Annotated in this window: 44 protein-coding genes (2 of these 44 cut by a window edge); 19 read left to right on the forward strand and 25 right to left on the reverse strand. The window is 73.7% G+C overall.

What is annotated here, in order from left to right; translation table 11 throughout:
• The 4 genes from PP1_RS08000 to PP1_RS08015 all read left to right on the forward strand — a co-directional run.
• Positions 1-669, forward strand: the 3' portion of a protein-coding gene (locus tag PP1_RS08000; RefSeq protein ID WP_075314068.1) for a hypothetical protein. Its footprint begins 162 nt before the window's first position; the window shows 669 of its 831 coding nt (coding positions 163-831); its start codon lies beyond the left edge, outside the window; the stop codon is at positions 667-669.
• Positions 670-725: 56 nt separating this feature from the next.
• Entirely contained in the window at positions 726-3,191 is a 2,466-nt protein-coding gene (locus PP1_RS08005) for an FUSC family protein (protein ID WP_139323816.1), read from the forward strand.
• A gap of 57 nt (positions 3,192-3,248) precedes the next feature.
• Positions 3,249-3,956 (forward strand): YwaF family protein, encoded by a 708-nt coding sequence (locus PP1_RS08010; RefSeq protein ID WP_010240626.1) that lies wholly within the window; start codon positions 3,249-3,251, stop codon positions 3,954-3,956.
• Between the two features lie 123 nt (positions 3,957-4,079).
• Entirely contained in the window at positions 4,080-4,286 is a 207-nt protein-coding gene (locus PP1_RS08015; RefSeq protein ID WP_010240628.1) for a hypothetical protein, read from the forward strand.
• A gap of 40 nt (positions 4,287-4,326) precedes the next feature.
• Here PP1_RS08015 and PP1_RS08020 read toward each other — a convergent pair whose 3' ends face one another.
• Both PP1_RS08020 and PP1_RS08025 read right to left on the reverse strand, forming a co-directional pair.
• On the reverse strand, positions 4,327-4,536 hold the full coding sequence (locus tag PP1_RS08020) for a hypothetical protein (protein WP_139323815.1): 210 nt from the start codon (positions 4,534-4,536) through the stop codon (positions 4,327-4,329).
• 448 nt (positions 4,537-4,984) lie between these two features.
• A complete protein-coding gene (locus tag PP1_RS08025) occupies positions 4,985-5,374 on the reverse strand; it encodes a DUF4870 domain-containing protein (protein ID WP_010240632.1) in 390 nt (129 codons plus the stop codon).
• Between the two features lie 294 nt (positions 5,375-5,668).
• Here PP1_RS08025 and PP1_RS08030 point away from each other — a divergent pair, with 294 nt between their 5' ends.
• Together PP1_RS08030 and PP1_RS08035 are read left to right on the forward strand one after the other, a co-directional pair.
• The gene (locus PP1_RS08030) at positions 5,669-6,415 is read left to right on the forward strand and encodes a hypothetical protein (protein WP_010240633.1); all 747 of its coding nucleotides are present in this window, start codon (positions 5,669-5,671) and stop codon (positions 6,413-6,415) included.
• 201 nt (positions 6,416-6,616) lie between these two features.
• Positions 6,617-7,249, forward strand: a complete 633-nt coding sequence (locus PP1_RS08035) for a hypothetical protein (protein WP_010240634.1) — start codon at positions 6,617-6,619, stop codon at positions 7,247-7,249.
• A gap of 71 nt (positions 7,250-7,320) precedes the next feature.
• Here PP1_RS08035 and PP1_RS08040 read toward each other — a convergent pair whose 3' ends face one another.
• From PP1_RS08040 to PP1_RS08080, 9 genes are read right to left on the reverse strand one after another with little or no spacing between them, the layout of a single operon-like run.
• Positions 7,321-8,784 (reverse strand): NAD-dependent succinate-semialdehyde dehydrogenase, encoded by a 1,464-nt coding sequence (locus tag PP1_RS08040; protein WP_010240635.1) that lies wholly within the window; start codon positions 8,782-8,784, stop codon positions 7,321-7,323.
• A complete protein-coding gene (locus PP1_RS08045; protein ID WP_010240638.1) occupies positions 8,781-9,920 on the reverse strand; it encodes an AraC family ligand binding domain-containing protein in 1,140 nt (379 codons plus the stop codon). The genes PP1_RS08040 and PP1_RS08045 overlap by 4 nt, the downstream gene beginning before the upstream one ends.
• Complete coding sequence (locus PP1_RS08050; RefSeq protein WP_010240640.1) at positions 9,917-10,417, reverse strand: flavin reductase family protein; 501 nt, start codon at positions 10,415-10,417, stop codon at positions 9,917-9,919. The genes PP1_RS08045 and PP1_RS08050 overlap by 4 nt, the downstream gene beginning before the upstream one ends.
• Positions 10,414-10,896 carry a hypothetical protein gene (locus PP1_RS08055; protein WP_010240643.1) on the reverse strand — a complete coding sequence of 161 codons (483 nt, stop codon included), beginning with the start codon at positions 10,894-10,896 and terminating at the stop codon, positions 10,414-10,416. The genes PP1_RS08050 and PP1_RS08055 overlap by 4 nt, the downstream gene beginning before the upstream one ends.
• A 44-nt stretch (positions 10,897-10,940) precedes the next feature.
• Entirely contained in the window at positions 10,941-12,332 is a 1,392-nt protein-coding gene (locus tag PP1_RS08060; protein ID WP_010240645.1) for an NtaA/DmoA family FMN-dependent monooxygenase, read from the reverse strand.
• A gap of 33 nt (positions 12,333-12,365) precedes the next feature.
• The gene (dapA, locus tag PP1_RS08065) at positions 12,366-13,286 is read right to left on the reverse strand and encodes a 4-hydroxy-tetrahydrodipicolinate synthase (protein WP_010240648.1); all 921 of its coding nucleotides are present in this window, start codon (positions 13,284-13,286) and stop codon (positions 12,366-12,368) included.
• Entirely contained in the window at positions 13,283-14,215 is a 933-nt protein-coding gene (locus PP1_RS08070; RefSeq protein WP_010240650.1) for an ornithine cyclodeaminase family protein, read from the reverse strand. The genes dapA and PP1_RS08070 overlap by 4 nt, the downstream gene beginning before the upstream one ends.
• Positions 14,212-15,066 (reverse strand): fumarylacetoacetate hydrolase family protein, encoded by an 855-nt coding sequence (locus tag PP1_RS08075; protein ID WP_010240652.1) that lies wholly within the window; start codon positions 15,064-15,066, stop codon positions 14,212-14,214. The genes PP1_RS08070 and PP1_RS08075 overlap by 4 nt, the downstream gene beginning before the upstream one ends.
• Positions 15,063-16,214: an LLM class flavin-dependent oxidoreductase gene (locus PP1_RS08080; RefSeq protein ID WP_010240654.1), complete on the reverse strand. Its 1,152-nt coding sequence runs from the start codon at positions 16,212-16,214 to the stop codon at positions 15,063-15,065. The genes PP1_RS08075 and PP1_RS08080 overlap by 4 nt, the downstream gene beginning before the upstream one ends.
• A gap of 97 nt (positions 16,215-16,311) precedes the next feature.
• On the opposite strand from PP1_RS08080, the gene PP1_RS08085 reads away from it, so the two are divergent.
• Positions 16,312-17,250, forward strand: a complete 939-nt coding sequence (locus PP1_RS08085) for a LysR family transcriptional regulator (protein ID WP_010240657.1) — start codon at positions 16,312-16,314, stop codon at positions 17,248-17,250.
• Here the strand turns inward: PP1_RS08085 and PP1_RS08090 are convergent.
• Together PP1_RS08090 and PP1_RS08095 are read right to left on the reverse strand one after the other, a co-directional pair.
• Complete coding sequence (locus PP1_RS08090; protein ID WP_010240660.1) at positions 17,225-18,550, reverse strand: citrate:proton symporter; 1,326 nt, start codon at positions 18,548-18,550, stop codon at positions 17,225-17,227. The two genes, PP1_RS08085 and PP1_RS08090, sit on opposite strands and share 26 nt — an antisense overlap.
• Before the next feature lie 34 nt (positions 18,551-18,584).
• Entirely contained in the window at positions 18,585-19,385 is an 801-nt protein-coding gene (locus PP1_RS08095; protein WP_010240661.1) for an IclR family transcriptional regulator, read from the reverse strand.
• Positions 19,386-19,516: 131 nt separating this feature from the next.
• On the opposite strand from PP1_RS08095, the gene PP1_RS08100 reads away from it, so the two are divergent.
• Both PP1_RS08100 and PP1_RS08105 read left to right on the forward strand, forming a co-directional pair.
• Positions 19,517-20,443, forward strand: coding sequence for an alpha/beta hydrolase (locus PP1_RS08100; protein WP_075314066.1), 927 nt, complete (start codon positions 19,517-19,519; stop codon positions 20,441-20,443).
• Entirely contained in the window at positions 20,443-20,787 is a 345-nt protein-coding gene (locus PP1_RS08105; RefSeq protein WP_010240664.1) for an EthD domain-containing protein, read from the forward strand. Before PP1_RS08100 ends, PP1_RS08105 begins: the two co-directional genes overlap by 1 nt.
• A 144-nt stretch (positions 20,788-20,931) precedes the next feature.
• Here PP1_RS08105 and PP1_RS08110 read toward each other — a convergent pair whose 3' ends face one another.
• Positions 20,932-21,309 carry a DUF6114 domain-containing protein gene (locus PP1_RS08110; protein WP_010227778.1) on the reverse strand — a complete coding sequence of 126 codons (378 nt, stop codon included), beginning with the start codon at positions 21,307-21,309 and terminating at the stop codon, positions 20,932-20,934.
• Positions 21,309-21,869, reverse strand: a complete 561-nt coding sequence (locus tag PP1_RS08115; RefSeq protein ID WP_010227776.1) for a DUF6230 family protein — start codon at positions 21,867-21,869, stop codon at positions 21,309-21,311. Before PP1_RS08115 ends, PP1_RS08110 begins: the two co-directional genes overlap by 1 nt.
• Positions 21,870-21,976: 107 nt before the next feature.
• On the opposite strand from PP1_RS08115, the gene PP1_RS08120 reads away from it, so the two are divergent.
• The 6 genes from PP1_RS08120 to PP1_RS08145 all read left to right on the forward strand — a co-directional run bounded on the left by PP1_RS08120 (position 21,977) and on the right by PP1_RS08145 (position 28,121).
• Positions 21,977-22,855 carry a MerR family transcriptional regulator gene (locus tag PP1_RS08120; RefSeq protein WP_083697065.1) on the forward strand — a complete coding sequence of 293 codons (879 nt, stop codon included), beginning with the start codon at positions 21,977-21,979 and terminating at the stop codon, positions 22,853-22,855.
• A gap of 361 nt (positions 22,856-23,216) precedes the next feature.
• On the forward strand, positions 23,217-24,260 hold the full coding sequence (locus PP1_RS08125) for an ABC transporter substrate-binding protein (RefSeq protein WP_010227773.1): 1,044 nt from the start codon (positions 23,217-23,219) through the stop codon (positions 24,258-24,260).
• 30 nt (positions 24,261-24,290) lie between these two features.
• Positions 24,291-25,364 carry a FecCD family ABC transporter permease gene (locus PP1_RS08130; protein ID WP_010227771.1) on the forward strand — a complete coding sequence of 358 codons (1,074 nt, stop codon included), beginning with the start codon at positions 24,291-24,293 and terminating at the stop codon, positions 25,362-25,364.
• Positions 25,361-26,452: a FecCD family ABC transporter permease gene (locus tag PP1_RS08135; protein ID WP_010227769.1), complete on the forward strand. Its 1,092-nt coding sequence runs from the start codon at positions 25,361-25,363 to the stop codon at positions 26,450-26,452. The genes PP1_RS08130 and PP1_RS08135 overlap by 4 nt, the downstream gene beginning before the upstream one ends.
• Positions 26,449-27,300: an ABC transporter ATP-binding protein gene (locus PP1_RS08140; protein WP_010227767.1), complete on the forward strand. Its 852-nt coding sequence runs from the start codon at positions 26,449-26,451 to the stop codon at positions 27,298-27,300. Before PP1_RS08135 ends, PP1_RS08140 begins: the two co-directional genes overlap by 4 nt.
• Positions 27,297-28,121: a siderophore-interacting protein gene (locus PP1_RS08145; protein ID WP_010227765.1), complete on the forward strand. Its 825-nt coding sequence runs from the start codon at positions 27,297-27,299 to the stop codon at positions 28,119-28,121. The genes PP1_RS08140 and PP1_RS08145 overlap by 4 nt, the downstream gene beginning before the upstream one ends.
• 92 nt (positions 28,122-28,213) lie before the next feature.
• Here the strand turns inward: PP1_RS08145 and PP1_RS08150 are convergent, their stop codons facing one another.
• The 5 genes from PP1_RS08150 to PP1_RS08170 all read right to left on the reverse strand — a co-directional run bounded on the left by PP1_RS08150 (position 28,214) and on the right by PP1_RS08170 (position 47,093).
• Positions 28,214-29,320 carry a TIM barrel protein gene (locus PP1_RS08150; protein ID WP_202796347.1) on the reverse strand — a complete coding sequence of 369 codons (1,107 nt, stop codon included), beginning with the start codon at positions 29,318-29,320 and terminating at the stop codon, positions 28,214-28,216.
• Complete coding sequence (locus PP1_RS08155) at positions 29,317-44,733, reverse strand: non-ribosomal peptide synthetase (protein ID WP_075314065.1); 15,417 nt, start codon at positions 44,731-44,733, stop codon at positions 29,317-29,319. Before PP1_RS08155 ends, PP1_RS08150 begins: the two co-directional genes overlap by 4 nt.
• A 2-nt stretch (positions 44,734-44,735) precedes the next feature.
• Positions 44,736-46,367 carry a (2,3-dihydroxybenzoyl)adenylate synthase gene (locus tag PP1_RS08160; RefSeq protein ID WP_139323813.1) on the reverse strand — a complete coding sequence of 544 codons (1,632 nt, stop codon included), beginning with the start codon at positions 46,365-46,367 and terminating at the stop codon, positions 44,736-44,738.
• Positions 46,368-46,375: 8 nt separating this feature from the next.
• Positions 46,376-46,789 (reverse strand): aspartate 1-decarboxylase, encoded by a 414-nt coding sequence (panD, locus tag PP1_RS08165; RefSeq protein ID WP_010227757.1) that lies wholly within the window; start codon positions 46,787-46,789, stop codon positions 46,376-46,378.
• Positions 46,790-46,862: 73 nt separating this feature from the next.
• Positions 46,863-47,093 carry an MbtH family protein gene (locus PP1_RS08170; RefSeq protein WP_010227755.1) on the reverse strand — a complete coding sequence of 77 codons (231 nt, stop codon included), beginning with the start codon at positions 47,091-47,093 and terminating at the stop codon, positions 46,863-46,865.
• Positions 47,094-47,352: 259 nt separating this feature from the next.
• Between PP1_RS08170 and PP1_RS08175 the strand changes: the two genes are divergently transcribed.
• The 3 genes from PP1_RS08175 to PP1_RS08185 all read left to right on the forward strand — a co-directional run bounded on the left by PP1_RS08175 (position 47,353) and on the right by PP1_RS08185 (position 51,963).
• Positions 47,353-49,101, forward strand: coding sequence for an ABC transporter transmembrane domain-containing protein (locus PP1_RS08175; RefSeq protein WP_010227753.1), 1,749 nt, complete (start codon positions 47,353-47,355; stop codon positions 49,099-49,101).
• Positions 49,102-49,105: 4 nt separating this feature from the next.
• On the forward strand, positions 49,106-50,884 hold the full coding sequence (locus PP1_RS08180; protein ID WP_010227751.1) for an ABC transporter ATP-binding protein: 1,779 nt from the start codon (positions 49,106-49,108) through the stop codon (positions 50,882-50,884).
• Positions 50,885-51,075: 191 nt separating this feature from the next.
• Positions 51,076-51,963, forward strand: a complete 888-nt coding sequence (locus PP1_RS08185) for a LysR family transcriptional regulator (protein ID WP_010227748.1) — start codon at positions 51,076-51,078, stop codon at positions 51,961-51,963.
• A gap of 124 nt (positions 51,964-52,087) precedes the next feature.
• On the opposite strand, the gene PP1_RS08190 is transcribed toward PP1_RS08185, so the two are convergent.
• Genes PP1_RS08190 through PP1_RS08200 form a run of 3 tightly spaced genes read right to left on the reverse strand, consistent with a single transcriptional unit; the run spans position 52,088 to position 55,211 of the window.
• A complete protein-coding gene (locus PP1_RS08190) occupies positions 52,088-52,969 on the reverse strand; it encodes an SAM-dependent methyltransferase (protein ID WP_010227746.1) in 882 nt (293 codons plus the stop codon).
• Entirely contained in the window at positions 52,966-53,892 is a 927-nt protein-coding gene (locus PP1_RS08195; protein ID WP_010227744.1) for a PrsW family intramembrane metalloprotease, read from the reverse strand. The genes PP1_RS08190 and PP1_RS08195 overlap by 4 nt, the downstream gene beginning before the upstream one ends.
• Positions 53,889-55,211, reverse strand: a complete 1,323-nt coding sequence (locus PP1_RS08200; RefSeq protein WP_010227742.1) for an alkyl sulfatase dimerization domain-containing protein — start codon at positions 55,209-55,211, stop codon at positions 53,889-53,891. The genes PP1_RS08195 and PP1_RS08200 overlap by 4 nt, the downstream gene beginning before the upstream one ends.
• A 112-nt stretch (positions 55,212-55,323) precedes the next feature.
• On the opposite strand from PP1_RS08200, the gene PP1_RS08205 reads away from it, so the two are divergent.
• Complete coding sequence (locus PP1_RS08205; RefSeq protein WP_227012660.1) at positions 55,324-55,956, forward strand: TetR/AcrR family transcriptional regulator; 633 nt, start codon at positions 55,324-55,326, stop codon at positions 55,954-55,956.
• Positions 55,957-56,032: 76 nt separating this feature from the next.
• Here the strand turns inward: PP1_RS08205 and PP1_RS08210 are convergent, their stop codons facing one another.
• Together PP1_RS08210 and mhpA are read right to left on the reverse strand one after the other, a co-directional pair.
• A complete protein-coding gene (locus PP1_RS08210; protein WP_010227738.1) occupies positions 56,033-56,992 on the reverse strand; it encodes an enoyl-CoA hydratase-related protein in 960 nt (319 codons plus the stop codon).
• Positions 56,989-57,671, reverse strand: the 3' end of a protein-coding gene (gene mhpA, locus PP1_RS08215) for a bifunctional 3-(3-hydroxy-phenyl)propionate/3-hydroxycinnamic acid hydroxylase MhpA (protein WP_010227736.1). Its footprint extends 850 nt past the window's final position; only the last 683 of its 1,533 coding nucleotides appear in the window; its start codon lies off the right edge, out of view; it ends in the stop codon at positions 56,989-56,991. The genes PP1_RS08210 and mhpA overlap by 4 nt, the downstream gene beginning before the upstream one ends.

Raw genomic sequence — 57,671 nt, forward strand, 5'->3', positions numbered from 1 at the left:
ATGTTCGGCGGCGACGCCGACCGTGCCGGTGCGCTCGCCACCGACCTGCGGGACGCACCGCCCGGGGGCTGGTCGGCGGTCCTGACCGCCGCCGTGCCCCACAGGCCCGCCTCCCTCGGCGTCCGCGCGCCCGCCGCCGCCCGCGCGCCGGACGGCCCCGGAACCGTCATCCCCGCGGAGCCGGAGCCGGCGGCCCCCGCCGGACACCCGCCCGGACCGCGGCGACGGCGCGCCGTGACGTCGGTGGTGCTGGTGACGGCGGCGGTGGTCGTCGTCCTTCTCGGGACCGTCGGCACCGCCGGCTGGGTCCTCTCGCGACCGCCCGCACAGGCCGCGGTCCGGACGGAGCCGGCGCCCGTTCCCGTCCCGATCCGGCCGTGGTCCGCCAGTGCCCGCGCCGATGTGGCCCCGACGGGCGTCGCGCTGCGCCCCGCGCCGTCCACCGCGGGCGACCCGGTCGGGCGGCTGCCCGTGGGCGACGACGTCGAGATCCGCTGTGGCGAGATCGGCCGCGCGACCACCACCGACACCGGCGAGCGCAGCTCCAGCTGGCTCCGCACCGCTGCCGGGAGCTGGGTCGCCGCGGTGAACGTCGAGCTCCGCGGGCCCGGCACGATCACGAACTGCAGGCCCGGGCAGCCCCCGGTGCCCGTCCCGCACCACCGGTGAGGTCCCGTCCTCCGGGCGGCGTGCGAGACGATCACGAACCGTCATATAGTTAGCATGTGCAACGGTTAGTGGAGGTCGGCGAGGGACGTACGTCCGACGCGATCGTTCCCGGCCGCCTGCGACGCGCCCGCGACCGGTTCGTCGCCTCCGACCCCGGCCTCGTCCGGCTCGTGTCGGCAGCGCGTGCGGTCCTGGCGATCGCCTCGGCGCTCGGGGTGGAGTACCTCGTCGCGAGCATGACCGGCACTCCCCCGCTGGTCCCGATGATGCTCGGCGCGGTCGTCGCGATGCTCGCCTCGTTCGGCGTCGTCGACGCGACCCGTGGCGGGCAGGCCCTCACCCTGTGCTGCCTGCCGCTGGCGATGCTGGCCGGGATGGGCGTGGCGCTGCTCGTCGACCGCAACCGGCTCGCGTCGCTGGTGACGTTCGTCGCGGTCGTGTTCGTCGCGGTCTGGGTCCGGCGGTTCGGGATGCGGTTCTTCGTCTGCGGCATGGGCGGGTTCATGGGCTACTTCTTCGCCCTGTTCCTGAACCTGCGCCCGGAGATGCTGCCCGGGGTGGCGGAGGCGGTCGTCGTCGCGATCGCCTGGGTGCTCCTGCTGACGCTGGTCCTGCTGCCGATCCGCAACGACCGCGTGCTGCGCCGGATGCTGCGCTCGTTCGAGGCCCGGCTGGCCGGTCTCGCCGGGACCGTCCTCCTGCTCGCCGACCAGGCCCCGGGCACGGCCGAGCGGACCCGTGCCGAGACCCGCCTGCGCAGCCTGCTCGTGCGGATCAACGAGTCCGCGCTGGTCATCGACGGGCAGCTGGGCACGCCCGCCGCCGTCACCGACGACGACACCGCCCGCACCGTGCGTCGCACCGTCTTCGACGCCGAGCTGGCCGCGACCGCCCTGGCCCGGGTCGGGCCCACCGCCGTCACCCACGACGACGGGGCCCGCACGATCCTGACGGCGCTGTGGCGGGGCCGGTGGGACACCGTGCAGGAGCTCGCCGACCGGGCCACCGGCGCGACGGGGCCGGGACCGCAGCGCCTGGCCGTCGACGCGGCCGTCCTCGCCTCCGCCCGCGCCGAGTGGACCCGGGCGGCCGGGGCACGCGATCCGGGCCGGACCGGCGAGGAGCCGCGCGACGCCGACGCCGACGCCGACGCGGTGGAGTTCGCGCCCGCGGTGCAGCTGTTCGGCGGGAACCTCCCCGGCTCGGCCGGCACCGTCACCCGGCTGCACCGGCCGCCCGAGGCGGACCGGCCCGCGTCACGGCTCTCGCTGACCACCCGCCAGGCCGTGCAGGTCACCATCGCGACGGCGCTCGCGATCGCCGCCGGGGACGCGCTCTCGGAGCAGCGCTACTACTGGGCGGTGCTGGCCGCGTTCATCGCCTTCACCGGCACCGCGACCGTCGCCGAGACCGTCCGCAAGTCCGCGCACCGCGCCGTCGGCACGATGATCGGCCTGGTCGGAGCGATCGTGCTGGTCCCGGTGCTCGGCCCGGACGTCGCCGTCGTGCTGCCGGTGATCCTCGTCAGCATCTTCGGGGCGCTGTACCTGTTCCGGCTGTCCTACGCGCTGATGATCTTCTTCATCACCCTGATGCTGGGTGAGCTGTACGCGCTGCTCGGCAGCTTCTCGGTGGACCTGATGGTGCTGCGCCTGGAGGAGACCGTCCTGGGTGGCCTGATCGGCTGCGCGGTGTCGGTCCTGGTGCTGCCGACCCGCACCCGGTCCGCGGCCGACGAGGCCCGCCGCGGGCTGCTCGACGCCCTCGCCGAGCTGCTGGCCGCCACCGACCGCGCGCTGCGGCGGCCGGGTCCGTCGGAGGACCTGCGGGCCTGCTCCCGCGCGCTCGACGCGGCCCTGCACCAGGCGATGCTCCTCGGGCGCCCGCTCACCCGGACCTGGCTGGGCTCCGCCCAGGACGACGTCGTGCGCGAGCTGACCGCCTGCACCGCGGTCGCCGACCATGCCCGGCGGCTCGCCCGCTCGGCCGAGGGCGTGCCCGGGACCGCCGCGCTGACCGGGGCATGCGCGCGGCTCGCGGAGCTCGTGTCGTCCGCCGTCGCCGGGCGGCCCGTTCCCGCGGGGAGCTGCGCGGCCGTCGTCGACCTGCTGGTGGGACCGGCCGGCGGGCACGGCCCGGGTTCCGCGCTCGCCCGGGAGGCCGGGCTGCTCGCGGCCGAGCTGCCCGCGCTCCTGGAGGCGCCCGGCCTGCTCCCGGACCCGGCGGCCGTCGGGCGGGTCCGCGGGCCCGAGGGTGGTCCCACCGCGGCGACGGTCACCGTGGTCGACCGGGCGGGCCGGCAGTTCGACCGGGTCACCACCGGCGACGACGGCCGCTTCGCCCTCCGCGTCCCGCCCGGCACGCACCTGCTGGTCGCCGCACCCCTCGCCGGCGGGGCGGCCCCCTACGGCGACCACGTGCCGCTCGGGCCGGGGACGGTGCTGCCGGACGTCGTCCTCGGGCCGCAGCCGGTGCGGGAACGGGCCCGGGCGATCGGGCGGGGCTGTCTGGGGCACGGCTGACCGCGCCGGGGCACCACCCGGCAGGCAGCCCTCACGACGCCCCGGGATGATCGGGGCATGGGGGACACCGGCGTCTTCGTGCCCTACGGCCCGACGCACTGGAGCGCACTGACCGTCGGCGTGATCGGCGCGGTCGTGCTGGTCGTGGTCGGCCGGCGGCTGCGCGGGAGCCCGGCCGAGCGCACGTTCTGCCGGGCGTTCGCCGTCGCGATCCTCGTCCTGCTGGTGCCGCTGCAGCTGCGCCTGCTCACCCCCGGCACGTTCGACGTGCAGATCTCCCTGCCGCTGCAGCTGTCGGACCTGTCCTGGATCACCGCCGCCTACGCGCTGTGGACGCGGCGCGCCTGGGCGTGCGCGCCGCTGTACTACTGGGGCCTCACGCTGACCCCGCAGGCGCTGCTCACCCCGGCCACCGACGCCCCGGACTTCCCGCACGTCGCGTTCCTGCACTTCTGGGCCCTGCACCTGCTCGTCACCTGGGCCGCGGTCTACCTGACCTGGGGCGCCGGGGTGCGGCCGACGTGGCGCGGCATGCGCGTGACGCTGGCGATCACGGTGGGCTGGGCGGCAGTCGTCCTGCCGTTCAACCTGCTCGCCGGCACGAACTACGGGTTCCTGGCCCGGCCGCCGTCGAACGCCTCGCTGCTGGACCTGCTGGGCCCCTGGCCCTGGTACCTGGTCGTGGAGCTCGCGCTCGTCGCGGTGGGGTGGAGCGCGATCACGTGGCCGTGGACGCGACGGCAACCGGCCCCCGCCCGGCCGTGACCGGCGGCCGAACGATCTACCGCTCACCGAGTGCGTCCGCACCGAACCGGTCCTCGCTGCAAGGGTGACCGGGGCACGCAATCGGGCGCGGCCGCTCCGGCCGCCGTGGACGGGAGGACCACGATGGGCGACATCGCGAGCAAGGTCGACAAGGCCTACGAGGGCAAGAGCATCGCCGAGCTGGCCGACGCACCGGTCGACGCGCTGCAGGGCGTCTCCGAGGGGGACGCGAAGCACCTGAAGGACGCCTTCGGCATCACGACCGTTCGTGACCTGGGCACCAACAAGTACTTCCTGTGGGCCCAGGCCATCAGCACGCTCGCCGGCTGAGCACGCGGCCGGCCGGGAAGGACGTCCCGGCCGGCCCGGCTCACGCCATCCGCTCGCCGTCGAGGATCCGGCGGACGGTGTTGCGGTGGTGACCGGTCAGCTCGGCGAGCTCGACCTGCGACACACCGGCGGCGGCCGCGTCCCGGATCGCCCGCCGCATCGTCAGGTCGGCGTCGTTCAAGGATTCCCTGATCTGGTCCCGCTCCCGCACCGCAGCGTCGAGACGAGCGCGCGCCGCAGCGGTGTCCACACCTGCAGCGTCGCACGCACTGCTCCGTCGCCGTGCTGATTCACGACACGTGCCCTGCACATTCCTGATACGACGCGACGGTGTGATCGCCTCTATCAGGGGAGCAGGTCACGCCTCTCGACATGCCGGGGGCGACAGGGGCGGCCGAAGCCCTCGTCCAGGATCTCCTCGGAGCGGGCCGCGACATCGCCTCGCCCGGCGCGACCTGCGCCGAAGTACTCCGGAGGCCAGGACGAACCGTACGCTGCGACCACGTACCGGCGCGTTTCGGCCAGGGCTGCCGGTACTCCGTGATCCGGCACCTGATCGGCGAGTTCGCGCAACTCGTCCCGCTCGACACTCACGCAACGGAGTCCATCGCGGTCGGATCGGCCGGTCGCGCGAGTCAGAATCTCGGTTGCGATGGGTCAGACCCTTCGCAACACGCTTCTCCCCGACACCTCGAAATTCAGGACAGCACCCGGAGCTGGAACGGGTAGTCGTAGGTCTCGTTGTTCGACGCCCGGATCGCTCCCTTGATGTGGCACCACGCGGAGACCACGAACAGGACGAGCATGAGCGGGAGAGCGACGAGGATCCCGACCACGGTGAAGATCAGCACCCAGCTGAGCAGGAAGAGCACCCAGAACGACAGGTTGAAGTTGAACGCCCCGGCGGCGGCCCTGCGTGCGAACGGGTCGTCCTTCTTGACCAGCCAGACCAGCAGCGGGCCGAGCAGGCTCAGCAGCCCGGCGCTCAGCACCGCGGCGATCGGCGCCGAGAGGTGGGCGAGAATGGCGGCGATCCGGCTGCCCTCGGGCGGCCTGGACACGGGATGGCTGGGGTACGGCTGCGACATCGACGCTCTCTCCTCTGGTCCGCGAGCCATTACCGGCTACGCTCCGGCACCTCTCTGGACGAGGGTCCGCTGGTAGGTGCCACCCTGCCAGTCACCGGCCCCGAAACCGGACCCCGACGACACGGTTCCGATACCTGATCACCCGGACGAGCGCGCCGATCCGGACCGGTCCGGGCATCATCGTCAGTTCTGAGGATCCGCCCCACAGCGTGCAACGCCCGACAGCGAGATTGCGACACGTGGGCGAACGGCCGCACGGCCGAATGCCGACCCTCAGAAAGCTGGAGCCTTCTCATGGTCACCGCCTCCGCCCGGTCCGCGCTCGCCCTGGCCGTCGGCGCCATCGTCACGATGGGGGTGGTAGCGGGATGCACCACCCCGCACACCCAGGACGGATTCGTCGAGGAAATGCGCTCGTCCATGTCCGACGCGGAGTCCGGGGGCATCACCGACGACCAGATCCTGGCGGCCGGTCGCATCATGTGCAGCTTCCCGGGTGCGCTCGATTCGGCGCGTGCAGAGCACGCCGACAAGGTCGCGGTCGTCGAGTCCTACTGCGACGTGCTCCGGAGCGAGGTTCCGGCAGCCGATCCGATGGCGTGGGCGCCGGAGACCGAGGCCGCCTCCGCGGCGATTCCGGCCGCCGAGATGCCGATCGTCGTCGGTACCCCGTTCGGTATCAACTACGGCGGCACCGAGAACGCGATGGACGTCAACATCACCGGGGTCACCCGCTGCGGCACGAACCTGGTTCTGTCGGTCCGGCTGGTCACCGGATCGATCTACAGCGAGTACGACACGTGGAACGACGGATCGGGAGTCGAGTACATCGACACGACCGGGGTCACCCGTACCGCGAACGAGGCTTTCGACTCGAACTGCGTCGACTACGACGAGGACCTCCCGTACGCGCACGAACGCAAGCCGAGCCGCACCTACGAGGGCAAGGTGCTCCTCGACGTCCCCGCCGGGAAGACGACTGCGCTGCAGTTCAGCGGCTCTGACGGAGTCACCCGCACCCTCGACGTCGCCGGCGTCTGACCAACGGCTCTGCCACCTGGCTCGTGGACCGCCCCGCGTTCCACACGCGGCCGGCTACCCACCCGGACCGTCGCGCCGACCGCTCCGGAGCCACCTCACGCTCCTCACCACTGAGAAGGGACGTCCCAGATGCACTCGCAGGACTCGAGCGGAACACGAGCAGCGGATCGACGGCCGGGTCGGCCGTCGACATCCCGCCTCGTGGTCATCGGTGCGAGCGTCCTCGCCGGCCTGGGGCTCATGGTCGGGGCGGCGCCACTCGACGGCTGGTCGCAGTCCGTTCTCATCGAGGTCGGCGCCTCGGTGCTCCTGCTCGCACCGCTGGCCTACATCGAGGACTTCCTCCGGCGATCGCTGGGCGAGATCAACGCGAGCCTGCGATCCTCGGTCGCCGGATTGTCGGCGATCCGGAACCTCCTGCCCTCCGACGAGCGCCGCACAGCGATATTCGACGAGTTGCTCGAGGCGGTGATCGACCGCGCGCGGGACGGCGAGTTCCCGGCCACCCAGATCAGGACCCTCCTTCGAGGGGACGGCGACGACCGGACCGTCGCGCTGGCAGCCATGATCGGCAGTACCTCGTTCGTCGAGGGCGCAGCAGTCATTCGCTCGATTCGTCGACCGGACTCCGCCAACGAGCAGTACTACGCGCTCCGCGCAGCCTCCGCCGCGTGGTCGTCCCAGCTCGATGCCGACCAGCGGGCCCGCATCCTCGCGGCCATCGACGACGACAACCGCACTCGCGGCTGGATCGCACAGGACCCGCACCGTCGACAGATCGCCGCACGACTGCAGGCAGCATCTTCCACGCCCGCATCCCACCGGAGCGGCTGACCACCACCAGCTCCCGCTGCCCGCCCGGACATCCCACAGACGACGGATCCGGCAGCCCTCGCGCCCCGCCCTCAGATCCCCGCCACGGACAGGAACTGGGTCTCCTGGAAGGCCCGGATCCCGTCCCGCGCACCCTCCCGGCCCATCCCGGACCGGCGCATCCCACCGAACGGCGCCGCGGGATCGGAGACGACTCCCCGGTTGATCCCGACCATCCCGCATCGCAGGGCCCGCCCGAGCCGCAGGGCCGCCGCGGTGTCGCCGGAGAAGACGTAACCCGCCAGCCCGTACTCGGTGGAGTTCGCCGACCGCACGACGTCGTCGACGTCGCGCCAGGTGAGGATCGGTGCGACCGGGCCGAAGGTCTCCTCCACGACCAGGGCCGAGTCCGCGGGGACGTCGCGCAGCACCATCGGAGCGAGGTACGACCCGGCGCCCGGTACCGGCCCCGGCCGGTTCGCCAGGACGGCGCCACGTCCCAGCGCGTCGTCGACACAGCCCTGGATCCGTGCGACGGCACGGTGGTCGATGAGCGGCCCGATGTCGCTCGCGGGATCGGTCGCCGGGCCGACCCGCTGGGCGTCGAACGCCGTGGCGAGTGCATCGGTGAACGCGTCGGCGACGTCGGCGTGGACGAGGAAGCGGTTCGCCGCGGTGCAGGCCTGCCCGGCGTTGCGGAGCTTCGCGATCACCGCTCCCGCCACGGCTGCCTCGACGTCCGCGTCGGCACAGACGACGAACGGTGCGTTGCCGCCCAGCTCCATCGAGCTGGTGACCACGCGGTCGGCAGCCTGGCGGAGCAGCAGGCGGCCGACGCCCGTGGAACCGGTGAACGACAGCTTGCGCACGGCGGGATGGTCGAGCAGGGACGCGACCACCGGACCGGGCCGCGAGGTGACCACCACCTGCACCGCACCGTCCGGGACCCCGGCCTCGCCGAGGAGGCCGGCGATCGCCAGGGCGGTCAGCGGCGTCTCCGCCGCGGGCTTGAGCACGGCGGTGCAGCCTGCGGCGAGCGCGGGGGCGACCTTGCGGGTGACCATCGCCGCGGGGAAGTTCCACGGGGTGACGAGTGCGGCGACCCCGACCGGCTGCGCGGTGACGACGGTGGTGCTGCGGCCGTCGGGGGCGGTGCCGAAGTGTCCGTCCGGTCGCACCGCCTCCTCCGCGAACCAGCGGAGGAACTCGGCGGCGTAGGTGATCTCCGCGCGGGCGTCGCCCCGGGACTTGCCGCTCTCCGAGGACACGAGGGCGGCGAGCCGGTCGGCGCGCTCGATCATCAGCCGGTGGGCCGCCACGAGGACGTCCGACCGGGTCCTCGGTGGAGTCGCCGCCCACCCGGCGAACGCGTCGGCCGCGGTGTCGGCGGCGCGGCGGGCGTCGTCGGTGTCGTCGTCGGTGAGGGTGGCGAGCACGGCGCCGGTCGCCGGGTCGGCGACGTCGATGCCGTGCCCGGCGCCGGTGTGGCGTCCGGTCCCGGCCAGCGCGAGGGCGTCGAGCCGGACGGTGTCACCGGCGGCGAGGGAGGTGCTCACTCGTCGTCCCAGTTCCGCGGGGCGACGTAGCCGGTCTGCCCCTTCTCCAGCCCGAGCGCGAGGATCGGCCCGCCGAGGTCCTCCTGCCAGATCAGCGATTCCATGCCGATGTGCTGCGGGTGGTCCTGGACCGTGTAGACGGTGAGTCCGGTGTCGCTCGGGTAGTGCGCGTGCTCCCGCCATGAGGGCGCGGAGAGCAGCAGGTCACCGGGGCCGAAGTCGATCCGCTGCCCGTCGACGACGGAGTAGCCGGTGCCCTCGACGTGGTAGTTGATGGCGACCGAGCTGTGCCGGTGCCCCGGGCCCTCCGGCCGCTGCCGGACCCCCTGCGGGATCCGGGAGAGCGTGACGAAGAAGCTGCCGGTAGCCCCCTGCCGGCGCTCGGTCGCCGGGTTGTACAGCGCCATGATCGTGCGCCTGCCGTCGCCGAGGGTCTGCGACATCAGGTCCGCGACCGCCCGGTACGGCCAGTGCAGCGCCCGGTCCGGGACGGGCTCGATGTCGACCAGGTACTCGTAACCGCGCAGGCGCGCCCCGGTCGGCGAGACCTCGTGGTCCGGTGCGGTGCCGCGGTCGGCGACGTCGTCGGCCTCCTCCATGTCGATCGGCCCGTCGACCGGTACCCCGGGGACCCAGTCCTCGGCGAGCTCCTCCCGGAAGTGGGTGCCGAGGAACTCGAGCAGCGGAGCGTTCGAGTAGGCCAGCCGCACCCATCGCCGGTCGCCGGTGTTGACGAACCGGTGCGGCTTCATCGAGGGCACGGTGACCACGTCGCGGGTGGCCGGCTCCAGCGTCGTGTCCCCGATCTGGATGCTCCCGGTGCCCTCGAGACCGATCTGGACGAGGCTGGAGTTGCGCCGTACGGGTGTCGTCCGCTCGCCGGGCAGCAACACCTCGACGACGACCTCCACCCCGGGGGCGAAGCTGCGTCCGGACGTCGACTCGGGATGGACCAGCGCCGCCGAACGCCGGCCGTCGGCGGGGGTGGGTCCCTCCGACAGCCGTTCGACGGTCTCCCGGATCTCCGCCGCGGTGATCTTCAGCGGGGCCCAGGGGGTGGGCCGTGCCGATCCCTCGCCCGACGTGTCGACGGCGCGGGCGCCGGAGCCGGCACGGGTCACGTCAGTGGTGGTCATGTGCGTTCCTCTCCGTGGGTACGGACGCCGGTGAAGCCGCTGCGGTGGAAGACCAGCGGGTCGGCGTCGTCGTTCGAACGTGCGCTGTGGACCCGCAGCAGCACGAGGAGGTGGTCACCGGTGACGGTCTCGCCGTCGACGGAGCAGGTGAGCTGCGCGACGCTGCCGTCGAGGTGCACCGCTCCCCCGGTGGCCGAGGTCGCGATCCCGGCGAACCGGTCGCCGCTGCGAGCCGCCAGGGAACGTGCCGCGTGCTCGTGCGGATGCGCGAGGACGCTGAGGCCGAGGACGGGGACCTCGCGGAGCACCGGCCAGGTCCTCGAGCTCTGCTGGACGCAGACCGCGACGAGCGGAGGGTCCAGCGACACCGGGACGAAGGTGCTGATCGCCATGCCGACCGGCTCCCCCGCGACCGTCCCGCAGACGGCGACGACGCCCGACGGGCAGGCACCGAACACCGAGCGCAGGACGTCCGGTGCGAGCGTCTCCGCCGTCATGCCGCGGCCCTCCGCGCCCGCCGGGCCTGCTCGACCGGTCCGGGAACCGTGAACCGCCAGTAGCGGCACACGGCGGAGATGGCAGGGCCGGGGTCCTGGCGGGGCGGCAGCGTCAACCCCGGTGTGGGGCAGACGAGACCGGCGGCGACGAGTGCGGGCCTGAGCTGCCACTCGACGACGGTGTGGTCCGACGGTTCGGCCACGCACAGGGCGAACGCCACTCCTGCGGCCGGACGGGTGCCGGACCGGCGCTCGAGCGCCCGGGTCAGGTCCACGGGCAGCTCGCCGTCACGGACGACCGCGGCGACCACGAGGATGTCGGCGTCGCGGGCGACGGCGACGAGGTCGGTCGACCCGGTCGCGGTGGTCATCCGGGTCGGCCGGGTCCCGGTGAGGCTCGTCGTGAACCGGTCGGCGACGTCCGCGACAGGCGGTCCGCCCGCCGTGATCACCGCGGTGGTGACGGTTGCGTCGATCATGGTGCGTCCCCGCGCCGGAGGACCGCTGCGCGGAACCACGGCGTTCACCGCGAGACCGGCTCGCGGGCCGGGGCGCCGCCGCGCCGGTACCGGGCGCCGACGTGGTCGGCCGGCAGGTGCGGTCCCCCGTGCGGGAACATCTTCTCCCGGAAGGTCCCCGGCCGGTACGCGGTCTTGTACCGGCCGCGGTCCTGCAGCTCCGGCACGACGAGCTCGGTGAAGGCGCGGAGCCCGCCCGGCTCGATCGTGCGGAGCAGGTTGAACCCGTCGATGCCGGTCCCGTCGACCCAAGAGATCAGCTCGTCGCAGACCTGGGAGGGCGAGCCGACGACGTAGGCCTCGCTCCCGGCGAGACCGCTGAACGAGGCGATGTCCCGGATCCGGACGGTCCGCCCACCGTTGTGGCGGGTCATCGCGTCGAGCACCGACTGCATCGCGTCGCTCTCGACGTGCTCGACCGGGTCGTCCCAGCCGTACTTCGAGAGGTCCTGGCCGATGAACCCGGAGAGCATCGCGAGGTTGCCCTCGCCGTCGCTGTACTCGCGGCACTGGGCCTCGACGTCCCGGGCCTCGGCCTCGGTGGGGGCGACGACGACGGTGATCGCGTTGAAGACCTTCACGCTGTCGGCGCTGCGGCCGGCGTCCACCGCGGCCGCGCGGTACCCGTCGACGAGCCGCCGGGCGTGCCCCTTGTCGCTCACCGACATGAACGCGGCCTCCGCGTGCGTCCCGGCGAAGCGCATCCCCCGGGGCGACCCGCCCGCCGAGTAGATGAAGGGCGTGCGCTGGGGGGACGGCTCGCACGGGTGGAACGCCTCGCACACGTACCGGCCCTCGGTCCTGACACGGTGCACGCGGGCGGGGTCGGTGAAGACGCGGCGGTCCCGGTCGCGGACGGCGGCACCGTCCTCCCAGCTCTCCTCCCACAGCCGGTACACGAGGTCCATGTACTCCTCGGCGATGTCGTAGCGCTGGTCGTGGGGCACCGGCTCGACGCCCATCGCCCGCGCGGCGGAGGGCTGGATGCCGGTGACGACGTTCCAGCTCACCCGGCCGTCGGTGAGGTGGTCCAGCGTGGAGAACCTGCGTGCGAGCAGGTACGGCGGTTCGTAGGTCGAGTTGGCGGTCACGCCGAAGCACAGCTCCGAGGTGGCCGCCGCCATCGCCGGGATCATCATCATCGGGTCGTTGACCGGGAACATCCCGCCGGCGCGCATGATCGCGTCCGGCGCCCCCTGGTAGACGTCGTGGATGCCGAGGCCGTCGGCGAGGAAGATGCCGTCGATCAGGCCCCGTTCCGCGGTCCGCGCGAGATCGGCCCAGTGGTCGAGCGTGGTGTACCGCGTGGCCTCGGACTCGGGGTGCGCCCAGAGTCCGGTCCAGGACTGCGAGGGCGATGCCATGGAGAATGCGTTGGTCAGGATGTCCGTGCTCACGGTGGTCTCCTGTGTGAGGTCGGCGGGGTCGGTTCAGGACGGCCCGAGGAGCGCCGCGCCCTGGTCGAGCAGGGCGCGGACCCGGGGCAGGCCGTCGTCGCCCAACGGCAGGAGCGGGGCGCGGACGTGCGCCGACGCCAGGTGTCCCTGCTGGTGCAGGACCCACTTCGCCGGGGCCGGGTTGGTCTCGACGAACAGCAGGTCGACCAGCGGGTGCAGGCCGTAGTGGAGCTCGCGGGCGGTCTCGTGGTCCCCCGCCTCCCAGGCCTCGTACATGCGCGCGACGGCAGCCGGGGCCAGGTTGGACACCGCGGAGACGAACCCGGCCCCGCCGAGCGCGAGCAGCGGGAGTCCGAGCAGCTCGATGCCCGACCACACCAGCAGCTCCCGCCCGCACAGGTGCAGCACGCGGGAGAAGTGCTCGAAGTCCTTGGTGGTCTCCTTGATGCCGACGACGTTGTCGCAGTCGGCGAACAGCCGGGCCACGGTCTCCGGGGCGACGTCGACCGCCGTCCGGGACGGCACGTTGTAGATCACGATCGGCAGGTCCGGGAACTCCGCGGCGACCGTGCGGTACCAGGTGTGGAGCGCCTCCTGCGTCGGGCGGGCGTAGTACGGCGTGATCACCAGGGCCGCGTCGGCGCCGGCGTCCCGGGCGGCGGCGGTGATCTCCAGGGTCTCGTCGAGCTTCGCCGAGCCGGTCCCGGGCAGGAACGGGACGGCGTCGTCGACCTCGGCGGCGACGGCACGGATCGCCTCGATCCGCTCCGCGACGGTCTGGGCCGACGGTTCCCCGGTGGAGCCGCCGACCGAGACGCCGTGCGAGCCCGACTCGATCTGCCGGCGCACCAGCCCGCGCAGCGAGGCGAGGTCGAGCGCACCGTCGGCGGTGAAGGGTGTGACGACCGGGGCGATGGATCCCCGGATGCGGGCGGGGTCATTGCGGAACTTCACGAACGTCCTCCTACGAGCAGGCGGGCGACCGCCAGATCCGACAGGCCCATGCCCATTCCCTTGAACACCGTGCAGCGGGGCCTGGACGGCCGTTCCGCCTTCCCGGCGACGACGTCGCAGAGCCGCCGCAGGGCTCCCCATCCGTCGGTCTCCGCGGGGCCGAAGTACTCGCGCAGCTCGCGTGAGCCGCGGCGTGCGTTGGTCTCGCTGTCGACGACGGTCAGCGCGGACTCCCCGAGCAGGGCCGGGTCGAACTCGGCGTGCGAGGGCAGGATGGCGCCGACCGCGTTCAGGTGGGCGCCCCGCGCGAGGTGCTCCAGCCGCAGGAACGGCTCGGGCGCGCGGGTGACCAGGGTGACGACCGGGACGTCCCGGGTCGCCTCGCCGACCGAGCCGGCGACGACCGCGTCGAGCCCCAGCTCGCCGCGGACCTGGTCGGCCAGCGCGTGCGCGCGCTCCGTGGTGCGGTTCCAGAGCCGGACCCGGCGCAGCGGGCGGACCGCGGCGACGGCCTCGACCTGCCGCAGCGCCTGGCGTCCCGCCCCCAGGACGGCGAGCTCGTCGGCGTCCGGGTCCGCCATCACCCGCGTCGCCACGCCGGAGATCGCGGCGGTCCGCAGCGCACCGGCCGCGCCCGCCTCGCCGACGCCCAGGGTCGCGCCGTCACCGGCGGAGAACACCGTCATCAGCGCGCTCGCACCGGTAGGGGTGTTGACCCACGTCTTGAAGATCGCCAGGTCGGCGTCGCGGTCGAGCGCACCGAGCGCGTGCGCGCTGCCGCGGGCGTCGCCGTGCGGCCACGTCGTCATGGTCTTGTCGAGGTTCCAGGCCGAGCCGGCGGCCTCGTGGGACAGCACCGCCTCCAGCGAGTCGATCACCTGCGGCAGGGTCGGCCCGGAACGCACGTCGTCCTCGGTCCAGAGCTTCATCGGGTCGCCTCCACCGTCGTGCGGGCCTCGTCGACGACGCCGTGCCGCAGGGTCCCGACGCCCGAGACCTCCACCTCGAGCTCGTCGCCCGGCCGCAGGAACCGGGGCGGGTCCATCCGGAACCCGATGCCCTTCGGCGTACCGGTCGCGATCAGGTCCCCCGGACGCAGCGGGGTGAGGGTGCTGACGTAGGCGACCAGCTCGGCGAACCCGAAGGTGAGACGGTCGGTCGTGTCGTCCTGCACCGTCGTCCCGTTGAGGCGGGTGGTGACGCGCAGCGGTCCGGTGCCGACCTCGTCGACGGTCGTGACCCACGGGCCGACAGCACCGCTGTGGTGCCAGTTCTTCCCCGCGGTGGCCTGGTTCGAGTGCAGCTGCCAGGACCGGACGCTGTTCTCGGCGATGCAGGTGACGCCGGCGACGTGCCGCCAGGCGTCCTCGGCGGGGATCCGGCGGCCCGGGGTCCCGATCACCAGTGCGGCCTCGCCCTCCCAGTCCAGGGTGTCGTCGGAGGCCGGCCGGACGACAGGGGTCCCGGCACCGACGAACGAGTCGGCGAACCGGGTGAACAGCGTCGGGTGGTCCGGGCCGTCGGTGGCCGGGCGTTCCGACTCCGAGGCGTGGGCCGCGTAGTTGAAGCCGACGCACACGATCTTGGCGTGGTCCCCGATCGGCGGGTCCCAGCGCAGGTCGCCGACCGGGAGCCGGGGGTCGTCGGGGCGGTCCGCCGGAAGCCGGGCGAGCGCGGACCCGAAGGTGTCGACACGGTGGTCGAGCCGGACGACCTCGTCGCCGGAGACGATGCCGAACCCTGCCTCGCCGGAGGCGGTGCGGAAGCGGGCGAGCCTCATCCGATCACCGCCGGTTCCGCGTGGCCGGCCGACGACGCGAGCGGGCCCACCGGTGCGCGCAGTCCGGCGTCCTCGAGACGGGGCAGCACCTCGCGGGTGAAGGCGTCGAGCCCGGCGTCGTAGTCCACCCAGGTCAGCAGCGCGCCCTCGATCCCGGCCCGGCTGAGCATCGCGAGCCGCTCGGAGATCGTCTCCGCGGTGCCGACCAGCGGGAACCCACCCGCACCCGCCGCGAAGCGCTGCCGCATCGCCGCCAGCACGGCCGGGGGCATCACCTGGGTGTTCGCCCCCTGGAGTCGCATCCAGGCGTCGACGCTCCCGGTGTCCTCCTGCTCGACCGAGAACCGCCGGTAGTACGCCTCGGCCTCGGCCCCGGTGTCCCGCTGCACGACAGCGGTGTGGGTCCAGACGCGGACCTCGCGGCCGAACTCGTCGCGGGCCATCTGCTTGTAGCCCTGGATCTGGTCGCGGATCTCGTCCTCGTCCTCGGAGTGCACGATCACGAAGCACAGGTCGGCGTGCTCGGCGGCGAACCGCATCCCCCGCGGGGACCCACCGGCGTTCATGATCGGGATCGCGGGCTGCACCGGCTTCGGTTCCGACACACCGCCGACGACGTCGAAGAAGCTGCCGTGGAAGTCGAACTCGCCGGTCTCCGTCCAGAGCCTGCGCGTCACCTGCAGCCATTCGGCGAGGTGGTCGTAGCGCTCGTCGTGCTCACGCAGCGGAGCGCCGAACATCTCCAGCTCCGGCCGGTTCCAGCCGCCGACCACGTTCAGCGCGAACCGGCCGCCGGAGATGTGGTCGACGGTCGCCGCCTGCTTCGCGGCGACGATCGGGTGCAGCGTCGGGGCGTGCGAGGTGGCGAGGACGCCGATGTTCTCGGTGGCGGCGGCGATCCCCGCCGCCCAGGTGAAGGGGTCCATCACGCGCCCGGACCGGTGCCCGGGGCTGTTCTCCGGGTAGCCCTTCCAGCGGGCGAAGGGGACGACGGCCTCGAAGCCGGCCCGGTCGGCCGCCCGGGCGGTGCGCAACGACATGGCCCACGACGTCTCCGACGCCTCCGGCACCAGGGTCTGGGACGCACCGGAGCCGTTGGTGCAGAACAGTCCGAGCTTGAGGGTGTTGCCGCCGAACAGCGGATTCATCGCAGACCTCCTCGTCCGTGGTGGTGTCAGGGACGCTAGGGAGCCGCATCACATAACACCACTACGAGTCCAGCCATGAATCGATATGCTTTTTCGTATGCTTCAGCTGCAGCTGCGCCGCCTCGACCTGTTCTGCACGGTGGTCCAGGAGGGCGGCGTGACCCGCGCCGCCGAGCGGCTGCACGTGGCACAGCCCTGGGTGTCGGCGCAGCTCCGCACCCTGGAGAAGGCGGCAGGCGCGCCGCTGTTCGTCCGGGACGGACGCCGCATCGCGCTGACCGAGGCCGGCCGGCGCTTCCACGCCTGGGCGGCCGACGTGCTGGCCGGCAGCGCCCAGGTCCGCCGCGACATCGAGAACCTCGGTGCGGGACTCGCCGGGTCGCTGACGGTCGCGACGAGCATGGCGATCGGCACCTACCTCGTGCCCCCGCTGCTCACCGGACTGCGCCACGAACGCCCCGGTGCCGACATCACCGTCCACATCAGCGAGCCGGCAGCGGCGCTCCGCAGCGTCGCCACCGGCGACGCCGACTTCGCCGTCGCCACCTTCTCCGACGAGCTCGATCCCGAGCCCCTGCACGCCGAGCGGCTGTGGGAGGAACCGCTGGTGCTCGCCGCCGCGCCCGGCGGCCCGCCGGACGGTGACACGATCACCCTCGCCGAGCTCGCCGGCCTGCCGCTCGTGGGCGTCCCCGCCGGTGTGGCGTTCGACCGCACGCTGGGCGACCAGCTGCGCCGCCACGGGGCCGGCGAGCTGACCTACGTCATGCGGCTCGGCCACGCCGAGGCCATGAAGCGGGCGGTGGCCGCGAACGGCTGGTGCTGCTTCTCCCCGTCCTACGTGCTCTCCGACGACGTCGACGCCGGGCGGTTGCGGAGCGTCACGATCAGCGACGCGAACCTCGTCGAGGGGATCGGGCTGTTCCACCGGCGGACGAAGTTCTTCTCCCCGCTCCAGGAGGCGGCCGTCGCGATGCTCCGGGAGGTGGCGACGAGCAGATCGGGCGAGGTCACGGCAGCGGCACCGCCCCGGTGAGCAGTGCGACGGCCAGCACGACCGCCGACACGGCCAGTCCGCACGGGACCCCCAGCCGCACCATGGCGCGGTAGTCCAGGCGCAGGAGCCCCAGCAGCAGGAACAGCGCGGCGACCGTGGGGCTGTAGGCGTGCAGCGGCTGCGCGACCACCGCCGCGCGGGCGACGGCCTCGGCGGGCACCCCGAACTGGGCGGCGGCCCCGCTGAGCACGGGGAGGACACCGAAGTAGAACGTGTCCTGCTGGACGACGAACGTGAGCGGGAACGCCAGCAGTGCCGTGGCCAGCGGGACCGCGGCGCCCGCGTCGGGCGGCACGAGTGCCGCCAGCGACGTCGCCAGCGACTCCGCCATCCCGGTCCCGGACAGCACGCCGGTGAACACCCCGGCGGCGAAGATCAGCACGGTGACGGGGATCGCGTTGGGTGCGTGGCGCCGCAGCAGACGTGCCTGGGTCGCCGGGTCCGGATAGTTGAGCAGCAGCGCCACGACGGTGCCGGCGACGAACAGCAGGACGGGTTCGACCCGGCCCGCGATCAAGGGCGCCATGACCGCCAGCGCGAGGACGAGGTTCGCCACGGCGAGGCGCGGCCGTCGCAGATCCTGCTCGGCGGGCTCGTCCCCCTGGACGGCCGCGCTCGGTGGATCGGTACCGGCGGCCGGCGCGACGGCGACCCGCTCACGGAGAGCGCCGAGGCGGCTGCGTTCGCGGCTGCCCAGCACGGCGGCCAGCCCGAGGACGGCGGCTGCCCCGGCCAGCTGCGGGACGACCAGCGGCGCGTACACCTCGACGACGTCGACGTCGAGCGCGGTCGCGGCCTTGATCACCGGTCCGCCCCACGGCAGCAGCGTCGCGGTCCCCGCGGCCATCACCGCGACCACGGCCAGGAGCTCGACCCGCATCCCGAGACGCCGGTACACCGGCAGCAGCGCCGAGACGACGATGATGTAGGTCGAGGAGCCGTCGCCGTCGACGGCGACCAGCAGTGTCAGCACAGCGGTGGCGAGCACGACCCGCATCGGGTCGTCCCTCGCGAACCGGCGGAGCACGGTGATGAGGGGATCGAACAGGCCGGCGTCGAGCAGGATGCTGAAGAACAGCACTGCGAAGAGGATCAGCGCCGCGGTCGGGGCGACGGTGGCGATGCCGTCACCGACGATCCCGCCCAGGTCGCCACCGGCACCGGCGAGCAGGGCGAACACGATCGGTACGCCCACCAGGGCCACGACCACCGACACGCGTCCGGAGAGGACGAGCCCGAGGAACGCGGCCAGCATGGCCAGGGTCAGCCAGGTCAGCATGAGGAGAGGTCCTTGTCGGCGGGGCGGGGTCGCATCAGGCGACGTCGGTGCGGCCGGCGAAGTCCTCCGGCAGCAGTTCGGAGATCCGCGCCGCGACGTGCACGACGGCGGCCGCGTGGGTGCGGGCCAGGACGCGGGCGCCGACCCGCGACGCGGACACGGTGATGTTGACGGCGCCGACGGGCGCTCCGGAGGGGACGCGGATCGCGGCGGCCAGCGACCGGTGCTCGACCGTCGTCTGCTGGTCGTTGAGCGCCCAGCCCCGGCGTCGGGTCCGGTCCAGGTCGCTCCGGATCGCCTCGGGGGTGGTGGCGGTGCGCGGCGTCAGGGCGGGGAGCTCGGACCGGGCGAGCACCTCGTCGCACGTCCCGGCCGGGGCGGCGGCGAGCATGGCCCGGCCCAGCGAACCGGCGTGGATCGGCACCCGGTGACCGATGTAGACCGGGTTCGGGGGGAACTGGCGGGAGGGGACGCGCCCGACGATGACCGCGTCGGTCCCGTGCGGGACGGCGAGCTGCGCGGTCTCCCCCGTGACGTCCCGCAGCTCCACGAGCAGCGGTTCGGCGACCTCGGGCAGGGCCATCGTCGCCGTCGTCGCGAGCCCGACGGTGATGGCCGTGGGGCCGAGGCGGTAGCCGCGCCCGTCACCGACGCGGACCAGGAACCCCGCCTCGCACAAGGTGTGGCCCAGCCGCAGCGCACCGGCCTTGCTGACGTCGACGTGGTCGGCGATGTCCTGCAACGACATCTCCGGTCGTGCCGGTCCGAACGCGGTGAGCACGCGGAGCCCACGCGCGAGTGACTCGATGGTGTAGTCGCCACGGTGCGACGGCATCCGATCCTCCTTCCCGGCGACGGCGCCGGTCCTCGGAGGACCGTAGATCGGCTCGCGCCGTCTCCGTGACACCGTTTCGCACAGCGAAACGCACGTGAACGGGCACCGGGGCGGTCCGTAGAACCGCAGGCGTGAGCCGACACCTCGATCCGGACGCCGCCCGGTTGCTGGCGCGCCGCAACGGGCCGCCGCTGCACACCCTGACCCCCGAGCAGGCGCGATCGACCCGGTCGGCACGGACCCCCGCCGACCGGGACGACGACGTCGGCACGGTCGAGGAGCTCACGCTCCCGCTGTCCGGCCGCGCACCGGCCGCGCGCCGCTACCTGCCCGGGGGCGCGGCGCCGCCCGGGACGGTCGCCTTCTTCCACGGTGGCGGGTTCGTCACCGGTGATCTCGACAGCCACGACCGCCAGGCACGCATGCTCTGCACCCGCACCGGGTGGGCGGTGGTCTCGATCGACTACCGCCTCGCCCCCGAGCACCCGTTCCCCGCCGCCGTCGACGACGCCGTCGAGTCCGTCGCGCGGATCGCACGGGACGCGGGGCCGGTCGCCGTCGCGGGCAGCAGCGCCGGGGGCAACCTCGCCGCGGGCGCCGCCCGCGCCCTGGCGGGCACGCCCGGGGCCCCGGTGGCCCAGCTGCTCGTCCAGCCCCTGCTCACCGACGATCCCGGCCTGCCGGCCCGCCGGGACAACGCCGCCGCACCCGGCCTGGACGACACCACCCTCCGCTGGTACCTCCGGCACTACCTGGGACCGCGTCCCGGCGCCCGGCGCGACCCGCGCTTCGACCTGCTGGCCGACCCCCCGCCGGACGGTCTCGCGCCCGCGGTCGTCGCCGTCGGCGGTGTCGACCCCCTGCGCGACGACGGGTGGTCCTACGCCCGCGCACTCGCGACGGCGGGCGTCGAGGTCGTGCTGCACGACCACCCGCGACTGCCCCATGGTCTCTGGGGCATGACCGGCGACGTCCCGGCGGCCGACCGGGCCGCGGCCGCCTTCTGCGACGCCTTCACCCGGCTCCTGCACCGTCCCACCGACACCGAGGAACACTGATGATCGTCCTGGTCAGCCTGCTCCGGCGCCTGCCGGAGCTCACCGCGGCGCAGTTCACCGCACACCACCGCGAGCACCACGCGCCGCTGTTCGCGTCCGTGGACGAGGTGCGCCGGCTCGTGCGCCGGTACACCGTGGAGTCCCCGGCCGCGGTCGGGGACCTCGCAGCTCCGCAGGTCGACGCCGTCGTCCGGCAGTGGTTCGACGACGTCGGGGCGATCCACGAGCTGCTCGCCTCCGACGGGTACCGGACCGTGGTGCTGCCGGACGAACGACGCTTCATCGACCACGCCTCCAGCACCTTCTACGTGACCACGGAGCTGGACGTGCCGATCACACCCTGAGCTCGATCTCGTGGTCGGATCGACCACCCGTTCACGCCCCCCCCCCCCCCCCCCCGGGGGCTCGTGGCACTCGTCACGCCGGGGGCGGCGCACCTTGCGACTCGTCCGCGGTGTCGCCCGCCGCAGGGCATGCACCGGGGCCGCTCAGCGATCCCGAGGTTCCCAGGCCACCGCCAGCGAGCCGCCCACGAGCCCACACGCCGTCCCGAGCAGAAGACCGCCGAGGCTCGGGGTGAGCAGCGACGCCACCGCCAGCAGCAGGCCGGCCACCCCGCACGGCACAGTGTGCCGCGGGCTCATCACGAGGGTGACGGCGCAGCCGAGGAGCAGTACGCCGACCAGGAGTCCGGTCAGTCCTCCGGCGCCGGGGGCCACGAGCACCGTCAGCCGGCTCGAAGGGAGCAGGAGCACTGCCGCCCCGGAGACGGCCAGCAACACCACCGCCGCCACCGGCCGCCCGCGCAGAGCCGTGCCCCGGGTGGCGCGCCGGAACATCCCGGACACCGGGGTGCGTCCCGCCATCAGAAGCACTCCGCGACGTCGTCGCCGATCCGCAGGTCCAACCCGGACAGACCCAGGTCCGCGACGCTCGCCCACCGCACGGTGGCCGCCAGGTCCAGCTGGAGCCCTTCCGCCAGGATCGGCAGGTTCCCCGGTGCCGCGACATCCAGCGGGATCCCCTCCGGCGTCTGCTGCTCCCGGTTGAGCAGCAGACGCTGACCGAGTGCCCCGAGCCCGTCGACGCTCTCGATCGCGAACTGCACGTCGCCCGCCCGGATCTCCTCCGCGTCGGGCGGAGTGTCGAGCCGCAGCACCCAGGTCCCCACCGGCGTCGGGACCGCACCCGAGGCGCACAGCCCGCGCACCCGCACGTCCCCGAGCCCGACGACCACCACCGGCTGCCTGTCCCCGTCCGCGTCCTGGACGAACTGCGGGAACACCCCGGTCGCCACGGCGCCGAGCTCCGCAGCGGTGATCTTCACATGCTGGCGGCCGTCCGCGGCCAGCGCGACGGGAAGCCCTCCCGTCGCCGCAGCCACGAGCATCGCCAGCACGACACCGGACGACAGCGCGAGGACCACACCGAAGCGCCTCCACCTGATCCGGGCGGATCCACGTGCCGCCTCGGCACGGTGCCTGCCCCTACTCGCCGTCGAGTCCACACCATGTGCAACTGTGCCAATGAACTATGGCAACGTCGCCCGGCCGTCGTTCACCCTATCGAGTCTCCTGCACGCACTGCGCGACAATCACCCGATGGCCCCGATGCCACCCCCCCGCTCCGGAACCGCGCCCCTCACCACACGGCGCCGACACCGATTACCGGATCGACGACCTCGCCCGCGCCGCCGGGATGACCGTGCGCAACGTGCGCTCCTACCAGGAGCGTGGACTCCTGCACCCTCCACGCCGCGACGGCCGCCGGGCGCTCTACGACGACACCCACCTGGGCAGGCTGCGGATCATCGGCAGGCTCCTGGACCGCGGCTACACCACCGTCACCATCGCCGAGCTGCTCGCCGAGTGGGAACGCGGCCGCGACCTCGGCGTCGTCCTCGGCCTGGAGACCGCCGTGAGCGCCCTGTGGCCGCCCCGCCCGGCCACCCCGACCACACCCGAGGCGCTGACCGCGCTCTTCCCGGGGGCCGACGTCGACGCCCTGGTGGCCGCCGGGCTGGTGCACCACCACCGCGGCACCCACACCGCGCCCAGTCAGCAGATCCTCGCCGCCGCAGCCGACCTCGTCCGAGCAGGCGTGCCGAGCGAGGTCGTCCTCGACCTCGCCCGGCGCACCACCACCGCCCTCGACGGGATGGCTCGTGATCTGCTCGACGCGGTCGTGACCCACCTCGTCGACGGCGGCTCGGCCGTGGTCCACCCCGATGACGCCCTCCCCGACGACTCGGCCGCCGACCGCGCCGCCACCGCACTCCGCAGCCTCACCCCGGCCCTGACCACGGGCATCGCGGAGCTCCTCGCCGCGACACTCGAGCGTCACAGCGTCGCCGTACTCGACGCTCGCGCCGGGCTCGTCCTCGGCGAGCACCCGAGCACGCCATCCGTCTGACGCCCCGACACGTGCGGCCGGGCCGACGGCCCCGGTAGTCACCGCAGCCCGCGTTCCTGCCGCCACCAGGTCGGTTCGGGACTCCACCGCCGGGTGCCGGGAACACCCGGCGCCGGTCCCGCCGGGCAGATCCACCAGCGAGCCGCTGACCTGCCGAACCTCGCCGGAGACCGGTCCCGCGCACCCGGTGTCGGCCGCGGCCACCGTCCTGCTCCGGCCACCTCGTACGGCGCCGTCCCGCGGGCACATCGTGATCTGCGTCCCGTCAGGGTAGATTTGCCTAACCTGACCCGTAGTGTCCGATCAGTCCGGATCTGATCGCAGTCCGTTGCGTCTCATCCCACTCCCCGAAAGGACGGTCATGGCCTTCACCGTGCCCCGCCGCAGCCGGTGGTCCGTGGTTCCTGCCATCGCGCTCGCAGCCCTCCTCGCGCTCGCCGGCTGCGCGACACCCTCCGACGACGGTGACGCCGCGAGCCCCGGTGCCACCGCGCTTCCGCCCGCCGAGGGAGCCACGCAGTACCCGCTGACGCTCACCACGTGGGCGGGCGAGACGGTGCTCGAGCAGCGGCCCGAGCGGATCGCCGTGATCGGCTTCTCGCCGAACATGGACGCGCTGGAGGCCCTGGGCGTCACCCCCGTCTACACGATGGCCGAAGAGAGCGAGTGGCCGTGGCGGAGCCAGGAGTGGTTGTCGGGAGTCGAGTTCCGCGACACCGTCACCCGGCGCGATCCGATCAACTTCGAGGGGATCGCCTCGACCCGGCCGGATCTGATCGTGGCGACCAACTGGGTCCAGGACGAGCCCACCTTCGAGCGGCTCAGCTCGATCGCCCCGGTGCTGGAGAACCCGACCCAGGTCAAGGGTGATCAGATCAGCTGGCAGGACACCCAGCGGATGATCGGCGAGGCGCTGGACCTGAGCGCCGCGTCCGACACCGCGGTCACCGAGGCCGAGCAGGCCATCGACCGGGTCGCGCAGGAGAACCCGGACTACGCGGACCGGACGATCACGATCGCCACCGACTACACCCAGAGCGGTATCGACTACTACACCGCCGCCGGCGGGACCGCCGAGGCCGCGACGCGCCGGATGGGGTTCACGCCGAATCCGCTGGCCGAGAACTTCACCGCCGACGCCGGCGTCGCCGACGAGCAGATCGGCCAGCTCGACGCCGACGTACTCGTCGTGTTCTACACCGACCCCGCCTCGAAGACCGCGCGCGAGGCCACCCCGCTGTTCCAGTCGCTGCCCCCCGTCGCCGAGGGCCGCTACCTCGGCATCACCATCGACGACCCGGACAGCGCCATGACCTGGGTGCTGCGCCGCGGCGCCAGCGTGACCAGCCTGCCGTGGACCGTCCAGCGGCTGTCCGAGCGGATCAACGCGCTGGGCACCGCCTGACGGTGTGCACGTGATCGGAACGGGCGCGACATGAACGACGCACCGCGAGCCGGCGTCGCGACCGCACGGCGCACCGGGCGGGGGGACTCCCCCGCCCGGTCGTCGTCGCTGTACCGGCGCCGCGCACTCGGGCTGGCCACGATCCTCACGGCGCTGATGGCGGCGGTGATCCTGAGCCTGGCGCACGGCGCGAACCCGCTCGGCTACGACCAGGTGTGGTCGGCGCTGTGGGGCCGGGACGGGTCGCAGGCGTCCATCATCGTCTGGACCGAGCGCTGGCCCCGCACGCTGCTCGGGATCGCCGTGGGCGCCGCGCTGGGCGTCGCCGGGGCGCTGATCCAGGCGCTGACCCGCAACCCGCTCGCCGAACCGGGGATCCTGGGCGTCAACGCCGGGGCCGGGTTCGCCGTCACCCTCGGCGCCGGGATGTTCGGGCTGGCGGGCATCTCCCAGTACGTGTGGTTCGCCTTCCTCGGTGCCGCGATCACCACCGTCGTGGTGTTCGTCATCGGCTCCGCGGGCGGCGGGACGGCGTCGCCGGTCACCCTGGTCCTGGCCGGGGTGGCGCTCGGCGCGGTGCTCAACGGCTTCTCCACGTTCCTCACCCTGATCGACCCGGACACGTTCCGGTCGTTCCGCAACTGGGGCCTGGGGTCGCTGGCGCGGACCACGATGGAGGACACGCTGCTCGTCGCGCCGTTCCTCCTGGTCGGCCTGATCGGCGCGCTGGCGCTGGCCGGGCCGCTGAACTCGATCGCCCTCGGTGACGACCTGGCGGCCTCGCTCGGCACCCGGGTGGGCCGCACCCGGGTGCTGGGCATCGGCGTCGTCACCCTGCTGGCGGGCGGCGCGACGGCGCTGACCGGCGGCATCGCGTTCCTCGGGCTGATGGTGCCGCACGTGGTGCGCTGGTTCGTCGGCCCGGACCAGCGGTGGATCATCGCCTACTCGGCGCTGGCCGCGCCGGTGCTCGTCCTGGTCGCCGACGTGCTGGGCCGGGTGCTCGTGCGCCCCAGCGAGATCGAGGTCGGGGTCGTGGCGGCGGTCATCGGCGCACCGGTGCTGATCGCGCTGGTCCGCCGGAGGAAGGCGAGCAGCCTGTGACGACCACACCGACCCGCCCCGACGAGCGGGTGGACTTCGGCTACACGACCCGCACGGTCCGTACCCGGTGGCTCTCCGGCCGCGTCGGCGTCCGGCTGCTGGCGGTCTCCGCGGCGGTACTCGCGGTCGCCGTGGCGGTCTCCGTCGTGTCGCTGGGGCTGGGCGACTTCCGGCTCGGCGTCGGCGAGGTCGTGCAGGCACTGCTCGGCGGCGGGCGGGAGTTCCAGCGCATCATCGTGACCGAGTGGCGGCTGCCGGTGGTGCTCGCGGCGCTGGTGTTCGGTGCGCTGCTCGGCATCGGCGGGGCGATCTTCCAGTCGCTGACCCGCAACCCGCTGGGCTCCCCGGACGTGATCGGCTTCGACGCCGGCTCCTACACCGGGGTCGTGCTGACCCTGCTGGTCGTCGGCGCGAGCAGCTACTGGAACGTCGCGTTCGCGGCGCTGGCCGGCGGTCTGCTCACCGCGTTCGCGGTGTACGTGCTGGCCTACCGCGGCGGCATCGCCGGGTTCCGCCTGATCATCGTCGGGATCGGGATCTCGGCGATGCTCACCTCGGTCAACTCCTACCTGGTCACCCGCGCCGACATCGACGACGCGATGGTCGTCGGGTTCTGGGCGGCCGGCTCGATCGCCGACGTGACCTGGACGCCGATGCTGCCCTCGCTGGGGATCGCCGCGGTGATCGTCGTCGCGACCGTGCTGCTGTCCCCGGCGCTGCGCCGCCTCGAGCTCGGCGACGACGCCGCCGTCACCCAGGGCACCCGGGTCGGCGCGGCCCGGCTCGGGCTGCTCGTCGTGGGCGTGTCGACCACCGCGCTGGTGACCGCGGCGGCCGGCCCGATCGGGTTCGTCGCGCTCGCCGCCCCGCAGCTGGCCCGGCGGCTCACCCGCTCCCCCGGGGTCAGCACCGCGGCCTCCGCCGCGATGGGCGCGGCGCTGCTCGCCTCGGCGCACCTGCTGAGCCTGGCGATCGCCGAGGTGTACCGGGCCATCCCGGTCGGGCTGATCACCGTCTGCCTCGGCGGCTGCTACCTGATCTGGCTGCTCGTCCGCGAGGCACGGCGGCAGTACGGAACGTTCGCATGACCGACCCGGGAGCCCCCTCGTTGAACACCTCGTCACACGGGACGCACGCTCGGCTCGTCACCCGCGACGCCGCGATCGGCTACCGCGGGCGGGTCGTCGCCGACGACCTGTCGCTGGACATCCCGGACGGCTCGTTCACCGCGATCATCGGCCCGAACGGCTGCGGCAAGTCCACGGTGCTGCGCGCGCTGTCCCGGATCCTGCCGCCGTCGTCCGGGCAGATCCTGCTCGACGGCAAGGAGATCGCGTCCTACCCGCCGAAGGAGGCCGCCCGCAGCATCGGGCTGCTCCCGCAGAGCTCGCTCGCCCCGGACGGCATCCGGGTCGCCGACCTGGTGGCCCGCGGGCGGGCGCCGTACCAGAACCTGATCCACCAGTGGCGCGGCTCCGACGAGGAGGCCGTCCGGTCGGCGCTGGAGGCGACCCGGCTGACCGAGCTGTCCGGACGGCTGGTCGCCGAGCTGTCCGGCGGGCAGCGGCAGCGGGTGTGGGTGGCGATGCTGCTCGCCCAGGACACCCCGATCATGCTGCTGGACGAGCCGACGACGTTCCTCGACATCGCCCACCAGTACGAGCTGATGGAGCTGTTCCGGTCGCTGCACGAGGGCGGCCGGACGATCGTGGCCGTCCTGCACGACCTCGGCCAGGCGGCCCGCTACGCCGACCACCTCGTCGTCATGCGGGAGGGCCGGGTGGTCACCGCGGGCCGGCCGCACGAGGTGATCACCGCCGAGCTGATCGACGAGGTGTTCGGGCTGCGCTGCCTGGTCGTGCCCGACCCCGTCACCGGCACCCCTACGGTGGTGCCGCTCGACCCCCGCACCGTGAGCACGGAAGGACATCGATGAGCACTCCCGGAAACCGCCCGCGGCGGCCGCAGATCGTGCTGGAGGTGCTCGAGCGCACCCGGCTCACGCCGCACATGGTGCGCATCGTCGCCGGTGGGCCCGGCATCGCCGACGTCACCGACAACGGGCACACCGACGCCTACACGAAGATGCTGTTCGCACCCCCCGGCAGCGACCTGACCCCGCCCTACGACCTCGCCGCGCTGCGCGAGGAGCTGCCGGTCGAGGCGCTGCCGTCGACCCGCACCTACACGATCCGCCGCTTCGACCTGGAGAACCAGCGGATCTGGATCGACTTCGTCGTGCACGGCGACACCGGCGTGGCCGGGCCCTGGGCGGCGACGGCCGAGCCCGGATCCCCGGTGGTGCTCGGCGGGATCGGCGGCGGCTACGCCCCCGACCCGCAGGCCGACCGGCACCTGCTCGCCGGTGACGAGTCGGCCCTGCCCGCGATCGCGTCCGCGCTGGAGGCGATGCCTGCCGACGCACGCGGCGTCGCACTGCTCGAGGTCGACTCCGCCGCCGACGAACTCGACCTGACCGCGCCCGACGGTCTCGAGGTGCGCTGGCTGCACCGTGCCGGCGCCGAGGCCGGGACGACCGACCTGCTCGTCGACGCCGTCCGAGGTCTCGACTGGCCCGCCGGGCGGGTACAGGTCTTCGTGCACGGCGAGCGGGCCGCCATGAAGTCGCTGCGCCCACACCTCACCGACGAGCGCGGCCTCGACCGGTCCCAGCTGTCGCTGTCGGCCTACTGGGCGCACGGCCGCAAGGAGGACGTGTTCCAGTCCGAGAAGCGCGAGGCCGTCGGGCAGATCTGAGCCACCTGGAACCGGGGGCCGGGTGGGGCCGCGCGTACCGCGCTCGGCCCCACCCGACCCCCGATCACCGGGTGCGTCGCCGGGCCGCGTGGCTAGGCCCGGACCGGGTCCCCGCTCGCGTCCGGCCCCGGCACGGCCCCGTCCAGCTCGGCGAGCAGCGCGTCGAGGGCCCGCGCACCGCGGGCCGCGACATCGTGCGGGGGCTGCGCCCGGATCTCCGGGTTGAAGATCTCCAGCGACAGCGGGCCGCGGTAGCCCGCCGCCCACAGCGCCCGCAACGGTGTGCGCAGGTCGAACTCGCCGTCGCCGGGCAGGCACCGGTGGTTGCGGCTCCACTGCTTGAGATCCATCGACAGCATCGGCGCGTCGGCCACCTGGGCCAGGCTGATCTTGTCCATCGGGACGCCGTCCAGGGCCCCGGCGTCCTCGCCGCGGCTGATCATGTGGAAGGTGTCGACGGTGACCGTCAGGGCCGGGTGACCGGCGCGGCGGACCACGTCCCAGGCATCGGCGAAACGGCCGACGTGGGTGCCCCAGGCCAGCGCCTCGTAGGTCACCGACATGCCGCGCTCGGCGGCGGCGTCGGCGAGCGCGGACAGCTGCCGGGCCGACAGGTCGCGGTCCGGGTCGGCGTCGTCGTCGGTGTTGGACACGACCAGGATGGAGCCGGTGCCCAGCCCGGCCATGACGTCGAGCTCGCCACGGAAGCGCGCCAGCACGTCGGTGAACTCGGCCGCGCTGACCCCCTCGGCACGCCGGAACGGCTGGTAGGCGTCGATGGTCAGTCCCAGGTCGGCACAGCGGGCGGCCACCTCGGACGCGGACAGCGACGAGTCGCGCAGGTCCGCGTCGAGCAGCTCGATGCCGCCGAACCCGGCCGCGGCGACGGCGTCCAGCTTGTCGGTGAGCGAACCGCCCAGCGACACCGTCGCGATGCAGGTGCGCAGCGAGGGCGGTTCCGCCGCGCCGGGCTGCAGCTCGCGCACGACCTCGATCCACCGCTCCAGGCGACGGTCCTCGGCCAGCGCGATGAAGCTGATCCCGGGCACCCCCGCCCGGCGCCACCGGTCGACCAGCTCCATCGTGCGCACGGAGTCCATCCCCTGGTCGCGCAGGTCCAGCTGGTGGTCCAGCTCCGCGGGTTGCAGGAACAGCGCCTCCGCGACGTCCGCGGTCACATCGGCGGCGGTGAGACTCATCGTTTCCTCTCCTCGTGCGTGGTCCCCGCGGTGCCGCCCTCGAGCAGCCCGGTCAGGTGGTCGGCCCAGCGCGGCAGGCCGCGGTCCGGGTCGATGATCGAGTGGTGGTCCTCGCCGTCGACGTACTCGGTGCGGGCCCCGGGCAGGTGCGCGCCCCACGCGGCGATCCCGGTGCCCGCGGCGCGGTCGGCCTCGACCGGCGCACCCGCCGCGACGAGCAGCGCCGGGGCGTCGAGCTCGCCGACGGTCCGCTCGGCCATGTGCCGCTCGCAGCGCAGGCCGGCGACCGCGAACGCGGTGAGCGCCTCGGCGGAGAGCTCGGCGCTCACCTCGGGCCCGAGCAGCGCGCGCAGCTCGGCGGAGTTGACGTCGAGGAACTCCCGTTGCCGCTGCTCGTCCTCGGCGACCGGTACCCCCGGGCGAGGCAGGACGTCGCCCGGCTCCGGTGCGTGATCCGGCCCCGTCGGGGTGGTGTCGACGATCGTGACCGACCCGATCCGCTCCCCGCGGCCGACGAGCTCCCGCCCGACGGCGACCACGATGTGGCCGCCGAACGACCAGCCCAGCAGGTCGTAGGGGCCGTGCGGCTGCACCCGCTGGACGGCGTCGGCGTAGACCGTGGCCAGCTCGGCCATCGAGCCGAACTCGGCGCCGAGCCCGGCGTGCGCCGGGTCCTGCAATCCGACCAGGCCGACGCCGTCAGGCAGGTACCTGCCCAGCGCGGAGTAGAGCGAGGCGTGCCCGTAGCGGGCGTGCGCGCAGAACAGATGCCGACCTGCCGCCGCGGCCCGCAGCGGGACCAGGACAGCGCCGGCCACGTCGCCGGCCACGTCCTCGGAGGTGGACGGCGCGGACCGGTCGTCGGCCACCGCGGCGAGGGTGCCGAGCACCTGCGCGGCGAAGACGTCGGACACCAGCAGCTCCGAGCCGAGTCGCTCGTTGAGCCGGGCGACCAGTCGCATGGCCAGCAGAGAGTTGCCGCCGACGTCGAAGAAGTTCGCCGACACCGACACCTCCCGGGTGCCGAGCAGCTCGGCGACCGCACCGGCGACCACCACCTCGGTCCCGGAGGCCGGTGCCACGTACTCCGCGGCCGCGGACTCGATCACCGGCAGCGCCTTGGTCTCGATCTTGCCGTTCACGGTCAGCGGCAGATCGTCGAGAGCGGCGAGCCCGGCCGGGACCATGTAGTCCGGGAGCAGGGTGCGCGCGCGGGCCCGGACGGCGTCGAGGTCCACGGTGCCGGGCCCGTCCGCCGCGGGGACCAGGTAGCCGTAGAGCTGCAGCGCGCCCCGGGCGTCCGCCCTGGCGATCACCGCAGCCCTGGCGACCTGCGGGTCCCCGGCCAGAGTGTCGGCGACCTCGCTCGGCTCGATCCGGTAACCACGGATCTTCACCTGGTCGTCGGCGCGACCGAGGTAGTCGATCGTCCCGCCGGGTGTCCAGCGGGCCAGGTCCCCGGTGCGGTACATCCGGGTCCCGGGTTCCCAGGGGCAGGCGACGAACCGTTCCGCGGTGCGCCCGGGCTGGCCCCAGTATCCGCGGGCGGTCCCGGCGCCGGCGAGGTACAGCTCCCCCGGTACACCCGGCAGCGCGGGCTGGAGGTTGTCGTCGAGGATGTAGACCCGCGAGTTGAAGATCGGCCGGCCGACGCTGGAGGTCGCCGTGTCGGCCAGATCCGCGCCGAGCGCGTTGATCGTGTACTCGGTGGGGCCGTACAGGTTGTAGGACTCCACCCCCGGCGCCTCACGCAGCTGCCGCCACAGCGTGTCCGGCACGGCCTCGCCACCCAGCGACACGAACACCACCCCGGGCGCGTCCGCGGCGACCGATCGACCGGCAGGCCGGTCCCGGTCGAGCAGACCCTGGTCCACCAGCACCTGCCCGTAGGACGGCGTGACGTCGAACCCGTCGATCCGGGCGTCGTCGTAGTGCGCCAGCAGCTGCTGTGGCTCGCGCCGCAGCTCCTCGTCGATCACGTGCACCTCGTGCCCGTTGAGCAGCCAGAACAGCTGCTCCCATGACGCGTCGAAGGAGAACGACGTGGTGTGGGCGATCTTCATCCGGCGACCGCCCTGGTGCGCGACGACCCGGTCGAAGATCTCCTCGACATGGTTGGCGTACATGTTGGTCAGGCCGCGGTAGCCCACCGCGACACCCTTGGGCAGCCCGGTCGAGCCCGAGGTGAAGATGATGTAGGCGAGGTGGTCGGGGTCGATCGGGCCGCCGCGCTCGGCGTCGGTGACCGGGCCCTGGCCGGCGTCGGCGATCTCCGCGCGCAGCACGGGTTCGTCGAGGTCGAGCACCTGCCCGGCGGCGGTGCCGGGCAGGCGTGCCGCATCGCGGCCGGTCACCAGTGTCACGGTGGGCCGGGCGATGTCGCACATCGTCGCGATCCGTTCGTCCGGGTGCTCGGCATCGATCGGCACGTAGGCGGCGCCGACCGCGAAGACCGCGAACATCGCGATCACCATGCGCTCGTCGCGGGGCAGCAGCAGCGCCACCCGGTGCTCGGGCCGCACGCCGCGGGCCAGCAGCACCCGCGCGTACCGGTGCACCTCGGCGGAGAACCCGTCGAAGGTGTAGCTGCGGTCCCCGGCGACCAGCGCGGTCTCCTGCGGTGAGCGGGCCACCTGGGCACGCAGCAGGTCGGCGACCGTCACCTCGGGGACGGCCCGGGTGACACCGGCCGGCGACGGAGCGTCCTCGCCGGGCAGGTAGCCCGGGATCCGCCCCAGTGCGGTGTCCGGACCGGCCGCGAGCGCGCGCAGTACGTGCAGGTAGCGCTCGGTCAGCCGCTCGGCGGCGGCCTCGTCGAGTGCGTCGCGCCGGTAGGACAGCCGGACGTGCACGGTCGCGGCGCCGTCGTGCTCCCACGGGTTCACCGCCACGGTGACCGGGTAGTGGGTGGCGTCGTTCACCGTCCCGCCGGTCACCCGCAGCCCGCCGACCGGCGTCGTCTCCGGCTCGAACGGGTCGAAGGGCAGGTTCTGGACGACGAACAGGGTGTCGAACAGGGCACCCAGCCCGGCCGCGTTCTGGATCCGGGTCAGCTCGACGTCCGGGTGGTCGAGCACCTCGAGCTGCTCGGACCGGACCCGGGCCAGCAGCTGGGTGACGGTCTCGTCCGGGCGGGCGCGGACCCGCATCGGCAGTGTGTTGAACAGCAGCCCGATCATCCGGTCCGAACCGGGCAGCTCCGGTGGCCGTCCGGAGACGGTGTTGCCGAACACGACATCACCGCGGCCGGTGACCCGGCCCAGGGTCACCGCCCACGCGGTCTGCAGCAGCGTGCCCACGGTGACCCCGGCCCTGCGGGCGGCCGCGTACACGGTCGCGGCCTCGGCCGGGCTCAGATCCCGGTGCAGGTCCCCGGTCTCGACCCGGGTCAGACCCAGGTCACCGCCCTCGGGCCAGAGCAGGGTCGGCTCGGTGACCTCCGCGAGGTAGCCCGCCCACGCGCGGTCGCCCGCCGCGGCGTCGCGGGTCTCGAGCCAATCCAGGTAGGACTCGAACGACACGGGCCGGACCCGGTCGAGCAGTCCGGGATCGGCGTAGGCGTCGACGATCTCGCCGAGCAGCGCGTTGATCGACCAGCCGTCCATCAGGATGTGCTCGAAGGTCATCGCGAACGTCCAGGCCCCCGGCCCGTGCTCGAGCAGGGTGAACCGGATCAGCGGCCCGGTCGCGAAGTCGAACGGCTCCTGGCGTTCGGCCTCCAGGAACTCCGCACGCCCGGGGCCGCCCGGCGGGTCGAGCCGGACGACCCGGAACGGGACCTCGGAGCGCTGCGGGATCACCTGGACCTCGGTGTCGCGCAACGTCACGAACGCGGCCCGCAGGTTCGGGTACCGCTCCAGCACCCGGCGGGTGGTGGACTCCAGGTGCGCCGGGTCGACCTCGCCCTCGATCTCGCGCAGGATCTGCGACACGTAGGCGTTGTGATCGCCGGTCTCGCGGGCCCGCACCATGTGGTAGAGCAGTCCGCTCTGCAGCGACGACAACGGCAGTAACCTGCTGTCCTCGCCGTGCTCGGCCCGGATCCGCCGCGCATCGGCCCGGGAGACCCGGGCACGGTCGGCCCGGCGCAGCCTCGGCCGCACCCCCGTGAGCGTCCCCCGTGCGGTGTCGTCGGGCCACTCCAGACGCACCGCGACGGTGGACCGGTAGCTCTCCACGAGCTCGCCGGCGAGGCCGGCCAGCAGCGCGGCCGCGTCCGGGCCGGTGGGAGTCCCGGTCAGCTCGCCGGTGCCGTCGTCGCGTACCTCGAGCGCGAGCATCCCGGCCCCGGGGACGACGTGGCGCAGGTACTCGGCGGCCGCCCGCCAGGACGTCGTCTCGTCCGGGGTGAAGCCGGGCAGCGGGATCCTCGCCCCCGGCCCGTCCGGTGCGGCACCGAGGTCCGCGGGGTCGGTGACGGCCCGGACCAGCTCGACCAGGTGCCGCAGCGGTAGCTGCGGGTACCGGGCCCCCAGCACGAGGAACCGGCGCACCCCGGCGAGCAGCCGGGCACCGGTGTCGGCGGTGAACAGCTCGCGGGTGGCGTTGAGCTGCAGGTCCAGCGCGCCGTCCGGACGCCGGACGATCGCGTAGACCAGGTCGAACAGCGCGGGCCGGTCGCCGGTGGCCTCGGCCACCGCCGCAGGGTCCGGGACCAGACGCCCGGCCACGGGGTCGCGGGCGGTGTCGTCCAGGAATGCGGCCATCACCTGGAACAGCGGGCTGACGCCGGGGATCCGCGGCGGTCCGAGGGCCTCCACGACGCTGTCGAACGGCGCCGTCTTGTGCTCGCCCGCGTCGACCACCCGGTCCCGGACACCGGACAGCAGCGTGCCGAAGCCGACCGTCTCGTCGATCTCGGCGCGGACGACGACGGTGTTGACGAAGTACCCGACGGCGTCGTCGAGCTCCGGCTGGTCGCGCAGCTCGACCGGGGTGCCGACCGGCACCGTGTTCCCGGCGCCCTCGGTCCACAGACCCAGCGCCAGTGCTGTGATCAGCCCCTGCAGCGGGGTCGCCCGTCGCTCGGCCAGCAGCCGCTCGACGGCCGCCGAGTCGGCGGCCGGCAGCGGGTCGCGGACGGTGCGCACGGTGCGCGAGGTGGTCTCCGACCGGGGCCGGTCGAGCGGCAGCGGGGTCTCGGCCGGCAGGTCGGCGAGCGCCTTCTCCCAGAACGTCAGCTCGCCCCGGAAACGCGAGTCCGGGTCGTCCCGGTCGCCGAGCGTGCTGCGCTGCCAGACCGCGAACTCCGCGGACTGCACGAGCAGCCGCGGCAGCGCGGCCGCGGTGCCGGACAGCTCGGCGTCGTAGAGCACGTCGAGGTCGCGGACCAGCGGCCGGACCGAACCCTCGTCGATGACGATGTGGTGGCCGTGCACGACGAGCAGGTCGTCGCCGCCGGTACGCAGCAGGGTGAACCCGGCACCGCCGTCGGCTGCCAGGTCGCATCGCTGCGCCAGCAGCGCACCGATCCGGGCCGGTACCGCGTCCGCCGCGACGGTCTCGACCGCCAGGACCGGCGCGTCGTCCGGGGGCCGGACGAGCTGGGTCAGCTCGCCGTCCGGTCCGGCGACGAACGCCGTGCGCAGGATCTCGTGCCGCTCGGTGAACCGGGCCACCCCGCGGTGCAGGGCGGCGGGGTCGGCGCCGCCGGGAATCCGCAGGACGATCCCGACCTGGTAGGCCGGTCCCATCCCGAGCTCGTCGAGCAGCCACAGCGCCTGCTGGCCGTAGGACGCCGGGACGGGATCGGGGCGGACCACCTCGGTGATCGGCGACAGCGGCGAGCCGTCGTGCCGGGCCACCCCGGTGACGGCCTCGGCCAGTCCGGCGATCGTCGGGGTACCGAACACGTGCCGCAGCCGCAGGGCGGACGCGAAGGTGGTGTTGATGCGGGTGAGCAGCCGGGCTGCGAGCAGTGAGTCCCCGCCGAGACGGAAGAAGTCCGCATCGACCGCGAGAGCCGCACGCGGACCGGCGCCTCCGTCGAGCCGCAGGACCTCTCGGAAGTGCTCGGCCAGCGCCCGCTCGGTCGCGGTCTCCGGGCTGCGCCCACCGGCCCCCGCCCCCTCGGTGAGGTCCGGCGCGGGCAGCGCCCTGCGGTCGATCTTGCCGTTCGGGGTGAGGGGGAACTCCGCCAGCGTCGTCACCGCCGCGGGCACCATGTACTCCGGCAGCCTCGACGCCACGAACTCGCGCAGCTCCACGGCGAGGCCGGGACCGGGACCGGGACCGGGACCGGGACCACCGGCGGTGACCCAGGCGAGCAGCTGCGGCCCGCCGGTGGGTCGTTCCGCCGCGAGGACGACGGCGCCGGTCACCGCCGGGTGCTCGCGCAGCACACCGCGGACCTGTTCCGGCTCGACCCGGTGTCCGCGGATCGTGACCTGGTCGTCGGCACGGCCGAGGAACTCCAGCTCGCCGCCGGCAGTCCAACGGGCCAGGTCCCCGGTGCGGTAGAGCCGGGAGCCGGGGTGGCCGAACGGGTCTGCCACGAACCGCTCGGCGGTGAGCCCCGGCAGCGCGAGGTAACCGTCGGCGAGCTGCCCGCCGCCGACGTAGAGCTCCCCGGCGACACCGGCGGGCACCGGTCGCAGCCACCGGTCCAGCACACGTGCGGAGCTCCCGGGCTGCGGGCGGCCGATCGCCACCCGCCGGTCCGGATCCCCGGTGTCGACGCGGGCGGCGGTGGCGTCCCCGGTGACCTCGGTGGACCCGTAGAAGTTGTGCAGGACGGCGTGCGGGGCGGCACGGCGCATGGCGTCCCGGCCGGCCGCCGTCAGCGGCTCCCCGGACGACACCCAGTGCCGCAACGAGCCGAACCCCGGTCCGCTGCCGGTGCGGGAGTCGGCGAGGGTGTCGGCGAGGCCGGGCACGGTCAGCAGATGGGTGATGTGGTGCTCGCGTATCAGCTCGGCCAGTGCGCCCGCGTCGCGCGCCGTCCCGTCGCCGACCACCACGACGGCGGCCCCCGCGGTCAGTGGCCCGAACAGCTCGGTCACCGCGTCGACGAAGCCGGCGCCGCTCTTGGCCAGGCACACGGCGGTGCCGTCGAGTTCCAGCAGCGCATTGCCCCAGCGGAGTCGGTCGGCGACCGCGCCGTGCGGGAGCCCGACGCCCTTGGCCTCCCCGGTCGTGCCCGACGTGAAGATCACCTGGGCGGTGTCGCGCGGGGTCACCGGCCGGGCCGGGCCCGACCACCGGTCCGCCTCGGCGGCGGGCTCGTCGACCAGCAGCAGCCGATCCGCGGGAAGGTCGTGCGCGGCGGCCGTGGCCCGGTCGGTGACCACCAGGGCCGGAGTGGCCGTGGTGAGGATCCGGGCGACGTGCGCCGCCGGATGGGCCGGGTCGACGGGCACGTAGGCCGCGCCGGCGCGCAGCAGCCCGGCGAGCACGGCGACCTGGTCGGCGCTGCGCGGCAGGAGGACGGCGACCCGGGCCCCCACCGTGACACCCCGCGCCGCGACCCGGGCGGCGATCGCGTCGATGCGGGCGTCGAGGTCGGCGAAGGTCCACCGGATCCCCACGGTCGCATCGAGCACCGCCGGAGCGTCCGGGGTGGACCGGACCTGCTCGCGCAGCAGCCCGTCCACCGTGGTGGCCGGCGCGTCGACATCCGGGCCCAGCGACCAGGTCGTCACCTCGGACGACGACGCCGCCGGCAGCACGTCCAGCCGCGCCACCGCCCGCCCCGGGTCCGTCGCGACGACCTCCAGCACCCGGGTGAACACCGCGACGAACCGCTCCACCGTCGCCCGGTCGAACAGATCGGTCGCCGCCGAGACGAAGCCCTCGACCCCGTCCGCGCCGTCGATCAGGTAGATGTCGAGATCGGTCTTGACCGCGCCGAGCTCGGCCGGTTCGCGCCGGGCCCGGACACCGGGCAGCGCCAGGGGCTCCTGCTCGGTGCCGCTGCGCTGCAGGTGGGTGAGCATGACCTGATAGAGCGGCGTGCGGTCGGCCGCGCGCTGCGCCCCGATCGCGGTGACGATCTGGTCGAACGGGGCTGCCTGGTGGGCGAACCCGTCGAGCACCGTCTCCCGCGCCCGGGCCAGCACGTCGGCGACGGTGTCGGCGGCACCGATCCGGTGCCGCAGCGGCAGCGTGTTCGCGAAGTAGCCGACGATCTCGGCGACGCCCTCCTCGGTGCGGCCGCCCACCGGGGAGCCGACGACCACCTCGTCGCCCCCGCCGAGTGCGGACACCGCCAGCGCCACTGCGGCCTGGGACACCATGAACGACGTGACGCCCTGTGCCCTGGCGACCTCCCGCAGACCGTCCACCACGGACGGCTCGAGGGCGAACGGCACGTCCTCGCCCCGGTGTGTCGGCTCGACCGGTCGCGGCCGGTCGGAGCTGATCGTCGACTCGTCCGGCGCGCCGTCCAGCGCGTCGCGCCAGTACCGCAGGTGCCCGGCCAGCACCGAGCCCTCGTCGTCCGGGCGGCCGAGGTGCGCGCGCTGCCAGAGGGCGTGGTCGGCGTACTGCACCGGCAGCGGCGCCCACCCGGGCTCCGCACCGGCGACCCGCGCCCGGTAGGCCGCCGAGAGATCGGACAGCAACGACGGCAACGACCACTCGTCCACCGCGTGGTGATGCACCGCGACCACGAACCGCCACTCCGGGTCCGCACCGGCACCGGTGCGCAGCAACACCGCGCGTACCGGCAGCTCGGAGGCCAGGTCGAACCGCGATCGCACCACCGCTGCCACCCGGTCCTCGACGGCCGCCGGGGCCGCACCGACAAGGTCCTCCACCGCGACCGCCACCCGGGCCGGGACGTCCGCCGGGTCCAGGACCTCCTGCAGCAGGCGGCCGTCGCCCTCGCGCAGCACGGTGCGTAGCGCCTCGTGCCGGAGCACGACGTCCCGCAGCGCCGCCTGCAGCGCCGGCTCGTCGAGCGTCCCGGTCAGCCGCACCACGATCGGCACCACGTACCGGCCCTCGGGGCCGCCCATCCGGTCGGCGAACCACAGCGACTGCTGCCCGTAGGACGCCGGGATCGCGGCCGGGCGGGCGATCTCGCCGAGCGTCGCGACCGGCCGGGCGGCGGTGCTGTTCTCGACGAGCGCGGCGAGCCCGGCGACGGTGGGCCGGTCGAACACGTCCCGCAGGGTGATCCGGGCACCGGATGCGGCACCCACCCGCGCCACCAGCCGGGTCGCGAGCAGCGAGTGCCCACCGAGGCGGAAGAAGTCGTCGTCGATCCCCGGCTCGGTGCCCGCGGGCAGCGCCAGGACGTCGGCGAACGCCGAGGCCAGCAGCCGCTCGGCATCGGTGCGCGGGGCCCGGCCGGTGCTCGTGGCACCGCCGGCCTCCGGAACCGGCAGCGCCCGGCGATCGATCTTGCCGTTCGGGGTGAGCGGGAACTCCTCGAGCACCTCGAACGCGGCGGGGACCATGTACTCCGGCAGCCGGGACGCCACGAACCCGCGCAGCTCCGCGGCGAGATCGGGATCGGGGCCGGCGGTGGTGACCCAGGCGAGCAGGCGGGTGCCACCGGCCGGGTGCTCCCGGCCGAGGACGACGGCACCGGTGACGGCCGGGTGCTCGCGCAGCACGGCCCGGGTCCGGTCCGGTTCCACCCGGTGTCCGCGGATCGTGACCTGGTCGTCGGCGCGGCCCACGTACTCCAGGGCACCGCCGGAGTTCCAGCGGGCCAGGTCCCCGGTCCGGTAGAGCCGGGCGCCGGGGGCGCCGAACGGGTCGGCGACGAACCGTTCCGCGGTCGCGACGGCGCGCCCCAGATAGCCGTCGGCCAACTGCACGCCACCGACGTACAGCTCGCCCGCGACACCGGCGGCGACCGGACGCAGCCACCTGTCCAGTACCCGGGTGGAGACGCCCGGCTGGGGGCGACCGATCGGCACCCCGGCGCCGCCGGTGCCGGGGCGGAGCTCCGCGCCGGGATCGACGCGGACGGCGGTGGCGTCGCCGGTGACCTCGGTGGAGCCGTAGAAGTTGTGCAGGACCGCGTGCGGGGCGACTCGGTGCATGGTGTCGCGGGTGCCGGGGCTGAGTGCCTCCCCGGAGGACACCCAGTGCCGTAGCGACCCGAACGCCGTGTCGTCGACGCCGGCCATGGTGTCGGCGAGCCCCGGCACCGTGAGCAGGTGGGTGACCCCGTACGCCCGGACGGCCGCGGCGAGGCCGATCGCGTCCCTCGCGTCCTCGTCGGCCACGACGACGACCGCCGCGCCCGCGGTGAGCGGACCGAACAGCTCGGTCGCGGCATCGACGAATCCCACACCACTCTTGACCAGCCCGACGGCGTCGCCGTCGAGGCCGAGCAGGACTGCGCCCCAGCCGAGCCGGTTCACCATCGCGCCGTGCGAGAGCTGCACGCCCTTCGGCTCACCCGTCGTGCCGGAGGTGAAGATCACCTGGGCGGTGTCGTGCGGGCTCAGGACCGGCGCCACTGCGCCGTTCACGGCCGGGACCCTCCCGTCGACCGTGCCGCCCTCGACCACGAGGTGCGGAACGGCGTCGATGACCGCCCGGTGCACCCGCACGGTGGCCGGATCGCTGACGACCAGCCGGGGTCGGCTCACCTCGACGATGCGGGCCACGTGCGCGGTGGGGTGCGCAGGGTCGAGCGGGACGTAGGCGGCACCGGCACGCAGCACCCCGGCCAGCACGACCACCAGATCGGCGCTGCGCGGCAGGAGGACTCCGACCCGGTCGCCGGTGACGACACCGCGGGCGGTCAGGGTCGCGGCGAACGCGTCGATCCGGGCGTCCAGCTCGGCGAAGGTCCACCGGATCCCCACGGTCGCATCGAGCACCGCCGGAGCGTCCGGGGTGGACCGGACCTGCTCGCGCAGCAGCCCGTCCACCGTGGCGGCCGGCGCGTCGACATCCGGGCCCAGCGACCAGGTCGTCACCTCGGACGACGACGCCGCCGGCAGCACGTCCAGCCGCGCCACCGCCCGCCCCGGGTCCGTCGCGACGACCTCCAGCACCCGGGTGAACACCGCGACGAACCGCTCCACCGTCGCCCGGTCGAACAGATCGGTCGCCGCCGAGACGAAGCCCTCGATCCCGGCCGGAGCGTCGGTGAGGTAGACGTCGAGGTCGGTCTTGACCGCACCGATGTCCGCGGAGTCCGGGTGGACGCCGACGCCGGGTAGCGCGAGCGGGTACGGCTCGCCGGTGAGCTGCTGATGGGTGAGCATCACCTGGTAGACGGGATTGCGGCCGGTGTCCCGGGCGGCGCCGGCCGCGGCGACGATCTTCTCGAACGGGGCCTCCTGGTGGGCGAACCCGTCGAGCACCGTCTCGCGGGCCCGGGCCAGCACGTCGGCGACGGTGTCGGCGGCACCGATCCGGTGCCGGACCGGCACGATGTTGGCGAAGTAGCCGACGGCGTCGGCGACGCCGTCGGCGGTGCGGCCGCCGACCGGGGACCCGACGACGACGTCGTCCCCGCCACCGAGTGCGGACACCGCGAGCGCCACGGCGGCCTGCGCGAGCATGAAGGGGGTCAGTCCCCGCGCGCGGGCGGTCTCGTGCAGGCCCGTGACGAGCGACGGCTCCAGGGCGAACGGCACGTCCTGTCCGCGGTGCGTCGGCGCTGCCGGTCGGGCCCGGTCCGGGCTGATCGTCGACTCGTCCGGCGCGCCGTCCAGCGCGTCGCGCCAGTACCGCAGGTGCCCGGCCAGAACCGAGCCCTCGTCGTCGGGATCGCCGAGTGCGGCGAGCTCGGCGAGGGTGTGGTCGGCGTACTGCACCGGCAGCGGCGCCCACCCGGGCTCCGCACCGGCGACCCGCGCCCGGTAGGCCGCCGAGAGGTCCGCCAGCAACGACGGCAACGACCACTCGTCCACCGCGTGGTGATGCACCGCCAGCACCAGCCGCCACTCCGGGTCCGCACCGGCACCGGTCCGCAGCACCACCGCCCGCACCGGGAGATCCGCGCCCAGGTCGAACCGGGCCCGCACCACCGCGGCCACCCGGTCCTCGACGACCGCCCGGGACGCCCCCACGTGATCCTCGACAGCGACCCTCACCCGGTCCGCCGTCTCGGCCGGATCCACGATCACCTGCAGCAGCTGGTCGTCGTGTTCCTGCAGCAGGGTGCGCAGCGGTTCGTGCCGGGTCACGACGTCGCGCAGCGCGGATTCCAGCGCGTCCTCGTCGAGTGCACCGGTCAGCCGCACGACGGTCGGAACGACGTAGCGCCCGCCGGGTCCGCCGAGCTGCTCGACGAGCCAGAGGGCCCGCTGCCCCGCCGACGCCGGGATCCGGTCCGGGCGCGGTGCGGGCACCGGCGCAGCCGGAGCCGTGGCGGGCAGCTCGCCGAGCAGGTCCGCGAGCCCGGCCACGGTGGGCCGGTCGAACACATCACGCAGGCTGATCCGGACACCGGCCGCGGCACCCACTCGCGCCACCACACGTGTCGCGAGCAGCGAGTGCCCGCCGAGGGCGAAGAAGTCGTCGTCGACGCCCAGCTCAGTGTCGACGGGCAACCCGAGCACCTCGCGGAACGCGGCGGCGAGCGCGAGCTCGGTGCGGGTGCCGGGCGCGCGGCCGGTGGCCGCGGTCAGGCCGGTGGGCTCGGGCAGGGCCCTGCGGTCGATCTTCCCGTTCGGGGTGACCGGGAACGCCTCGAGCACCTCGATCGCGGCGGGGACCATGTGGCCCGGCAGCAGCGCGGCGAGGTGCTCCCGCAGCTCGTCGGGGTCCCCGGCGGCGCCGTCCGCCGTGCCCACCGTCGTCACGTAGCCGACCAGCCGGGTCCCGGCCACCGGGTGCTCGTGGGCGACCACGATCGCCCGGGTCACCGACGGGTGGCGCTCCAGCGCGCTCACGACCTCACCGGGCTCGACCCGGTGCCCGCGGATCTTGATCTGATCGTCGGCCCGGCCGAGGTAGTGCAGCACGCCGAACCGGTCGTGCGAGACCAGGTCGCCGGTTCGGTAGAGGCGCTCCCCCACCGCTGACCCGGGGTCGGCGACGAACCGCTCCGCTGTCAGCCCCGGCCGGCCGGCGTAGCCCTCGGCGAGCTGCGTCCCACCGAGATAGAGCTCGCCGGGCACTCCCGGGCCGACCTCGCGCAGCCACGAGTCGAGCACCCGGGCGCGGGTGTTGGCCATCGGGATCCCGATCGGCACCACCGCGCCGGCCGGTACCGCGGTGGGATCGACCTCGTGATGGGTGATCTCGCCGGTCTCGGTGGGCCCGTACACGTTGAGGACGGTGCCGCCGGTGATCGTGCTCAGCGCTGCGGACAGGGTGGTCGGGAAGGCCTCGCCCGCGACCATCGTCGTGGTCACCGACGGCAGCGCTGCGCTGCCGGCCCGGACGAACTCCTCGCCCATCGAGGGCACGAAGTTGATCCGGTTCACGCCGTGGCGGCGGACCGCGTCGTGCAGGTACTCGGGGTCACCGTGCCGCTCGTCGGCGGCGACGACGAGCGTCCCGCCCTCGGTGAGCGGGGCGAACACCTCCGGCGCGGACACGTCGAACGACACCGGGGTCTTCATCAGCACGATCTCGCCGTCCGCGAGCGGGTAGCGGGCCCGGCCCCAGGCCAGCCGGCTGACCAGCGCCCGGTGCGGGACCACGACACCCTTGGGGCGCCCGGTCGTGCCGGAGGTGAAGATGACATAGACGGGGTCGTCCGCAGTCGGGGCCCGGGACAGCTCCGGCGGTGTGGCGCGACCGCGGTGCAACGCGGCGGCGACCGTGGCGTCGTCGAGCAGCAGGACGTCCGGGCCCACACGGTCCGCACCGTCGGAGTCGGTGATCGTCAGTCGCGGCCCGCCGTCGGTGACGATCGCCGCGATCCGTCCGGCGGGCAGCGCCGGGTCGACGGGTAGGTAGCCGGCACCGGCGCGCAGCACGGCGGCGAGCGCCACGACCAGGTCGGGGCACCGCGGCAGCAGGACCCCCACCCGGTCCCCGGCCCGCACCCCGCGCTCGACGAGCAGCGCGGCCAGCGCATTCACCCGGGCGTCGAGATCGGCGAAGGTCCAGCGCGTCCCGTCGGTGTCCCCGACGACGGCGACCCGGTCGGCCGACCGGGCGGCCTCGGCCCGCACGAGGTCGTCGACGGTGGTCGCGGGCAGCGCGAGCTCGGTGCCCTCGATGCTCGCGGTACCGGTCGCCGGCGCGACGGGTGCGTCGACGGCCAGGGCCCGGTCGAGCTCGGCCAGGCTGACCTCGGTGCCGAGCTCGAGCGCGGTGTCCAGGAACGCGGCGAACCGCCCGGCCCAGGACTCCAGAGGCTGCCCGGCGTAGGACGGCTCGCGGCCGCGCAGGTCGAGCCGGAAACCGTGCACCGGGTCGTTGTAGACCGACAGGTCGAGCCGCCCGACCGGGCCCGGGTTGACGGTCTGCTCGATCCCCGGCGTACCCGCGAAGTCGACCTCGTAGTCGAGGACCTTGACGTTGGCGACCGGCAGCGCGAAGTAGTCGGCCTCGCCGCCGGGCCACAGCCGGGCCAGCTGCGAGTCCTCGATCCCCTGATACTTCTCGACGCCCCGGATCTGCGCCGAGGTCGCCCGGAGAACGTCGGTCAGCGGCATCGCGGGCGTGATGCCGACGACGACGGGGAAGATCCGCGACGCCATCGACGGGGTGCGCAGCAGCGCCGGACCGCCGCGCAGCATGAACGGCATCCGGACCGCGATCCGGTCGGAGTGTCGGCTGCGGGCGGTGAACAGCCCCCACAGCGCGACCATCGTGTCCGGCCAGGACAGCCGGGCGGCACGGGCGTAGGCCACCAGCCGGTCCCGGACATCCGCGGCCAGGGGGACCGTCGCGGTGTGCGGCTGGAACGAGAACGCGTCGGCGAGATCTCCCGCGTCGCCGCGTGGGTCGACGTCGACGTCGAGCAGTGTGCGCCAGTGGATCTCGCCGTCCGTGTCCGGGACGCCGCCGTCGCCGACCGCGTCGGCGAGGCGACCGAACCACGGTTCCGGCGCAGTGCCCTGGGTATGCGACGCGGTGTAGTGCTCGGCCACCCGCCGGACGAACAGCGCCACCCCGTAGGCGTCGAGCACCAGGTGGTGATGGGTGAACGCCCACGCCCAGCCGCCCGCGGCGCGCCGCACCAGCATCGACGACGGCGCGTACAGCGCCTCCCCGGTCGCGCCCGACCGGTAGTCCACCCGGACGCGTTCGATGATCGCGGCATCGTCGAGTGGTTCGGCGCGCACCTCGGTGGGCACCGACACCGTGTCGTCGACCCACTGCATCGGGACACCGCCGGACTCCTCGAACCGGACGCGCAGCGCCTCGGTCTCAGCGACGGTGGCGTCGATCGCGGCGACGAACCGGTCGGGGTCGACCGGTGCGGACAACCAGATGATCTGGCCGACGCGGTAGACGGTCGAGTCCGCGAACAGCTGCTGCGCGGACCAGACCCCGCGCTGCGCCACGGACAACGGCAGGCGCACCGGAGGCGTCACCTTCACTCCTTCTTCGCTCGCTGAGCCCGCTTGCTGACCTTGCCGGCCACCGTGCTCGGGAACGTCTCGACGACCTCGACGAGGTCGGGGAGCTTGTAGGCCGCCAGCCCGCGCTCCCGCAGGAACGACCGGGTCCCGGCGACGGTGAGCACCGACCGGTCGATCCCCTGGCGCGGCACGAGGTAGGCCTTCGTGCGCTCGCCCAGCGCGTCGTCCGGGACCCCGACGACGGAGGCGTCGTGCACCGCCGGGTGGGCGAGGAGGTGGTTCTCGACCTCCTCGGGCGCGACCTTCTCGCCACCCCGGTTGATCTGGTCCTTCGCCCGACCCACCACCGTGAGGTAGCCGCGGTCGTCCTGCTCGACGAGATCGCCGACGCGGTAGAAGCCGTCCGCCGTGAAGACCTGCGCGTCGTGGGCGGGAGTGCGGTAGTAGCCGCGCACGGTGGCCGGGCCGCGGGTCAGCAGGTGCCCGGGGCTGCCCGGGGGCACCGGCCGGTCCTCGTCGTCCACGACCAGGATCTCGTCGGCCTCGGAGGTCGGCCTGCCCTGCCGGGTGGTGATCGTCTCCTCGTCGGCGTCGAGATCGGTGAACGTGTGCAACCCCTCGGCCATGCCGTAGCTCTGTTGCAGCGTCGCACCCAGCTCCGCCCGGATGCGCCGGGCCGCCTCGGCGCCGAACTTCGCGCCGCCGACCCGGACGACCTGCAGGCTGGACAGGTCCGTCTCCGGCCGCAGCGACGAGTTCAGCCACAACAGGGCCAGCGGCGGGACCAGCGCGGTCTCGGTCACCCCGTGCCGGGCGACCAGCGCGAACGCCGTGTCCGGGCTCGGGTCGGAAGCCACGACGACGGTGGCGCCGACGTGCAGGGCCCCCAGGAAACCCGGGGAGCGCATCGCGAAGCTGTGCGGCATCGGCAGCACGACCAGCTGGACCGACGACGCGGTGGTCCCGCCCACGCGCACCGCCTGCCGCATCGACCCGAGATACCCCTCGTGGGTGTGCGGGATGAGCTTCGATGTCCCGGTCGTACCACCGGAGAGCTGCAGGAACGCGACGTCTCCCGGTAGGCAGCGACGCTCGCGGGGCAGCGGGTCGTGAGCCAGCAGCGTCTCGAGGGCCGCGCCCCCACCGGACCGGTCCAGGACGACGGTGTGTTCCACGGTCGGCGAGGACTCCGCGATCTGCGCCGCCAGCGCGCCCAGGTCGACGCCGTCGTGCCGGTCCACGGTCACATAGGCACGCGCCTCGGCCAGGTCGGCGAAGTGCGCGATCTCGCTGCGCTCGTGCGCGGCGAGCGCCAGCACCGGGATCGCGCCGAGCTCGAACAGCCCGAACACCAGCGGAACGAACTCCCCGACGTTGGGCAACTGGACGACGACGCGGTCGCCGCGCCCGATCCCCAGGCCGCGGAATCCGGCGGCCAGCCGCAGCACCCGCTCGCCGAGCTCGGCGTAGCTCAACCGCGTGTCCCCGGCGATGATCGCGACGTCGTCGGGCACCCGGTCGACGGTCTCGAACAACATCTCGGAGAACGTCTGGTCGATCCAGTACCCGTCCCGCCGGTAGCGGGCGGCGATCTCCTCGGGGTATCCGACGACGCCGTCGAGGACGAGCGGCTCGGGCCCGGGCACCGCGGGGTTCACGAGACCCGGGAATCGAACTGGTCGGTCGCCCCGGGCACCGGTTCGCCCGGGTCCTCGCCGAGCTTGACGATGCGGTTCTCGGCGTCGACGTGGACGACGCGCGGGTCGTGCCCGGCGAGTTCGGCGTCCTCGGCGAGCAGGTACGAGATGATGATGACGAGGTCGCCGGGGTGGACCAGGTGGGCGGCGGCACCGTTGATACAGATGACGCCCGAATCGGGCTCGCCCAGGATCACGTACGTCTCGAGCCGCGCGCCATTGGTGATGTCGACGACCTGCACCTTCTCGCCCTCGACCAGTCCGGCGGCGGCGGCCAGCGTGGAGTCGAGCGTCAGCGAACCGACGTAGTGCAGGTCGGCCTGGGTCACGGTCGCGCGGTGGATCTTTCCACCGAGGACGGTGCGAAGCATCGGGTTCCTCCCGGGATCGGCGATCAGAGCGACGTTGCGGACGTGTCCCGCGGACCGGTCGCGGCGGGCCCGGTCACGGACTCGCGGTGTCGGCGCGGTCCCGCAGCGATCGCGGGCGCAGGTCGGTCCAGGTCCGTTCGATCCAGTCGAGAACCTCCTGGCGCGGTCTGCCCGCGGGTTCGCCGTGGGCGACGGTCCACCCGCTCGGCACCACCTGGAACGTCGGCCACAGCGAGTACTGACCCTCGCGATTGACCAGTGCGTAGAAGCTTCCGTCGGCGTCGTCGAACGGGTTCGTGGCCATCGCATCCGTCTTCGTCGGGGTTGCGTCCCGCCGGTCGTGGCACGGTCGACGCGGTGGTCGATGCCGGTGCGGGATCCGGGAACGGACAGTAGATCTTGACTCTTAGTTTAGGCTAGCTTTACTCGTGTGGGTAGAGTCACCGCTTTGTCCGCTTCGTCGACACTGTCCGCTTTGGTTAGCCTGCCCTTTTCCCTGGACGGCTGCCAGACGCCCACACCGACCATCGCGATGGATGACATGACGACTTCCCAGGCAGCTCGTGCGCGGTGACCGCCTCGCCGACCCGGCGGACCTCGGCCGCGGCCGGCTCACCCGCCGGTTTCCGGTGTTCCTGCAGGTCCCGCCGGACCCACTCGCGGTGGATCCGTTCACCGTCGACGGGCGGATCAGCGCGCGGCGGTTCACCGCCCGGGTCGCCACCTCGTCGCCGAGGCTGACGGTCCCGGCTGCGGGGCTCGCCGTCGTCCAGCACACCTGCACCGCGCTGGTACCGGTGATCATGGGGCTGGCGATCGACCGGGCGCTGCAGAGCGGCGACTTCGTCCAGCTGACCGGATGGCTGCTACTTCTCGGGGCGAACTTCGTGTTCCTGGCCGTGGGCACACGGTTCAGCGCGCAGCTCGCCGCACGAGCGGTCCAGATGGTCGAGCACCGGCTGCGCAGCACCCTGTCCGGCACGGTCCTCCACCCGCCCGACGGACGAGTACGACAGGCCGACGGATCGCTCCTGTCCACCACGACCAACGACGTCACCCGCCTCGCGACAGCGGTGAACCTGGGTGTCTACCCGGTCGGCGAGCTGGCCGGGATCGCGTTCATCGCGGTGGCACTGCTGATGATCCACTGGCCTATCGGGACCGTGGTGCTGCTGGGCGCACCGGTCGTGGTCTGGCTGATGGGCGCACTGAGCGGACCGTTCGCACGGACTGCGCGGCACGCCCAGGCACTTCTCGCCGACGCTGTCGGCCGGGCCACCGACCTCGTCACCGGCTACCGGGTCATCAAGGGCATCCGAGCCGAGGACGAGGCGACCCGCCGCTACCGCCGGGAGAGCCGGACCGCCCTCGACGGCGCGTACCGCAACACCGACGCCCTCGGCCGCTACCTCGCCGGGAGCAACACGATCGGCGGCGTGTTCGTCGCCGCAGTCGCCGGGCTGGCGGGCTGGTTCGCGGTCACCGGGGCGATCACCATCGGCGAGCTCATCGCGGTCGCGGGGCTCACCCAGGCACTCCTGCCGCCGCTCAACATGCTGACCGCCAACGCGGGCGCCGTGTGGGCGGCAGCGGTGGGCTCCGGCGCACGGGTGCTGGACCTGCTGCTCAGCGCCCCGGGAACCGGCGACCACTCGGTGCGGACACCTGCCCCGGCACCCGCACACCTGCCGACCCTGGAGATCAGCATCGACGGGCACGCCCCGGTCCGCCTCGCCCCGGGAGACCTGCTCGGGCTGCACACCGACGAGCGGACCGCCACCGGGATCGTCCAGGCGCTGACCTCTCCCCGCGACGGTGACGGCGCCACGACGGTCCTGGTCGACGGCGACCCGGCAGGGCGACTGGATCCGGCGGGCTACCGGGAGGTGGTCCTCGTCGCGCCACACGAGGCGAGCCTGTTCAGCGGGACCGTCGCCGACAACCTGGACCTGCCCGGCGTCCCGGCGGAGCGCCGGACCGGGGCACTGTGGGCCGCCGCCTGCGAGGACTTCACCCTCGGCGCCGACCACGGCCTCAGCACCGAGGTCGGCGAGAACGGCAACCGGCTCTCCGGCGGTCAGCGCCAGCGCCTGGCCCTGGCCAGGGCCTACACCCGCGACCCCGCCGTGCTGGTCCTGCACGAACCGGCGACTGCGGTCGACTCGGTGACCGGCACTGCGATCGCCCAGCGGCTGCGCGCAGCGCGCGCGGGCCGGTCGACCCTGGTGATCACCACCTCGCCGGTACTGCTCGAGGGCTGCGACCGCGTCGTCGAGCTGGGCCGCCGGCCGTCCACGCCAGGGCTCCGGTGACCCGGTGACGACCACAGCGGACCGCGCGACGGCGGACCCGACGGCGGTCGGGGGCCTGCCCGTCGCCACCGGCAGCGAGACATGGCGTGAGCTCGTGCGGGCGAGCCGCGGGCACCGGCTCCGGCTCCTCGCCGTCGTGCTGTGCGGGCTCGGCAGCGCCGCGCTCGAGCTCGCCATGCCGGTGGTACTCGGCCGCCTCATCAACTCCGTCGCCGCCGGGACCGCCGACGCGACCACTGTCGGGTGGAGCATCGCCGCGATGGTGGGTGCGACCACGACCGGTGCGGCAGGAGCCGCTGTCACCGCCGTGCTGGCGGGTCGGTTGTACCAGACGATGCTGGCCGAGCTCCGCGAACGGCTGGTGGCCAACGCGATGCGGTTGCCACAGAGCGTCGTGGAACGGTCCGGGACCGGTGACCTGATCGCCCGCGCGAGCGACGACGTCGCGCAGATCGCCGGGTCCGCGCAACGGGTGATCCCCGCGCTCACCTCGGCGGCGTTCACCATCGTGGTCGCGCTGGCCGGCCTGACCGCGCTGGACTGGAGGTACGGGCTCGCACTGACACTGACACTGCCGGTGTACCTGGTCGCTCTGCGCTGGTACCTCGCCACCGCGCCGAGGATCTACGCGGCACAGCGAGCCGCGGCGGGTGCACGCGCCCAGCAGATACTGGAGTCGCTCCACGGATTCCAGACCGTGCAGGCCTACGGACTCGGCCCGCACCGCCACGACCGGGTGATCGGGGCATCGTGGACGATGCTGCGCCACACCATGCGTGCCCGCACCGTGCAGAACATGTTCGTCGGACGGCTGAACCTGGCCGAGTACCTGGGCCTGTCCGCAATCCTGATCACCGGCTGCCTGCTGATCGGAGCCGGGACCTCGACCGTCGGCACCGCGACCACGGCGATGCTGTTCTTCCTGCGACTGTTCGCTCCGATCACCCTGCTGCTGATGGTGATCGATGTCCTGCAGGCGGCCATCGCCGCGCTGAACCGGATCGTCGGCGTGATCACGGTGCCCGCGCACGACGGACCGGCCGGGCCGCCGACCGCGACGTCGGCGGACACCGCGGTGGCCAGGCTGCACGGCGTCAGCTTCGGCTACCCCGGTGGACCACGGGTGCTGCACGGGATCGACCTCACCGTGGGGCCCGGCGAACGGGTCGCGCTGGTCGGCGCGTCCGGCGCAGGGAAGACCACGGTCGCGAGCCTGCTCGCCGGGATCCACCGACCCGACCACGGCACCGTCACCCGACCTGATCACACGATCCTGATCACCCAGGACGCCCACGTCTTCGCCGGCACCCTGCGGGAGAACCTGGCCCTGGCAGCACCGGACGCAGACGACGCCCGGATCGTCGCCGCACTGGACACGACCGGCGCGGCGGCATTGCTCGATCTGCTGCCCGACGGTCTGGACACGACCCTGGGAGCGGCCGGGCACACGCTGACCTCGGCGCAGTCCCAGCAGGTCGCGCTGACGAGGGCGCTGCTCGCCGACCCCGAACTGGCGATCTTCGACGAGGCGACCGCGGAGGCCGGGTCGAGCAAGGCCGAGCTGCTCGACCGCTGCTCGGAGGCTGCGCTGCGAGGACGGGCAGGACTGGTGATCGCGCACCGGCTCTCACAGGCCGCGACCTGCGACCGGATCGTCGTCATGGACGGCGGGCGAGTCGTACAGGTCGGCACCCACGCCGAACTGACCACAGTGGATGGACTGTACGCGCAGCTGTGGCACTCCTGGAGCGGCGGCGATCCGGTGATCGCAGACGAGCGGTGAGCCCGCCACCGGCCACCGGGTCGCCTCGCCCGGACCCGACCCCCTCGCCGGGCGAACGGACCCGATGTGCGGATCGCAGCAACCACTCTGCGGCGACACCATCGACTCACCGGCCGACCGCGCTCGGAGTCTCCGGAGAGGCCTCCGGCGACCGGTTCACCGCGACGATCACACCGTGGAGACGTTGACGGATGGAACTCAGACAGCTGAGGCACTTCGTCGAAGCGGCACGGTTGTCGCACTTCACCAGAGCCGCCGAACGACTGAACGTCGCACAGCCTGCGCTGTCCCAACAGGTCAGCGCGCTCGAGCGCGAACTCGGAGTGGACCTCTTCGAACGCCACGGAAGACGCGTCGTGCTCGCGGCCGCCGGTGAGCGTCTCCTCGCCCGCGCCGAGGTCATCCTCGCCGAGGTCGAACGCGCACGGATCGCGGTCCAGGACGAACCGGACGCCCCGAGTGGCACCACCGTCGTCGGCGCTCTGAACTCGCTCGTGACCACGCTGCTCACCCGCGAGCTACCCCGGTTCCACCACCGTTTTCCCCAGGTGGATGTCGCCATCCACGAGGCGACGCCGGTAGAGATGCTGCGCAGTCTGCGCGAGGGCACCATCGACCTCGCCCTCAGCGACGATCGACTCGGCGACGGCTCGACCGCGCTGGAACGGCGACCACTCTTCGTCGAGGAGCTCGTCGTCGCCGTACCCACCGGGCATCGGCTGACCCGCCACGATCGGCTCGACCCGAAGGACCTCGTCGGCGAACGGTTCGTCAGCTATCCCCGTGGGTCGGTCGTCCGCGAGGTCCTCGTCTCACTCCTGCGAGCCGAAGAGCACGAGGCTCACATCCTCCATGAGTGCAGCACCCCCGAGAAGCTCGTGGCGAGCAATCTCGGCGTGGCACTCGTTCCACGCATGACAGCCGAAGCAGCAGTCGGGAATGTCGTCGTCAGAAGGCTGCGCCGGCCGCCTTCCCGAACGATCGGCTTGTTCACGGTCCGTGGGCGTCACCTCTCCGACGCCGCCGGTGCCTTCGTGAATCACGACTGGACACAGGGTCGGGCCGAGAACGGCGCCTGAAGGTGGACCCGGTCGCACCACACCGGCGGCACCATGTGCACTGCGGGTCAGAGTCGATCACACGTGAGTGGGCTCGGCGTCGGCCTGGTGGACGATCCGAGTCGCCCGCGACCCTGCAGTCGCCTCATCGTCCCGGTCCCGGGTCGGCTGTGGCGAACCACCAGGTGAAGGTGTCCCAGGTGCTCCAGTCCGGCGGGGTCCGGCCGAGCGCACGCGCCCAGTCCGCGACGTCCCGGGCGGTCGCCGACCATCCCGCGCCGGCGAACCACTGCTGCGGCGGCAGCTGCGGGCCCGCCTGCACGAATGCGGCGATCATGTCCCGGGTCGCCGCCCCGCCGTCGATGTCGTCGAGCGCTCCGGCCAGGTCCCCCTGCGGGTACTCGGTCGCGAAGGCCGAACCCGGCGCGCTCAGCGCCCCGACCGCGGCGAGCAGGGCGGCGCAGTCCTCCGGTGCGAGATAGAACAGCAGGCCCTCGGCCAGCCAGAGTGCGGGCAGGTCCCGGTCGTACCCGGCAGCCTGCAGCGCGTCCGGCCAGTCGCCGTCGCGCAGGTCGGTGGGCACCGGCACCGCGTACGTGGTGGGCGTGAGATTCCGGCTCTCGGCCAGCAGCCGCTTCGCCCGCAGGACCTCGGGTGCGTCGATCTCGAAGATCGTGGCGTCCGGCAGCCGCATCCGGTGGGCCCGGCCGTCGAGTCCCGCGCCGAGCACGACGATCTGCCGGACCCCCTCGTCGACGGCGGAGTGCACCCGCTCGTCGAAGTACCGGGTCCGCATCGCGACGTAGTCGCGCAGGGCGTCGGCGAGCACCGAGGGCGAGCCGTCCGCGGCACGCCACAACCGGGATACGGGTGCGTCGCCGACCGCCGCCGTCACCGCCTCGGCGATCGGGTCGGACTCGATCAGACGGTCGGGGTGCCCGAGGCCCGCGGCGCGCAGGGCCGCGATGAACACCGCCGTGTTCCCCACCCCGGACACGGCGCTCAGCACGTCGTCGGACATGGTCATGCGTCGGTCCTCTCGTCCTGCATCGGATGGCCCGTGCCCGGGCGCGACCGCGGGAGGACGCGCCGCAGGCAGGCGAGGCCGAGCCCCGCGACGATCACCATGATCGCCCACGAGCAGAGTGTGAACAGGTGGGCCTGCTCCGGGGTCGGCGAGGGCAGCCGCCCGGCGGCGAGCAGCTGGTACTGCCAGACCTGCGCGGTGCGGAACCAGACGACGACGGCCGCGATCCCGCCGGAGAGGTTCCAGACGGCGTGCAGCAGCGACACCACCAGGTACCAGCCGACCACCGGGCCGGTCACCCGCAGCCGTCCTGCCGCACGGGCGGCGGCGAACAGCGTCGCCCCGAGGACCGCGGTCCACAGCCCGTGACCGACCGGGGCGAGCAGGCCGCGAAGGATCTCGGTCTCGACGAGGGCACGCAGGTCCAGGCCGCCCAGGCCGAGCGCGGCGTTGAACGCGTACCCCGCGGACTCGAACGCGGCGAAGCCGAGCCCGACCGCCGCGCCGAACACCGCGCCGTCGCGGACCGTGTAGCCGGAGAGCCGCCGGGCGAGCAGCCAGACCGCGCCGAGCTTCATCAGCTCCTCGATCAGCCCCACCCCGAGCATGCCGAGTACCGGTCCGCCGCCCTGGAGCAACCGGGTCTCCAGCAGCGAGGCGCCCAGGATCCCCAGTACGCCGCCGACGACGAAGGCGAGCACGACGTCGCGCGCGGCCACGTGCTCGGTGCCCGAGTCGACCGCCCACAGGACGAAGGCCACCGGCACCAGGAAGGAGCCGAGCAGGATGACGGTCGGGATCAGCGTGGGGTTCTGCGTGGTCCAGGTGACCACCACCGTGGCGACCCAGAGCGCGAGTCCCCCGAGCAGCACCCGCAGCGCCGTGCGGTGCGCTCCCCGGCGCAGCAGGTCGCCGCCGATCACGCCCCGGTCCCCCGGCCCGCGGACACCGTCGACTCGAACGCGAAGATCCCCTTCGCCATCAGGGAGCCCTCGGCCTCACTGCAGGTCGCGTACACCGCAGCTCGTGCCCGCTGCACGCCCGCGTCGTCGGGCGCGGCACCGGCGGCCCACTCCACCAGCTGACGGGCCAGGCGCAGGTCCCCTGCGGCCACGCTCTCCTCCGCCCGCTCCACCAGGACCGCGGCCCCGCCGGCGAGCCCGGCCACCTCGGCGGCGACGGCCGCGTCCGCGGCGGGCTTGAGCCGGGCCGGGTTGCCGTCGTACCAGCCGCCGTAGAGCCGCCAGATGTTGCGCACGACGAACTCGGGCTCGTCGTAGAGCGGCTGGAGGAAGGGCTTGGCCAGCGTCACCTCCGGCACGGAGACGGTGTGCAGGACGGTGTCGAGCGGAGCGCCGGCGTTCATCAGCTCCAGGGTCTGGGCCACGAGCGCGTCCAGGACGTCGGCTGTCTCGCCGAGCACCGCGGCGATCCGATCCCGTCCGCCGATCGGCAGGCCGTGCGCCGGGAGCAGCAGCTCCGGTTCCTCGGCCACGATCGCCCGCAGCGCGGTGGCCCACTCGTCGGGGTAGCGCTGCACCTTCTGCGGGTTGCCCGCGTTCGGGAAGTTCCAGATGAGCAGGTCGCCCGTGCTGACCGCACGCTTTCCGGGCAGCCAGGACCAGAGGTGGTCGTCGGTCTCGCCCCGCGCGTGCCGGAACCCGATGTCGAGCCCGCCGACCGAGAGGTCGAGCGCGTCACCGACGAGGGTGTCGGGCAGGGCCACGTCGGAGGGCACGAACTCCCTCGGCGCGGCGTCGAACGACGGCCGCAGCTCGTCCGAACCGGTCCCGCCCGTCCGGCCCGGGTCCATCAGCCAGCCGAACTGGCGCATGTTGATCAGCATGTTGTACCCGGCGGTGCCCCGGTAGCGGGACAGCCGGCCCGGCACGTTCTCGTGCGCGATCACGCGCGGCGCCGGGTGGCCGCGGCGGGCGGCGTCGGCGAGGACGGCACCGCTCCCGCCGACGTGGTCGAGGTGCCCGTGGGTGTAGACGAGGGTGTGCACCGGCTCGTCGCTCCACCGGCGGACGGCGTCGACGACCTCGGCGCCGGTACCGGCGCCGCTCGCGTCGAACAGCACCAGACCCTCGTCCGTGCGGACGACGACGCAGTGCGAGAAGGACTCGACGACGGCGACGTCCTCGGCGACCTCGGACAGCTCCTGGTTCGTGCGGTTCACCGCGACGTCGCGCACACCGGTGTCGATGATCCGGGCGGACAGGTCGAGCAGGTCGGTCATGGCTCCTCCGCTCTCTCGGCTGATTCATCTGTCACGATACCGAGTAGTATTCGATACTTCAAGGTACTGAACAGGTCCCCGCCGGTCCGATACCGCCGGTGTCGTGTGGGCCGTGAGTGGACGTGGAGGTACGGACGTGGTGAACGCGGGCCCGGTCCCCCGGGTGAAGCGGGACGAGGTGCGCAGCCGGCTGCTCGACGCCGCCGCCGAGGTGTTCGCGCAGCGCGGCTATGCGGCGGCCCGCCTCGACGAGATCGCCCGCGCGGCGGGATTCACCAAGGGGGCCGTGTACTCCAACTTCGCGAGCAAGCACGCCCTGCTGGCCGAGCTGATCGAGCAGCGCGTCAGTGCCCACCTCGCGACGAGCGCCGCGGAGCTGCAGGCACGGGACCGGCCCGGCCGGGCGCTGGAGGACATCGCCGAGGTGTTCGCCGACGGGATCGTCGCCGGCCCCACCTGGGCCCGGCTGCTGGTCGAGATCGCCCAGCAGGCGGCGTACGACCCGGAGGTGCGGGCGGTCTACACCGAGGTCCGGCGGAGCCTGCGCGACGAGCTGGCCGCGGCCCTGGAGCGGGCCTGCGACCGGCTCGGCCGCACCCCGGCCGTCCCGCCCGCGCAGCTCGCCCTGACCATGCAGTCGCTGCGGCTCGGCCTGGTGCTCGAGTACGGCACCGACCCGGAGCAGGTCGACCGGGACACCGTGGTCGCCGTGTTCACCGACGCCCTGCACGCCCTCGTCCACTGAGGACGGGCGGCGCGCCCCGGGGACCACAGCCGGGGCGAATCCGGCGGGCACCCGAGGGAGGTGTCCACGGCCCGCGTCACCGCGCTCCCCCGACCAGGTCGGCGGCCGTCCCCTCCTGCCACGGCCCGGGGTCGGTGAGGAACGTCGACTCCCCGGACGGATCCTGCCGCTCCAGCCACCGGCGCAGGGCGACCGTCGCCGCGGGGAACCCGCGCACCTGCGCCGCGGTCTCCCGGACCAGGCTCGTCGTCGCCGTGTCCCGGTCGGGATCGTGCAGGATCCGCTTCTGCGCGGCCACCACCGCGCGTGGCCGGCGGGCGAACCGGGCGGCACGGGACCGGGTGTGCGGCAGCAGGTCCGCGGCGGGCACGACGTCGTCGACGAGGCCGAACCGGGCCGCCTCCTCCGCCGTGTAGGCCCGGGCCTCCAGCATGATCTCCAGCGCACGGGAGGGGCCGACCAACCGGGCGAGCCGCTGGCCACCGAACGTCGTGGACAGACCGAGGGCCAGCTCCGGCAGCAGGAACCGGGCACCGTGCGAGGCGAACCGCAGGTCGAAGAAGACCGACAGCTCCAGTCCCCCGCCACCACACGGCCCGTCGACGGCGGCGATCCACACCGCGGGCGAGCGCAGGATGCCCTCGGCCGCCCGCTGGAAGTCGGCGAGCGCCTGCAGGCCGGCCAGCGGGGTGCTCCGCAGCAGGTGCCGGACGGGGCCGTGGGCCCTGGCGAGCAACGCGGTCCCCCGGGCCAGCCCCCACGCCGCGGCCGGTGGGAGCCGCGGGGTGTGCTCGGCGGTGTGCAGGAGGTCCCCGATGTCGAAGTGGGTGATGTAGCGCCCGGGGACACCGCCGGTCACCACGACCACGCCGACGCTGTCGTCGTCGGCGACCGCGTCGACCAGCCGGACGACGTCGGCCTGCATCGCCGCGGTCATGTAGGTGTAGGGCGGATCGGTCGCGAGGACCGTCAGCACCCGCCCGTCCTGTTCCGTGCGCAGGGTCTCGTAGCCCTGCCCGGCAGCTCGGCGGGTCATCGGTTCCTCCTGTCCCGCAGGGGCGCGAGCACCCGCTCCGGGGCCTGGCCCGAGGCGAGGACCGTCGCGTCCGGGCGCACGAGTACGGCGTGCGCCCCGCCGTCGCGCAGCCAGCGGCCGAGCGGGTCGGCCGGCGTGACCTCGACCAGTGCCGCCCCCGCCCGTTCCACCTCGCGGCGCCGGGCCGGTCCGACGGGCGTGTCGGTCACCACGGCGAACCGGCCCCCGACGATCTCGTCGAGGCGAGCGGCGCCGCGCACCTCGGCGTTGGGGCAGAGCGACCCGGCCGGTCCGCGGGACCGGAGAGGTCCCCGTGGCCGCCGGACGAGCGACGAGTGCCCCAGCGCGGGTGTCCCGCTCCCGAACCGCTCGGGGCGGGCGGCCGCGGCCAGCCGCGGCAGGACGGTCCGCCGTGCGACGTCGCCCGCGTGCCCGCCGCCGGTCATCACCCGGCCCAGCGAGACCGCCTGCCGGATCATGGCGCGGGCGTGCGGCCTGCGCTCCGCCTGATAGCTGTCGAGATCGGACTCCGGGAGCTCGCCGCGGAGCACCCCGGCGAGTTTCCAGGACAGGTTGGCGGCGTCGCGCAGACCGGCGCCCATCCCCTGCCCGATGAAGGGCGGGGTCAGGTGCGCGGCGTCCCCGAGCAGCAGTACCCGGCCGTCCTGCCAGCGGTCGG

Origin of the sequence: Pseudonocardia sp. P1 (assembly GCF_000178675.2) — a bacterium.
Classification (GTDB): Bacteria; Actinomycetota; Actinomycetes; order Mycobacteriales; family Pseudonocardiaceae; genus Pseudonocardia.

Excerpts from the sequence above, each read along its gene's own strand:
- PP1_RS08010 (WP_010240626.1), top strand. The coding sequence starts at position 3,249 with ATGGGGGACACCGGCGTCTTCGTGCCCTACGGCCCGACGCACTGGAGC.
- PP1_RS08015 (WP_010240628.1), top strand. The coding sequence starts at position 4,080 with ATGGGCGACATCGCGAGCAAGGTCGACAAGGCCTACGAGGGCAAGAGC.
- PP1_RS08025 (WP_010240632.1), bottom strand. The coding sequence starts at position 5,374 with ATGTCGCAGCCGTACCCCAGCCATCCCGTGTCCAGGCCGCCCGAGGGC.
- PP1_RS08030 (WP_010240633.1), top strand. The coding sequence starts at position 5,669 with ATGGTCACCGCCTCCGCCCGGTCCGCGCTCGCCCTGGCCGTCGGCGCC.
- PP1_RS08045 (WP_010240638.1), bottom strand. The coding sequence starts at position 9,920 with ATGACCACCACTGACGTGACCCGTGCCGGCTCCGGCGCCCGCGCCGTC.
- PP1_RS08050 (WP_010240640.1), bottom strand. The coding sequence starts at position 10,417 with ATGACGGCGGAGACGCTCGCACCGGACGTCCTGCGCTCGGTGTTCGGT.
- PP1_RS08055 (WP_010240643.1), bottom strand. The coding sequence starts at position 10,896 with ATGATCGACGCAACCGTCACCACCGCGGTGATCACGGCGGGCGGACCG.
- PP1_RS08070 (WP_010240650.1), bottom strand. The coding sequence starts at position 14,215 with ATGAAGCTCTGGACCGAGGACGACGTGCGTTCCGGGCCGACCCTGCCG.
- PP1_RS08075 (WP_010240652.1), bottom strand. The coding sequence starts at position 15,066 with ATGAGGCTCGCCCGCTTCCGCACCGCCTCCGGCGAGGCAGGGTTCGGC.
- PP1_RS08080 (WP_010240654.1), bottom strand. The coding sequence starts at position 16,214 with ATGAATCCGCTGTTCGGCGGCAACACCCTCAAGCTCGGACTGTTCTGC.
- PP1_RS08085 (WP_010240657.1), top strand. The coding sequence starts at position 16,312 with ATGCTTCAGCTGCAGCTGCGCCGCCTCGACCTGTTCTGCACGGTGGTC.
- PP1_RS08090 (WP_010240660.1), bottom strand. The coding sequence starts at position 18,550 with ATGCTGACCTGGCTGACCCTGGCCATGCTGGCCGCGTTCCTCGGGCTC.
- PP1_RS08095 (WP_010240661.1), bottom strand. The coding sequence starts at position 19,385 with ATGCCGTCGCACCGTGGCGACTACACCATCGAGTCACTCGCGCGTGGG.
- PP1_RS08105 (WP_010240664.1), top strand. The coding sequence starts at position 20,443 with ATGATCGTCCTGGTCAGCCTGCTCCGGCGCCTGCCGGAGCTCACCGCG.
- PP1_RS08110 (WP_010227778.1), bottom strand. The coding sequence starts at position 21,309 with ATGGCGGGACGCACCCCGGTGTCCGGGATGTTCCGGCGCGCCACCCGG.
- PP1_RS08120 (WP_083697065.1), top strand. The coding sequence starts at position 21,977 with ATGGCAACGTCGCCCGGCCGTCGTTCACCCTATCGAGTCTCCTGCACG.
- PP1_RS08125 (WP_010227773.1), top strand. The coding sequence starts at position 23,217 with ATGGCCTTCACCGTGCCCCGCCGCAGCCGGTGGTCCGTGGTTCCTGCC.
- PP1_RS08130 (WP_010227771.1), top strand. The coding sequence starts at position 24,291 with ATGAACGACGCACCGCGAGCCGGCGTCGCGACCGCACGGCGCACCGGG.
- PP1_RS08140 (WP_010227767.1), top strand. The coding sequence starts at position 26,449 with ATGACCGACCCGGGAGCCCCCTCGTTGAACACCTCGTCACACGGGACG.
- PP1_RS08145 (WP_010227765.1), top strand. The coding sequence starts at position 27,297 with ATGAGCACTCCCGGAAACCGCCCGCGGCGGCCGCAGATCGTGCTGGAG.
- PP1_RS08150 (WP_202796347.1), bottom strand. The coding sequence starts at position 29,320 with ATGAGTCTCACCGCCGCCGATGTGACCGCGGACGTCGCGGAGGCGCTG.
- panD (WP_010227757.1), bottom strand. The coding sequence starts at position 46,789 with ATGCTTCGCACCGTCCTCGGTGGAAAGATCCACCGCGCGACCGTGACC.
- PP1_RS08170 (WP_010227755.1), bottom strand. The coding sequence starts at position 47,093 with ATGGCCACGAACCCGTTCGACGACGCCGACGGAAGCTTCTACGCACTG.
- PP1_RS08185 (WP_010227748.1), top strand. The coding sequence starts at position 51,076 with ATGGAACTCAGACAGCTGAGGCACTTCGTCGAAGCGGCACGGTTGTCG.
- PP1_RS08190 (WP_010227746.1), bottom strand. The coding sequence starts at position 52,969 with ATGACCATGTCCGACGACGTGCTGAGCGCCGTGTCCGGGGTGGGGAAC.
- PP1_RS08200 (WP_010227742.1), bottom strand. The coding sequence starts at position 55,211 with ATGACCGACCTGCTCGACCTGTCCGCCCGGATCATCGACACCGGTGTG.
- PP1_RS08210 (WP_010227738.1), bottom strand. The coding sequence starts at position 56,992 with ATGACCCGCCGAGCTGCCGGGCAGGGCTACGAGACCCTGCGCACGGAA.